Below are 55,570 nucleotides of genomic sequence, written 5' to 3'. Positions count from 1 at the left end.
CGTGGCTCGCCGTGCTGTGGAAGCGCCCCTCGCTGCGCCGCCTCGGGCTGTTCCTCACCCTCGTCATGGTGCTGCTGCTGGCGTTCGCCGAGCTGAAGCTCTATGTCGAGGTGGTGCCGTTGACCCCGGCGCTCAACTCCTACTGGTTCATCGTGCACGTGTCGACGATCAGCTTCTCGTCGGGCATCTTCCTGCTGGGCGTCGTGCCGGCGGTGGCGTTCCTCATGCGTAACGGCTACGAGCAGGGCAAGCGCAGCTTCCCGTACACCCTGGCGAAGCGGCTGCCGGCGGCGGCCGGCCTGGAGCGGCTGACCTTCTCGCTGCACGCCTTCGCGTTCCCGGTCTTCACCTTCGCGGTGATCGCCGGGGCGATCTGGGCGGAGGCCGCGTGGGGCCGGCCGTGGGGCTGGGACCCGAAGGAGACCTGGGCGTTCATCTCCTGGGTGGTCTACGCGGGCTACCTGCACGCCCGGGCCACCCCGAGCGTGCGACGCAACGTGGCGACCTGGCTCGCCATCGTCGGCTTCCTCACCGTGCTGATGAACCTGTTCGGCGTCAACTTCTTCTTCACCGGCCTGCACTCGTACGCCGGGGTGAGCTGACCCCGCCGGGCCCGACCCGCACGGGCGGGCCGGACCCGACCCGGGTCAGTGGCAGGTGCCGGTGCCCGAGTCGGTGAAGGTGCCGCCGAGCACCGGCAGGAACTGCCAGGTGTAGCTGCCCGGCGAGAGCGTCAGCTTGAGCACCCCGAACGTACGTCCGTTCCTGACCTCGCTGTTGGCGGCGGGCTCGGGGAACGAACTCTGCAGCGGGCGGCCCCCGGTGCCCACCACGAACTCCCGGATGCCCCGGGCCGGGTCGGCGACCCCGGACGGGTCCTGCGGGGCGAAGCGCTCGTACTGGTGGTTGTGCCCGTTGATGACGATCTCGGCACCCGCGTCGTAGAGCGCCTGGAACAACGGTCGGGCGTTCGACGACTCCCGGCCGCCGGAGCTGAACAGCGGGTGATGGTATTGGGCCAGGGTGCACCGGGTCGGGTGCGCGGCCAGGTCCGCGCGCAGCCACCGTTCCTGCGCCGACCCGGCCTGGCAGCCGCCCACCTGCGAGCAGTTGGTGTTCAGCACGACGACGTGCCAGCCGGCCTTGTCGAAGGAGTAGTAGCCCTTGCCGGGCGGCAGCACCGGTCCGAAGTAGTCGAAGGTGGGCTTGGCGTTGGCGGTCAGATAGTCGTGGTTGCCGAGGATCGGCTTCGTCCGGTCCTTGAACTGGCCCCACGTCGGGCCGTAGCAGTTGGCGAGCTGGTCCGCCGTACCGCTGTCGGTGAGGTCCCCGCCGGCCATGACGGTGCCGGGCTCGCGGGCGACGATCTGCGCGGTCTGTGCCGCCCCGGTGGTGCTGCACGCGGAGATGTCCCCGGCGTTGAGCAGCACGTTGTCGCCGGTGGGCGGGGTGCCGGTGCCGACGATCAGCTGCGGCGCGAAGGTGGTGGACTCCCGGCTGTCGTAGAAGGCGCCGTCCGGGTTGGTGGACGACAGGGCGAAGGCGACGAGGCCGTTGCCGGTGACGGCGTCGGTCACGTCCAGCTCGTACCAGGTGTTGCTGCGCACCGTGCCGAGCGACCCGAGCGGTCCGCCGATCGACGGCGGCCGGGTGGCGTACGCCAGCGTGCGTTCCGACCAGTCGGTGCCGACCTGCTGTGCGGTGCCGCCGGCCGGGCTGGGGGCGTTGGTGACGCTCTGGACGTGCAGCCGAAGGCGGGCGCTGGTGACCGGGTCACTCAGCCGGGTGACCGTGAACTGGAGGTAGGAGATCCGGGTCGGGGATGCGCCGACCATGAGCGAGTTGGTGCTGTTGAAGTTCGTGTTCGGGCTCGACGAGCTGACGTAGGTGTCCTGGCTGGGGAGGAACGTCACGGTCGTGGTGGCCGCCGTAGCCGGCGGCGCGCCGCCGAGCAGCCCGCCCACGAGGGCGAGGGCCGTCAGCACGCGGTGGGAAGCGCGTCTGCTCATGGGATCTCCGTCCGGGCCGGCCGACCGCCACGGCGCGCGGCGCTGCCTCCCGGCCCGCCCATACCCGGCGAGTGGACCCCGGGATCCGTCACCGTCGTGTCAACGCCCGGTCACCGCCGGGTGATCACCCCATCGACGCGGAGCGTCACCTGGTAGGCGATCTCCGGCACGTCGGCCAGCTCGATCCGGTCCGACCGCATGGCGAGCTGGGCGTGCAGCTCCCGGGCCACGGCGTCGCGGATGCGGACCAGCAGGGGCGAGAGGCCGTCCGGGTCGCCGGACACGTACGCGTCGTCCATGCCCCCATCCTGTCGCCGGGTGCTCCTTCGGAGCGAGCGCCAACCCGCTTCTGCGAGATGTCCAACTACACGAAGCAGTCCGGCATCCGCTACCCGGGCAGCCTGGCCGCCGTGATTCCACAACTGCTCCACCTGTTCCGGCTGCTGCCGGTGCGGCCCCCGGTGGTCGGTCAGGTGCCGAACCAACCCGGGACGTCGAGCCGGAAGAAGTTCGGCTGGGCGACCCGGCGCAGGTCGTCCTCCAGGGCGCTCACCCGCTGCTCGCCCAGCGTCTGCGCCCACCGGGCCCGCAGCTCGTCGAAGAGGGCCGCCGAGCGGCGCAGCCCGTCGTGCCCCCGGTCGGTCAGCCGGATGAGCTTGCGCCGTGCGTCGGCGGGGTCGTCGGCGCGTTCCAGGTAGCCGAGGGCGACCAGCCGGTCGACTGTTTTGCCGGCGGCCTGCTTGGAGACGCCGAGGCGGTGGCCCAGCTCGCTGGCGGTCGTGCCGGCCGGGCCGACGGCCTGGAGGACGAAGCCGTGCACCGGCCGCAGCTCCGCGTGCCCCTGCCGGGCCAGCTCCGCGTGCAGGTCGTCGACGAGGGTACGGAAGCCGGCCAGCAACAGCAGCGGCAGCAGGAAGCCGGGGCGCTCGGGGTCAGCCGTCGTCGCGTCCGCGGGGTCAGCCGTTGCCATGTTCGACAACCACGTTTACTATTTGGTCAACCACGTTGACTATCGTACGCGAAGAGGTTGTCCATGCCCCGATCGGCCTTCACCATCCACACCCTCGACACCGCACCCGCCGCCGCCCGGCCCGCCATGGCCGGGGTCCGCCGCAAGCTCGGGCACCTGCCCGCTGCCGTCGCACTGATGGCCGAGTCGCCGGAGCTGCTCAAGGGCTTCCTGGGCGCCGCCGCCGTCTTCGAGTCCACCGATCTCGACCCGGTCGCCCGCGAGGTGGTGGTGCTCACCGTCGCCGCCCGCAACGGGTGTCAGCTCTGCATGGCCATGCACACCGCCACCCTGGCCCGACACGACGGCACCACGGCACTGATCGAAGCGCTGCGCGCCGGGGCGGCGCTGCCCGAACCGCGACTCGAAGCGCTGCGCCGGTTCACCGTCGCCGTGCTCGATCACCGGGGCGACGTCCCCGACGAGGAGGTGGCCGCCTTCCTCTCGGCCGGCTGGCGGCCCCGGCACGCGCTGGACGTCGTGCTCGGCATCGGCGCGTACACCATCTCCACCTTCGCCAACCGCCTGCTGGACGCCCCCCTCGACCCGGCTCTGCCCGACCCGGCTCCTCTCGACCCGGCTCTTCTCGGTGATCAAGAGAAAAGTGTCACCGCATAGATCAACTCTGACGCTTCTCTCTTGATCGCCGATCCGGGGGCAGGGAGGGTGGGGGTGGGGGTCAGTCGTGTAGGAAGGGGAGCAGGAGGGCGGTCAGCTTGGCCGGGCGCTCCTCGAAGAGCCAGTGGCCGCAGTCCTCGACCACCCGGGCCTCGACCCTGCGGGCGTACCGGCGCACCTGGTCGGCCACCTGCCCGCCGAGGCTGGCTGCGGCCCCGACGGCGAGCACCGGCATCGGCAGCGGTCGCTTCCGGTACGCCGCGTTGTCCACGACGTCATGCCCGAACGCCCGGAAGTAGGCGAAGCTGGCCCGCAGGTGCGCCGGGTCGGTCAGATGCCGGGCGTACTCCTCGATGTCGTCCGCGCCGATGCTGCCCTTGAGCACCATGATCGAGTCGGTGAAGCGGTCCACCCAGAGTGACTCCCGGCCGGCGACCAGCTCCTCCGGCAGGCCGTTGGTGAGGTTGAAGAAGCCGAAGTTCCACACCGCCGGCCCGGCGGCGGTCAACGCGGGAAACGCGTAGATGCTCTCGTCGGGGATCGGCGCCTCGGTCAGCACCAACCGGGACACCTGGCCGGGGTGCGCGGCGGCGTAGGCGTACGCGACCATGGTGCCGACGTCGTGGCCGACCAGCCGGATGTCGCCGGCCAGGCCCAGGCCGGTCAGCAGCCCGTGCAGGTCGGCGGCGACGCTCTTCTTGTCGTACCCGTCGGGCGGGGCGTCGCTGTCGCCGAAGCCGCGCAGGTCGGGGGCGATCACGTGGTACGAGTCGGCCAGCTCCGGCAGCAGCCCCCGCCACATCCGCCAGCACTGCGGGTAGCCGTGCAGCAGCACCAGGGTCGGCCCCCGGCCGCCCCGGACGTAGTTGATCGCCACCGCGCCGACCTGGGCCCGCTGCTCGGTGAAACCCGCCGGCACCCGTCCGTCGCCCATCGCCGCCCCCTCTCCCACCCCCGGCGGCCCGACCACCCGGCGCACCGCCACCCGATCCAACGAGCGCCGATCGGCTGGGGAGACGCCCACCGCCCGCTGACCGGGCTTGTTAACAGGGGGCCCTTCCTCTACGGAAAGCGTTAACAAGGGGCCCTTCCTTGCACCTCAGCACGGTGCGGGAGACTGGGGGCATGGCGGTTCGTGGGTTTCCGTACACCGATCTGAAGGACTTCCTCGCGGCCCTGGAGCGGGCGGGGGAGCTGCGCCGCGTCCGCGTCCCCGTGGACCCGACGCTGGAGATCAGCGAGATCGTCACCCGGACCGTGCGCGAGGGTGGCCCCGCGCTGCTGTTCGAGCGCCCCACCCGGGGCGAGCTGCCGGTGGCGATCAACCTGTTCGGCACCGAGAAGCGGATGGCGATGGCGCTGGGCGTCGACTCGCTCGACGAGATCGGCGCGCGGATCGGCGCGCTGATCAAGCCGGAGCTGCCCGTCGGTTGGTCCGGCATCCGCGAGGGCCTCGGCAAGGTCATGCAGCTCAAGTCGGTGCCGCCGCGCAAGGTCAAGACGGCCCCCTGCCAGCAGGTGGTCTACTCCGGCGACGACGTCGACCTCGGCCGGCTGCCCGGCCTCCAGGTCTGGCCCGGCGACGGCGGGATCTTCCACAACTACGGGCTCACCCACACCAAGCACCCCGAGACCGGCAAGCGCAACCTCGGCCTCTACCGGCTCCAGCAGCACTCCCGCAACACCCTCGGCATGCACTGGCAGATCCACAAGGACTCCACCGCCCACCACGCGGTCGCCGAGCGGCTCGGCCAGCGCCTGCCCGTCGCGGTCGCGATCGGCTGCGACCCGGTCGTCTCGTACGCGGCCAGCGCGCCGCTGCCCAGCGACATCGACGAGTACCTGTTCGCCGGGTTCCTGCGCGGCGAGCGGGTCGAGATGGTCGACTGCCTCACCGTCCCGCTCCAGGTCCCCGCGCACGCCCAGATCGTGCTTGAGGGCTACCTGGAGCCCGGGGAGCGCCTGCCCGAGGGGCCGTTCGGCGACCACACCGGCTTCTACACCCCGGTCGAGCCGTTCCCCGTGCTGCACATCGAGACGATGACCATGCAGCGCGACGCCGTCTACCACTCGATCGTCACCTCGAAGCCGCCGCAGGAGGACCACGGCCTCGGCAAGGCCACCGAGCGGATCTTCCAGCCGCTGCTCAAGCTGCTGATCCCCGACATCGTCGACTACGACCTGCCGGCCGCCGGGGTCTTCCACAACTGCGCGATCGTGTCGATCCGCAAGCGCTACCCGAAGCACGCCCAGAAGGTGATGAACGCCATCTGGGGCGCGCACCTGATGTCGCTGACCAAGCTGATCGTGATCGTCGACGAGGACTGCGACGTGCACGACTACCACGAGGTCGCGTTCCGGGCGTTCGGCAACGTCGACTACGCCCGCGACCTGCTGCTCACCGAGGGGCCCGTCGACCACCTCGACCACTCCTCCTACCAGCAGTTCTGGGGCGGCAAGGTCGGCGTCGACGCCACCCGCAAGCTGCCCACCGAGGGCTACACCCGGGGCTGGCCCGAGGAGATGACCATGGCACCGGAGGTCGTCTCCCTGGTCGACAAGCGCTGGAAGGAGTACGGGATCTGATGGCCACCGCCGCCGCTGCGCCCGCGCGGCCGGGCCGCGTCAAGTCCTTCCTCAAGCTCGTCGCGATCGAGCACTCCGTCTTCGCGCTGCCGTTCGCGTACCTGTCGGCGCTGACCGCGATGCAGGTCGACGGCGGCCGGGTGCGCTGGCTCGACCTGCTGCTGATCACCGTGGCGATGGTCGGGGCGCGGACGTTCGCCATGGCCGCCAACCGCATCCTCGACCGGCGGATCGATGCGCGGAACCCGCGTACCGCCGCCCGGGAACTGGTCACCGGGGCGGTGAGCGTGCGGACGGCCTGGACCGGCGCGGGCGTCGCGCTCGTGGTGTTCCTCGCCGCCGCCGCCCTGCTCAACCCGCTCTGCCTGGCGCTCGCGCCGCTGGCCGTCGTCCCGCTGGTCGTCTACCCGTACGGCAAGCGGTTCACCAACTGGCCGCACGCGATCCTCGCGGTCGCCCAGGCGGTCGGCCCGGTCGGCGCGTGGCTCGCCGTCACCGGCACCTTCGCCGGCTCGTGGCCGGCGTTTCTGCTCGGCGCGGCCGTCGGCCTGTGGATCGGCGGCTTCGACCTGATCTACGCCTGCCAGGACGCCGAGGTGGACCGCGAGATCGGCGTGCACAGCGTGCCCGCGCGGTACGGGCTGCGGTTCGCCCTGCACGCCTCCACCGTCGCGCACGTGGTGACGTTCGCGCTGTTCGTCTGGTTCGGGGCGCTCGTCGGGTTCGGCTGGCCGTGGTGGATCGGGCTGGCCCTCACCGCCGCCGCGTTCGGCTACCAGCACCTGGTGGTCAGCCCGACCGACCTGAGCAAGGTCAACCGGGCGTTCTTCACGGCGAACGGGTTCGTCGGCATCGCGCTGTTCGTGTTCGCGCTGGTCGACCTCGTGGCCAGACTGGGCCTGCGCCCCTGAGCGAGCCCTCGCCGCCGCCCCCGGCGTTACTGCCCGCGCCGCTCCCGCCGCTGCCCAGCGTTGTTAAGAAGGGGCCCCTGCTCTACCGGAAGCGTTAAGAAGGGGCCCCTCCTTACCGCCATCGCCGCCTCCGTAGCGGGCGCTTTCCAGCGTCCAGTCGATCGTGCCCCGGACGGCGGCGGCGACCCCGTCGAGGTGGTCGGCGACCGCCTCGTCCAGCGCCGGCCCGAACGACGGCACGCCCGCGCGCAGCTCGACGAAGCGGCGCATCGCGGCCCGCCACCGCTCGGCGGCCGGGCCGAGCGCCGCCTCCACCCCGACGCCCCGCTCGGCGGCCAGCGCCAGCACCAGGTTGTGCCCGCCGGAGGTGGCCCGGTCCCGCTCCAGCGAGGCGATGTCGTTGTACCAGGAGAGCAGGTCGTTGCCGAGATCGCCGATCTCGCGCAGCCGCGGGTGGTGGTACACCGCGTCGGGCAGCGGCCGGCCCGTCACGAACTCGATCAGCGGATACGACACGTACGCCGCCGAGGTGGCCCGGCGCAGCTCGACGTACCGGGCGACGTCCGGCGGGCGGCCGGCCGCCTTCTCCACGGCCTCCAGCCACGCGCCGTGCAGGTGGTTACCGACCGCGTCCGTGAACCTCTCCCGCCAGCGCGCCGGCATCCGGCGGCGCGGTTCCCGCCACGCCCGCACCAGCAGCCGGCGCAGTGGGCCCGTGAGGCCCGGGTGCCGCCCCCGGGGCCCGTCGTGCAGCAGCCGGAGCGTCCCGTCCCGCAGGGCGAGGATCTGGTCGGGGCGCAGCCGGTCCGGTCGGTCGCAGGCGTCGTCGACCAGGAAGAACCAGGTGAACAGTGCCGCGATGGCGCGCAGGTCGGGCTCGGTGGCCTCCGGGTAGAGCCGGCCCGCGTACCGGGCGAACCGGGCGCGGGACAACCGGTCCAGGGCGGGGGAGTCCAACGGCAGGCCGACCCCGGGCAGCCGGTCGTCGAGCCAGCGTTGCACCCGGTCGGCGTACGGCGACAGCCGAGGCGGAATCGGGCAGTCGGCGCGCAGCGACCGGAGGATGTCGTCGGTCATCACCGATTCCCCCTGTGGGACGTGAATCGTTTTCGGCAGCATGGCAGGTCGACCCCGTGCGATGCCCCCCACCCTGCCCCGGGGGTGGGGGCGGTCGGTGGACCATCCCCGTGACCAGGCAGGCTGGAGGGCATGCGGGAACCATGGGTGGTGGGAGTCTCCGGCGCATCGGGCACGCCGTACGCGGCGGCGGTCGTCCGGGGGCTGCTCGACGCCGGCGAACCGGTGGACCTGGTCGTCTCCCGGGCCGCCCGGCTGACCATCCTCGACGAGACCGGGCGGGCCTTCCGCGACGGGCACTGGGCCGAGGACCTCGCCGCCTGGCTCGGCCGCGACCTGGGCGACGCCGACGTGCGGCACTGGCCCGCCGGCGATCTCGCCGCCGGCCCCAGCAGCGGCTCCTACCGGGTACGCGGAATGGCGGTGGTGCCGGCCAGCACGGCGGCCTGCGCCGGCATCGCGATCGGCCTGTCGAAGGACCTGTTGCAGCGGGCCGCCGAGGTCAACCTCAAGGAGCGCCGGCCGGTGGTGGTCGTGCCCCGGGAGACGCCGGTGACCCGCAGCCACCTGGAGCACCTGATCGCACTGCACGACGCCGGGGCGGTGGTGTTGCCGGCCAGCCCCGGCTTCTACGGTGCCGGGGCGTCCGCCTCCGCGCAGCAGCTCGTCGACTTCGTGGCCGGGAAGGTGCTCGACGCGCTGGGCGTGCCGCACACGCTGTTCCGCCGCTGGTCCGGCGAGCTGGGCGCCACCCGCTCCTGAACCACGTCCGGGGCCGGTGGTCAGCCCTGCCGCTGCGGGCTTCCGACGCCGGGACCGGTGGCGGGACGCGGGCCGGACTGGCCGGCCCGTGCCCGTCAGCGCACCTGCTCAGTACATCCCGGCATTGGCCGGGCCAGGGCCGGTCGACGCGGCGGGGCCGACGTTACGGGCCTTCCCCATCTCATCCGCCTCGTCCAGCATGCCCTCCCCCTCAAGCAGGGCCCGCACCTCGGATTCCCGAAACCGGCGATGCCCGCCTGGAGTCCGGATGCTGCCGATCCGGCCGGCCGCCGCCCAGCGCGTCACAGTTTTCGGGTCAACCCGAAACAGCGCGGCGACCTCACCCGGTGTCAGCAGGCGATCTCCAGTGTCCACAGCCCCCTCCTCGCGTCGACGAAGCCCCCGGCTGAACACACTGCCCCCGGCCGGTGCGAGCCCAGAGCCGTCATGAGGGACGTATGGCAATTACAGCACCAGCGACCTGGCCTGTCCGCCAAACGCGAAAAACGCACTGAGTGGGAAGTTAGTAAACTGGGGCGTCTCTGCTCTCCCTCGACCGAAGGTCTGCGGACACTCACCTACTGTCATGTGCAACGCATGCCGGGCGACCGGCGTTACGCCCCAACGACTAGGGTCACAGTCCGTGGACGCCATCGACCTGAGCCTCGTGGAGCTGTTGCAGGGCAACGCCCGACTCTCGTACGCCGAGCTGGCCCGCCAGGTCGGGCTCTCCGCCCCGGCCGTGCACGAGCGGGTCGGCAAGCTGGAGTCGGGCGGCGTCGTGCGGGCCTACCGGGCCGAGGTCGAGCCCGAGGCCATCGGCCTCGGCGTGACCGCGCTCATCGGCATCGTCGAGGACTCCGGCGGCGACACCGACGACGTGCTGGAGGCGTTCCGGCGGATGCCCGAGATCGAGTCCTGCTACTTCATGGCGGGAGTCGAGTCGTTCCTGCTCAAGGCCCGGGTCGGCACCATCGCCGAGCTGGAGCAGCTGATCGTGCGGCTGAACCGTACCCCCGGGGTGGCCTCCACCCGGACGGGCATCGCGCTGTCCACCAAGTGGGAGAACCGCCCGCAACCGCTCGCCCGCCCCGCGACCTGACCGGGCCGCGACCAGGGCCGATCCGCTTGCTACGTTTCCGAACATGACTCATCTCGACCGGTGCGACGAGGCCAGCCGGCGCTGGGTGACCGAGGCGATCGCCACGGTCGAGGCCGACGCCAACCGGTCCGCCGACACCCACCTGCTGCCGTTCCCGCTGCCCCGCGGGTGGGGCATCGACCTCTATCTCAAGGACGAGTCGGTGCACCCCACCGGCTCGCTCAAGCACCGGCTCGCCCGCTCCCTGTTCCTGTACGGGCTCTGCAACGGCTGGATCGGCCCCGGGACGACGATCGTCGAGGCGTCCTCCGGCTCGACGGCGGTCTCCGAGGCGTACTTCGCCCGGATGCTGGGGCTGCCGTTCATCGCGGTCATGCCGGCGTCCACCTCGCCCGAGAAGATCACCCAGATCGAGTTCCAGGGCGGGCGCTGCCATCTCGTCGACGACCCGGCCAAGGTGGTGGTCGAGGCGCGTTGGCTCGCCGAGGACTCCGGCGGGCACTTCATGGACCAGTTCACGTACGCCGAGCGGGCCACCGACTGGCGGGGCAACAACAACATCGCCGAGTCGATCTACGCCCAGCTCGCGCTGGAGCGGCACCCCGTGCCGGCCTGGATCGTCGTCGGGGCCGGCACCGGCGGCACCAGCGCCACCATCGGCCGCTACACCCGGTTCCGGCGGCTGCCCACCAAGCTCTGCGTGGTCGATCCGGAGAACTCGGCGTTCTACCCCGCCTGGCAGGCCGCCGACTGGGCGGTGTGCACCGGCCGGGGCTCGCGGATCGAGGGCATCGGCCGGCCCAGCGTGGAGGCGTCGTTCCTGCCCGCCGTGGTGGACCGGATGGTCCAGGTGCCCGACGCCGCCTCCCTGGCCGCCATGCGGGCCGGCTCGGCGCTGCTCGGCCGCCGCGTCGGCGGCTCCACCGGCACCAACCTGTGGGGCGCGTTCGGCCTGATCGCCGGGATGCTCGCGGAGGGCCGCACCGGCTCGGTGGTCACCCTGATCTGCGACCCGGGGGACCGGTACGCCGACACGTACTACGCCGACGACTGGGTGGCCGGGCAGGGCCTCGACCTCGCCCCGCACCTGGCCACCGTCGACCGCTTCCTGGCGACCGGCGCCTGGCCCGCGTAAAGCGCAAGGAAGGGCCCCCTGTTAACGCATTCTGTTGTACAGGGGACCCCTGTTAACACGGACCGCGCGGCCGTGGGCCCTCAGCGCGGGGCGATGCGTTCGGCCAGGCCCGGATAGCGCAGCACCCAGCCGCCCGGGTCGACGTCCAGCTCCGTGGTGAACGTCTCGCTGGCGAAGCGGACCCGGCCGGGCCCGAGCGCCGCGTAGACCTGCTCGGCGGGCAGCACCATCAGGCTGGGCACCTGCACCCACGCCACGGTGATCCGGTGCGCCGCCCCCGGCTCCGCCGCGCCCGGAGACGAGGTCGTGGTCGCGGCCGGGGCCAGCCCGAGCCGGCGTACCGGAAGGGTGTTGAACAGCGGCGAACCGCCCAGGTCGACGTCCACCGCGCCCGCCAGCCGGTCCGGATCGTCGAGGCCGGGCAGGCCGGCCGCCGGATGCCCGGCCGCCCGCAACGCCGCGTCCAGGTCGCCCTGCTCGGCGGCGGTCACCCGCCACCGGTCGCCTGCCGGCTCCAGGCGTACGCTCCGCTGCCAGCCCGCGCCCTCCGCCTCGACCTCCAGCCGGCTGGTCGCCCAGTCGGGCCCGACGGTCAGCCGGTACCGGCAGGTGTAGGGGATCGGGTCGACGGCGAGCACGACGCCCTGCGCGCCGAGCCCGGCGCCGTCGTCGAACACCACGTGCTCGCTGCCGGCGGTGTCCGTCCGGGCCCAGAACAGCGACTTCGGCATTGTCGGCATGAACCGGACATTACGGCACGCCGGACCGGCCGGCAGCGCAAGCGGAAACGCCGCCGCGGAGCGTGGGCTCCGCGGCGGCGTTCCGGTCGTCGTCAGAATCAGTGGGTACGCGCCGGCGGTCGCCCGCCGAAGCCGCGCCGATCGTCACGGGGCCGGTCGTCCCGTCCGCGTCCCTCGGGGCGGAAGCCGCCCCGCCGGTCGCCGGTACGCGGGTCCCCGCCCCGCTCGCCGAAGCCCCGCTCGCCGAAGCGGCGCTCGCCCGTGGGGCGGTCACCGGTGGGGCGGTCACCGGTGGGGCGGTCGCCGGTGGGCCGGTCGTCGTGGCGGCGGTCGCCGCCGGGCCGGTCGCCGTAGCGACGTTCCCCACCGGCGCGCTCGTCGAACCGACGCGGGCCGGCCGTCCGGTCGCCGAAGCGCCGCTCGCCGGTGGGCCGGTCACTGGTCGGCCGGTCGCCGTAGTGCCGCTCGCCGGTGGGCCGGTCGCCGTAGCGGCGGTCGCCACCGGAGCGGTCGTCGAACCGTCGCTCGCCGAAGCCCCGGTCGCCCCGGTCGTCGTGGCGGCGCTCGCCCGTCGGGCGGTCACCGAACCGGCGGTCCCCGCCGACGCGCTGCTCCCGATCGCCGTACCGCCGCTCGCCGGAGCCACGCTCGCTGGCGGGCCGGTCGCCGTAGCCGCGGTCGCTGGTCGGCCGGTCGCCGAAGCGGCGCTCGCCGGTGGGCCGGTCGCTGTAGCGGCGCTCGCCGAAGCTGCGTTCGCCGGTGGGCCGGTCGCCGTAGCGACGCTCGCCCCGGCCGTCCCGGTCGCCGTAGCGGCGTTCGCCCCGCTCCTCGAACCGGCGCGGACCGGCCGGACGGTCGCCGTGCCGGCGCGGGGCGGGCGGCTCGTCGCGGACCGGCACGCCGCTGGGCTCCTGGGCGCCGGTCAGCTCGGCCAAGGCCGGGTCGCCGGCCCGAACCCGGGTCTCCGCCGGCTCGACGCCGGCCTTCTGCAACATGGCGAGGGTGGTCCGGCGCTGCTTGGGCAGCACCAGCGTGGCCACCGCACCCGACTCGCCGGCCCGGGCGGTACGCCCCGCCCGGTGCAGGTAGTCCTTCGGGTCCTTCGGCGGGTCCACGTGCAGCACCAGGGAGACGCCGTCCACGTGGATGCCCCGGGCGGCGACGTCCGTGGCGACCAGCACACTCATCCGGCCCTCGCGGAACTCGGCCAGGGTCTTGGTACGCATCCGCTGCGTCTTGCCCCCGTGCAGCCCACCGGCCCGTACGCCGACGGCGGCGAGCTGCTCGACGAGCCGGTCCACCCCGAGCTGGGTGCGGGCGAAGAGCATCGTCCGGCCGGACCGGGCGGCGATGGACGCCGCCACGGCGAACTTGTCGTGCGGCGGGATCAGCAGCAGGTGGTGGTCCATCGTGGACACGGCGGCGGTAGCCGGGGCCGTCGAGTGGGTGACCGGGTCGGTCATGAACCGCTTGACCAGCGAGTCCACGTCACCGTCCAGGGTGGCGGAGAAGAGCAGCCGCTGGCTGCCGGCCGGCGTCTTGGCCAGCAGCTCGGTGACCTCCGGCAGGAAGCCCATGTCGGCCATCTGGTCGGCCTCGTCGAGCACGGTCACCTCGACGTCGTCGAGGTGGCAGACGCCCCGGTTGATCAGGTCGCCCAGCCGGCCGGGGGTGGCCACGATGATCTCCACGCCCCGCCGGAGCGCGTCGATCTGCCGGTCGTACGGCACGCCGCCGACGGCGGTCTTCAGGAAGATCCCGACCGCCTTGCCGAGTGGCACGAGCGCGTCGTTGACCTGCATGGCCAGCTCCCGGGTGGGCACCAGCACCAGGGCCCGGGGGTGCAGCGGGCGGGCCCGGTTGCGCTTGGCGAGCCGGGCGATCACCGGCAGGCCGAAAGCGAGGGTCTTGCCGGAGCCGGTCTGGCCCCGACCGAGGACGTCGCGCCCGGCGAGGGCGTCGGGCACGGTGGCCCGCTGGATCGGGAACGGCGTGGTGATGCCCAGCCGGTCGAGCGCCTGGACCAGCGACTCGGGCAGGCCGAGCGCGCCGAAGTCCACGGCGACGTCGGACTCGGCGTCGGGTTCGCCGGCGTCGGCCTCGGCCTCGGCGGGTTCGTCGGCGGCGGTTTCGAGCGCCGTGTCGTCGACGGTGGCGGTTTCGAGCGCCGTGTCGTCGACGGTGGCGGTTTCGAGCGCCGTGTCGTCGACGGCGGTGGTTTCGAGCGCCGCGTTGTCGTCGACGGTGTCGCGGGGGGCGGTCCCGGCGACGTCGGCGGAGCCGGTCTCGGCGGCGGGGGCGTCGGCCGGGTCGTTCGCCTCGGCCGTGGTGTCGAGGACGGACGGGAACGTGCTGGGGTCAGCAAACGTGGTCAAGAAATGCCTTTCGAGCGGGGCGCATCTTCGCGATGGCCTGCCGCAGCTGAACGCCGCCGGATCGCCCGCAAGATCGCCCATGGGCGCGCCTCACGCGCGCCGGGTCAAGGATCACGACAAGTGTACGGCGACAAGGCAAACCCGCCACCGTGCCACGAGACCGTAGTGGGCGGGCTCACCATCCCCGGCCGCTCAGCCGCCCTCCGGTCCGGCTCGGTGGCCTGTGCGGTCCGCTCAGGGCCGCCCACGCCCGCCGGGTCGTCTACCTGTCCGCGCGTGCCCCGCCGCCTGCTCAGCTGTTGAGGAGGCCGCCGACCAGCCCGTCCATCGCGTCGCCGGCCAGCAGCACGACGAGCACGCCGATCGCGACGAGCAGCCCGAGCGACGCCACCAGGACGATCAGCACCTTGGCGGTGCTGGATCGCGCGGCCGGGGCGTCCGTCCAGCCCTGGGCCAGGATGTGCCCGGTCAGCGAGCCGGAATTGTCCAGTTGGTTGCCGGTGGGCAGCGCGACCGTGGCGAAGCCCGGCCCGTCGGTGCCGTACGCGGTGCTGGCGAGGTCGGCCGTCCCCGGCTCCGGGCGAGGGGCGGGGCTGCCGACGGTGGCCCGGCCGCCGGGGGCCCCACCCGGGGGCGCGGTAGGCGCGTCCGGGGGCGCCACCGGCCAGGCGGTGGTCGGGGCCGCGCCGTACAGGCCGGACGCCGGCCGACCTGCGGCCGGCGGCCCCGATGCGGGAGCACCCGACGCCGGGACGCCCGATGCGGGAGCTGCCGAGGCGGGGACGCCCGAGACCGGGGCGGCCGGTGCCGGCGTCCTTGCCACGCCGCCGGCGGCGGGCGTGCCGTCGCGCTGGGTGGCCGGGTTGGTCGGCGGCGGCCAGGCCGGGAGCGCCGGGGCCGGCACGACAGGGGACTGCGCGGCGGGCGGCGACGCCGGTTCCGTCGGGAACGGCGGTGCGGCGTGGCCCGCTGGCCAGCCCGCGGGGGCCCCGGACGACGGCGGAGCTGACGACGGCGCGGAGCCGGCCGGGCCGGCCGGTGGCCAGGTCGGGGTGGCCGGCGCGGTCAGTGGTGGTGGCGGGAACGGCGGTGCCGGCATCGGGCCGGGCGGCGGCGGGGACGGCGGCACGGCCGGACCGGGCGGGGGAATCGGCGGGCCCGGCACGGGCGGCACCGGTCCGGGCGGAGGCACGGGCCCGGGCGTCGGCGGCGGCACGGCCGGGCCGGGCGGCGGGACCGGGGCGGGCGGGTACGGCCCGGGGGCCGGCGGCGTCGGCTCGGGGACCGGCGGGTTCGGCGACGGCGGCGGGGGACCCGGCACGGGCGGCGTGGGCGGGTTCGGCCCCGGAACGGGCGTGGGTGCCGGGGCGGGCTCCGGCTCCGGTGGCGAGGGCGGCCCGGCCGGCTTCGGAGGCTCGGCCGGCTCCGGGGGCCGGGCGGGCTCGGGCGGCTCGGGGCTCACCGGGGCCGACCGGTAGACCTTGGCGCTGCCGGGCTTCGCCGCGCCGGCCGCCTCCGCCCCGACGGCGCCTGCCGCCTCGTCGGCGGAGACCCGGTTCAGGCCGGGCACCGAGACGCTGGCCCGGGCGGACCCGCTGCCGCCGGCCCGCTGGCTCGGCACGCCAGCGCCGGTCCGGGCGCTGCCCGGGGCGGGTGCCACGCCGACGCCGGCGGCCGGTGTGGCACGGGCGTCCGGCGTGACGCCGCCGCCTTCGGCACCCGGTGTCGGCCCGGTGGCGGCGCCCCCGGTTGTCCCGCCGGGCGGCGTCGAAGGCCGTCCCGGGACGGAATCGAGCGCCGGGGCACCCGCGCGGTACGTGGTGCCGCTGCTGCCCGCGACCGGCAACGCGGAGCTGTCGGGCGGGACGGTCACGCCGGAGACGCTCACCCGGGCCCGCGCTGTCGCGGCGGGCACCGTCGCCCGTCCGGCCGACCCGGGCTGCGACCCGTCGGCCGGCGCGGTGCCGACCGGGGTGCGTGTGGAGCCGGCCGGGCCACCGCCCGGGGCGGGTGGGGATCCGGGGTCAAGCCGGGATCCGGGGTCGGTCGTTCCCGCCGGAACCTCTTGCTCGCCCATGGTCGTCCTCCGTGCCCACGCTCGCCTCCGGGCCCGAGGCGTCGGGCCGGAAGTGTATGGGTGTCACGGTGCCACATTCCCGCCCGGCAGCACAGCCGGAGTGGACGGATGCGCTCAGTCCGTCGTGCTCGTCGAGGGGTCCGGTGCGGCGCTGTCGCTCGGTGCCAGGCTGCTGGCCTGGGTGGTTGGCGCGGGCGACGGGGACGGGGTGTCCGACGGGCTCGGCGTCGGAGTCGGCGTCGGCGTCGGGCTCGCCGTCGTCGGCTTCGGCGACGGGGTCGTGGGCTTGGGCGACGGGGTGGTCGGCTTCGGCGTCGGAGAATTCGTCGGCTTGGGGGTGCTGGTGGGCTTCGGCGTGGTCGGAGCCGGGGTGGGGGTGGGCGTCGGGGCGGGCACCGCGCCGACCACGCGGGTCGCGGCGTAGAGCCGGGACCAACCCACCGTGCTGATCTTCACCGTCTGGCCCGTGGTGGGGGACTGCACCATCTTGCCGTTGCCGATGTACATCGCGACGTGGTGGATCGTCGTCCAGCTGCTGCCGGAGGCGAAGAACAGCAGGTCGCCGGGGAGCAGCGCGCTGCGGCTCACCGTGCGGCCCCGGGTCGCGTAGTACTGGTCGCGGGAGACCCGGGGCAGCTGGTTGTAGCCGGCCGACCGGTAGGCGGCCCACATCAGCCCGGAGCAGTCGAAGGCGTCCGGGCCCTCGGCGGCCCAGACGTACGGGTCGCCGAGCTGGGCCAGGGCGTAGCGGACGGCGGCCAGCGCGGTCGGGCTCGCGGTGAGGCCGTTGCTGCTCTGCCCGTCGACGTAGCCCGCGCCGAGCTGCTGCTCGAGGGCCTCCTGCTGGCGCTCCAGCTCGATGATCTGCGCGGCGTTGTCCTTGCGCAGCTTGAGCAGCTTCTTCTCCTGCTCGTGGAGGGACTTCTCCACGGCGGCGTACTGGTTTCGGACCGAACGCACCCGGGTGTCGGCGGCGAGCCACGCCTGGTAGGCGACCTGTTCGGCGGCGCGGGCGCGGGTCAGCTCGCCGGCTGCGGCGGTCGTCGCCCCCTCCGCCTCCTCGCCCCGGGTGATCTGCTGGAGCATGTTGAGCCCGTGGAGGTCCTCGGCGAACTCGCCGGGCGGCAGCGCGGCGGCGGCCTTGAGCGCGCCGGCCGCGGCGGCGTCGGCGCCCTCCTGGGCGCGGGCCAGGGCGTCGCGGGCCGCCTTCAGGTCCCGGTCGGCGGCGGCGAGCTGGGCCTCGGCGTCGGTGCGGGTCTGCCGCAGCCCGAGCAGTTGGTCGCCGAGGAGGCCCACCTGGGCCTCGGCGGCCGCGATGGCGGCGGCGAGCGGGCCGGTGCCGAGCGGCGTCACCGGCGCGCCGGCACCGGGGATGGCGGGGCTGTTCAGGCCGGGCACCGGGAGCCCGCCGACGGCGACGGGGCGGGAACCGGTGTCGGGCACGACGTTGGGCAGCGGCGGTTCGGCGTACGCGGGGGTGGCGAGCGCGGCCGTGGCCACGGCGCTGAGCAGGGCGGACCACAGCGCTGGCCGGAGCACCGGCGAGAACAGGGGCGCCCTCCGTCGCTGCCGTCGCTGTCGTCGCGTGCTCTGCACCATTCCGCTCCCCGTCCGGCGTGGGTGGGCGCCGCGCTCGGGTGGCGCGACGGCGGGGGCGGCCCCGAATGTGGCGCGCCCCACCCTGTCTTACCGCACCCGGGCAGTGATGTCGATGGCGTAACAGGTTACGAGCGGCTGAGAGTCCGGTGAGGTACGTCGCTGGGGTCGACCGCATCGGCGGTGGGTCGACGACCCGACGTAGGCTCGACGGGACCGCAGGTGGAAGGGACGTGGCTTTCGATGGACGCCGGACTCAAGCGCGAGCTCGAAGAGAAGGTGTACGCGGGCGAACGGTTGACCCGTGAGGACGGGATCGCCCTCTACGACAGCGACGACCTGACCTGGCTGGGCCGCCTGGCGCACCACCGGCGCACGGAGCTCAACGGCGACCGGGTGATGTTCAACGTCAACCGGCACCTCAACCTGACCAACGTGTGCAGCGCCTCCTGCGCGTACTGCTCGTTCCAGCGCAAGCCGGGCGAGAAGGACGCGTACACGATGCGCATCGACGAGGCGGTCCGCAAGGCCAAGGAGATGGAGGACGAGCAGCTCACCGAGCTGCACATCGTCAACGGCCTGCACCCGACGCTGCCCTGGCGCTACTACCCGAAGGTGCTGCGCGAGCTGAAGGCGGCGCTGCCGAAGGTCAACCTGAAGGCGTTCACCGCGACCGAGGTGCAGTGGTTCGAGAAGATCAGCGGCCTGGGCGCCGACGAGATCCTCGACGAGCTGATGGACGCCGGCCTGGAGTCGCTGACCGGCGGCGGCGCGGAGATCTTCGACTGGGAGGTCCGCCAGCACATCGTCGACCACGCCTGCCACTGGGAGGACTGGTCGCGGATCCACCGGCTGGCCCACTCGAAGGGCATGAAGACCCCGTCGACGATGCTCTACGGCCACATCGAGGAGCCCCGGCACCGGGTCGACCACGTGCTGCGGCTGCGCGAGCTGCAGGACGAGACGGGCGGCTTCCAGGTCTTCATCCCGCTGCGCTACCAGCACGACTTCGTCGACTCGGCGGACGGCAAGGTCCGCAACCGGATCCAGGCGCAGACCACGATGGCGTCGCCGGCCGAGTCGCTGAAGACGTTCGCGGTCTCCCGGCTGCTGTTCGACAACGTCCCGCACGTGAAGTGCTTCTGGGTGATGCACGGCCTGTCGGTGGCCCAGCTCTCGCTGAACTTCGGCGTGGACGACCTGGACGGCTCCGTCGTGGAATACAAGATCACCCACGACGCCGACTCGTACGGCACCCCGAACACCATGCACCGCGACGACCTGCTGCACCTGATCTGGGACGCGGGCTTCCGCCCGGTCGAGCGCAACACCCGCTACGAGATCGTCCGCGAGTACGACGGGCCCCCGTCGCTGGCGGAGCGCCGGTCCGAGCCGCAGCAGGTGTGGGCCTGAGCAGCCCGTACCCTCGTAGGTCATGAGCGAGTCGAGTCGGCAGGGTCAGGGCGGGTTCCCGCGGCGGGACGCCGACGGGCGGATCGTCGCCCTCGGTGACCTGCTGGGCATCAGCCTCGCCGGTCTGGTGATCGGCCTGCTCGCCCTGCTGCTGTTCGACTGGGGCTTCGCCACGGTGGGCGCGGGCGACTTCGGCCGGGCCAACGGCTGGCTGGCGATCATCCTGCCGGCCTGGCTCTACTGGGAGGACTTCCGGGCCTGGGAGTTCGGCGCGGCCCGCGTGGTGGCCGCGCTGGTGGCGGCCGGGCTGGCCGTGGTCGGTGGCCTGGTGGTGGCCGGGCTGGCCGACGGGCTGCCGCCGCTGCTGGGCGGCGGGCTCGGCGCGGCGGCCTTCACCGTGGTCTACGCGGTGGTCTGGTTTACCGGGGTCCACTGGCTGGCCCGCCGGACGGGCTGAACCCCGCCCGGCGGGGACAGCCGGGGCGAACCCTACGGGCCGGCCCCGCCGGCGGAGAACGGAGTGCGACGTGAGCGCGGCGGTCAAGTACACGCTGGGCCGGATCGGTCTGTTCGTGGTGGTCGTCGCGGCGCTCTGGCCGGTCGACCTGAACATCTTCCTGAAGCTCATGCTGGCGTTGGCGTTCTCCGCCGCGCTCTCGTTCTTCCTGCTGCGAAGCTGGCGGGACGAGATGGCCGGGGAGATGGCCGGGGCCGCCGAGCGCCGCCGGGCCGAGAAGGAGCGGCTGCGCTCCGCCCTGGCCGGCGACGACGAGCAGCCCGGCGACAAGAGCTGACGACCCCGCCGGTCACCAGTTGGTCGAGCCCGGGACCACCGGCCACGGCTGGTCCGCCGGCTTGATCAGGTACGCGATGCCGCCCGAGCCGCTGGCCACCTTCCCGTCGGCGCGGTAGCGCTTGGTGCGCAGCCAGATCTGCTCGAACTGCTCCCGCTGGTAGACGTTGCGTACCTCCGCGTTCGACGACGACGCCGGGTCGTTGACGATCACGTCGCCGTCGGCGGTGAAGCCGACGACCACGAAGAGGTGCCCGGAGGTGCCGTAGTTGGACCCGTCCAGCTCGGTGTCGAGGAAGGACTGCGAGGTGATCACCGGGATGCCGGCGGCGACGAAGCGTTCCACCTCGTCGAGGGAGTGCATCCGGGTCACCCGGGCGTCGATGTCGGGGAAGCTCGCGGCGTACGCGGTGTTGAACGGCCAGTTGCCCGCGCCCTCGTACTCGTAGTCCCAGGTCATCCGGGCGGCGTGGGCGACCTGCGGGTCGGTGTAGCCGGGGGTGACCCAGGCCAGGTCCTCGGCCGACGGGCCCCGGCCGTAGTACTCCAGCACCATCGTGGTCGACGTCGGGCTGCACCAGACCTGCCCGCCGCCGCCCCACTCGGGGTAGTTGCCCTTGTGGATCATCTGGGAGTGGGCGGGAACGGGCAGTTCCTTCCCCCAGGCGATCCCGCCCCGGCTCGGGGTGACGGTGAACCGGTCCGGCACGTTCGAGCTCATCGCGCCGAGCATCCGGACCCGGGGCGAGGCCGTCTGGCCGGGCTTGCGGTAGAGGCTGAGCCGCAGCTGGTACGACCGCAGCAGCACCCCGGCGTCGGCGTCGTCGATGGCGAACGTGTCCGTCCACACGCTCGACCACGGGTCGCCCTGACCGTCGAGGGTGGCCCGCTTGATGTCGGCGTCGCCGGAGGCCCACCGGCCCATGACGTACCAGGGGGTGCGGTCGCCGGTGTTGTACGTGCCCTGCAGCTCGACCTGGAGCCAGGTGCCCGCCGGGGTGTCGGCGTTCCACGAGGCGACCAGTTCGGTGGCGTCGAAGCCGATCCGGGTGGCCGGCGAGGTCCAGGTGGCGTACTCCCAGGTGCTGGTGGTGCCGGCGTGCTCGTCGGTGAACTCGGTCGTCCCGGCGGGTCGGCCGATGGTGATCCCGGCGCGGTGGCCGGGGACCGCCCGGGTGCCCCGGTGCGTGCCGGTACGCCAGTCGGGGTGGCGGGACCACTCCTGGAAGGTGATCTGCTCGTCGTGCTCGGCGGGCGGGTGGTGGCCGCCGGCGTGGGCGGGGACGGCCGTGCCGGCGAGGGCGAGGGTGGCGACGCCGGTGAGCGCGATCGCGCGTAGGGCAATGCTGGCCATGGGATCTCCGCGGGGTGAGGCGGGTCGGGGCATGCTTGCCGGTCACTATCCCGCCCGTCGGGAAGTTTCGCCAGATGTTCCCGCCAGGAAAATCCTTGCCGGCGTGAGGATGCGGTCGGGATGGATCGCGTAGCGAAAGATATTGATCTGACCATGTGACAGGTGGTGAAGTGTTGACCACGAGACGGGATCTCCCCGTACCCCCAGGAGGTTGTCCATGGCCTTCCGCACCCCGACCCGCCTGCGTCGCGCACTGGTGCTCGCCACCGCCGCCGGCCTGGGCCTCACCGTCGCCACCGGGCCGGTCTCCGCGCGCCCCGCCCCGGAGCCCGCCGCCGAGCCGGCCGCCGCCGAATACGACGTGCTCGGCGTACGCACCCTGGCCGCCCGCACCGCCATCGCCCGCACCGGCGCCGCTGTCGACGCCGCCGAGCACGGCATCCTGCACGTCACGGCGACCGACGCCGAGGCGGCGGCGATCAGGCGGCTCGGCTACCAGGTGGAGAAGCAGGCCCCCGTCCACGCAGACGGCGTCGGCACCACCGGCTTCCCGTCGGCCGACTCCAACTACCACGACTACGCCGAGCTGACCGCCGTGGTGAACAAGGTGGTCGCCGACCACCCGACCCTCGCCCGCAAGATCAGCATCGGCAAGTCGTACGAGGGCCGCGACCTGATGGCCGTCAAGATCTCCGACAACGTGGCCACCGACGAGGCCGAGCCGGAGATCCTGTTCAACTCGCAGCAGCACGCCCGCGAGCACCTGACCGTCGAGATGGCGATCTACCTGCTCAACCTGTTCACCGACAGCTACGGCAGCGACTCCCGGATCACCAACATCGTCAACACCCGGGAGATCTGGATCGTCCCCACCGTCAACCCCGACGGTAGCGAGTACGACATCGCCACCGGCTCCTACCGGTCCTGGCGCAAGAACCGCCAGCCCAACAGCGGCGCGTCGGCGGTCGGCACCGACCTGAACCGCAACTGGGGCTACAACTGGGGCTGCTGCGGCGGGTCCTCCGGGCTGCCGTCGTCGTCGACCTACCGGGGACCGTCCGCCTTCTCCGCCCCCGAGACGAAGGCGCTGCGTGACTTCGTCAACAGCCGGGTCGTCGGCGGCGTCCAGCAGATCAAGGCCAACATCGACTGGCACACGTACTCGCAGCTCGTGCTCTGGCCCTTCGGCTACACGACGGCGAACACCACCACCGGCATGACGGCGGACCAGTACAACACCTTCGCCACGCTCGGCCAGCAGATGGCGGCCACCAACGGCTACACCCCCGAGCAGTCCAGCGACCTCTACATCACCGACGGCGACAGCCTCGACTGGATGTGGGCGACGCACGGCATCTGGGCGTACACCTTCGAGATGTACCCCGGCTCGTCCGGCGCCGGCGGCGGCTTCTACCCGCCCGACGAGGTCATCCCGGCCCAGACCTCGCGCAACAAGGAGGCGGTGCTGCTGCTCTCCGAGTACGCCGACTGCCCCTACCGGGTGATCGGCAAGCAGGCCCAGTACTGCGCCTGACCCGCCCGTGGTGCGGGGCCCCGTCCGGGGCCCCGCACCCGTGTCGGTGTCGTCACGCCGGGTCATAGTCCCTAGATCAACGAGGTGTCGCCGGGGCGTGCGCTACGGTGGCACCGACCAAACCGCAGCGAAGCCGGTGCGAATCCGGCGCTGTCCCGCAACTGTGATGCCCCACCCGCGGCGTCCGGTCCTCCGGCCGCCGTCGACCCAGGCGTCGGCCGGCCGGCCGACGCCGACGTGTGTGGGGCGAGCCAGGTCGCCTGCGGCACGGTCGCGACACGCGCTCTCGAGGAAGGGCGCCTCGCGGACGGGCACCCCACCAGGCTCCTGTCGGCGAAGCACCACGCTCCTCGACCGACAGGAGGACCAGTGTTCCGACGTACCCCCCGGCTCTTCGCCGCGACCCTCGCGGTGGCCGCGCTCGCGCTCGGCGCGTGCGCCGAGAAGAGCCCCGACGAAGCCCCCACCCCCGGTGGCACCTCGGCCGCCGCCGCCTTCCCGGTCACCGTCGGCAAGCTCACGCTCGACAAGCGACCCGAGAAGATCGTCTCGCTCTCGCCGACCGCGACCGAGATGCTCTTCGCCATCGGCGCCGGCAAGCAGGTCACCGCCGTCGACGACCAGTCCAACTACCCGCCGGACGCGCCGAAGAGCGACCTGTCCGGTTTCCAGCCCAACGCCGAGGCCATCGCCGGCAAGAGCCCCGACCTGGTGGTGCTCTCCAACGACACCAACAAGATCGTCGATCAGCTCACCACGCTGAAGATCCCGGTGCTGCTCACCCCGGCGGCGACCACCCTGGAGGACACCTACCGGCAGATCATCGAGCTCGGCACGTTGACCGGCCACCCCAACGAGGCCGCCAGCGTCAACAACCGGATGAGGGACGACATCGCCAAGCTCACCAAGGACCTGCCGCAGCGGTCGGCGAAGCTGACCTACTACCACGAGCTGGGCCCGGAGCTGTACAGCGCGACCAGCAAGACCTTCATCGGCTCGATCTACGCCCTCGCCGGGCTGGAGAACATCGCCGACGCCTCCGACGCCGACGGCAAGAACGGCGGATACCCGCAGCTCTCCCAGGAGATCATCGTCAAGGCGAACCCCGACTTCGTCTTCCTGGCCGACACCAAGTGCTGCAAGCAGAGCCCGGAGACGGTCAAGGCGCGCAGCGGCTGGGCCGGCGTCACCGCCGTCAAGAACAACCAGATCGTCGCGCTCGACGACGACATCGCCTCCCGCTGGGGCCCCCGGGTCGTCGACCTGCTCCGGGCCGTCGTCGACGCCGTCGCCAAGGTGCCGGCGTGACCCTCGCCGCGGGGCGTGTTGCGCGCGGTGCGGGGCGTGTTGCGCGCGGTGCGGGGCGTGTTGCGCGCGGTGCGGGGAGTGCTGCGCGCGGTGCGGGGCGTGCTGCGCGCGGTGCGGGGCGTGCTGCGCGCGGTGCGGGGCGTTAAGAAGGGGCCCCTGCTATGCAGAAAGCGTTAACAAGGGGCCCCTCCTTCGCGCAGCGGCCGGCCGGGCTGCGGCCCGGCTGGCTCGCCGCGGGGGTCGCCGCCGTGCTCGTCGCGCTCGTCGCCGGAGTCTCCCTCGGCCCGGTCAGCCTGCCCCCCGGCAGCGTCGCCGCCGAACTGCTCAACCTCCTGCCCGGCGTACGCCTCGACAGCGGGCTGAGCGAACGCGAGATCGCCATCGTCACCGAGCTGCGGCTGCCCCGGGTCGTGCTCGGGCTGCTCGTCGGCGGCCTGCTCGCCCTGGCCGGCGGCTGCTACCAGGGCGTGTTCCGCAACCCGCTGGCCGACCCGTACCTGCTCGGGGTGGCGGCCGGGGCCGGGCTCGCCGTCACCGCCGTGATCTCCCTCGGGGCCGGGGCGGGCGGCGCGCTGACCGGGCTCCCGCTCACCATCCCCCTCGCCGCGTTCGTCGGCTCGCTCGGCGCGGTCGCCATGACGTACCTGCTCGGGGTGGCCGGCGGGCGGGGGCGCTCCACGGCCACCCTGATCCTGGCCGGGGTGGCCGTGTCCGCGTTCCTCTCCGCCGGGCAGACGTACCTGCTCCAGCGCAACTCCGACAGCATCCAGCAGGTCTACTCGTGGCTGCTCGGCCGGCTGGCCACCGCCGGCTGGCACGACGTCCGGCTCGTCCTGCCGTACTTCCTGCTCACCACCGTCGTGGTGCTGCTGCACCGGCGCGAGCTGGACGTCCTCTCCGTCGGCGACGACGAGGCCAGCAGCCTCGGCCTGCACCCGCAGCGCTCCCGCTACCTGCTGATCGCGGCCGCGTCGCTCGGCACCGCCGCCGCCGTCTCCGCGTCCGGGCTGATCGGCTTCGTCGGGATCATCGTCCCGCACACCGTGCGGCTGCTCGCCGGCTCCAGCTACCGGGTGATCCTGCCGCTGTCCCTGCTGTTCGGCGGGGCGTTCCTGGCGCTGACCGACGTGGTCGCCCGGACCGCCGCCGCCCCCGCCGAGGTGCCCATCGGCGTGGTCACCGCGCTGCTGGGCGGCCCGTTCTTCGTCCTGGTGCTGCGCACCGCCCGCCGGGTGCTCACGTGAGCGCCCCGTCGGCCGACGACCCGTCGCCGGGTGCCGCGCCCGCGGTCGAGGTGTGTGGCCTGCGGGTCAGCCTGGACGGCGCGCCGATCCTGGCCGGCGTCGACCTGACCGTCGAGCGGGGCGAGTGGGTCACCGTGATCGGCCCGAACGGCGCCGGCAAGTCGACCCTGCTGCGCGCGCTCGGCGGCCTGCTGCCCGCGCCGGGCGCGATCCGCATCTTCGGTACGCCGAGCGAGGCGCTGCGCCGCCGCGAGCGGGCCCGGGTGGTGGCCACCGTCGCGCAGTCCCCGGTCGTCCCGGCCGGCATGACCGTCTTCGACTACGTGCTCCTCGGCCGCAGCCCGTACGTCCCGCCGTTGGGCCGGGAGTCCGCCGCCGACCTGGCCGCCGTGCGGGACGTGCTGGACCGCCTCGACCTCGGCGGCTTCGGCCGCCGCGAGCTGGCCACCCTCTCCGGCGGCGAGCGGCAGCGGGTCTTCCTGGCCCGGGCGCTGGCGCAGGGGGCGACCCTGCTGCTGCTCGACGAGCCGACCAGCGCCCTCGACATCGGCCATCAGCAGGAGGTGCTCGAACTGGTCGACCAGCTCCGCCGCGAGCACGGCCTCACCGTCCTCGCCACCATGCACGACCTCTCCCTGGCCGGCGAGTACGCCGACCGGATGGTCCTGCTCGCGGCGGGCCGGGTGGCCGCCGCCGGCCCGCCGCGCGACGTGCTCACCGAGGACCTGCTGGCGACGCACTACCGCGCCTCCGTCCGCGTCCTGCCCGGCGAGCACGGCCCGCTGGTGGTCCCGGTCCGCCCCCGCTGAGTCGCAAGGAAGGGCCCCCTGTTAACGCTTTCTGTATAGGAAGGGGCCCCTGCAAACAAGCCGCTGGCCGTCAGCCGCGCGCGGGGCGGGCGATGACCGAGAACAGCGCGCCCTCGGGGTCGCGCAGCGCGGCGAGGCGGCCCTGCGGGGTGTCGTGGGGCGGCACCAGGACGGAACCGCCCAGCTCGGCGGCCCGCGCGGCGGTGGCGTCGGCGTCGGCCACGGCGAAGTACACGGTCCAGTACGCCGGCAGGTCGGCCGGGAAGTCGTCGGCCAGCGGCGGCATCATCCCGCCGACGATCCGTTCGCCGCACCGCCAGCCGGTGTAGGGGGAGTCGCCGACCTCCGGCGGGACCGGCCCCGCCGGCTGTTCCTCCGGGTGCCAGCCGAAGACCAGCTCGTAGAAGACCTTCGCGCCCTCCGGGTCGGGGGTGACCAGCTCGTTCCAGCTCATCGCCCCGGGGGTGTCGAAGAGTTCCGCCCCGGGGTGGGCCATCGGCTGCCAGACGCTGAACACCGCGCCGGCCGGGTCGGCGAAGACCGCCATCCGGCCCTGGTCGAACACGTCGAACGGGGCGACCAGCACCTGCCCGCCGGCCGCCTCGACGCGGGTCGTGACCAGGTCCGCGTGGTCGGTCGCCACGTACGTCGACCAGATCGGCACCTGGTCCGGCGCGGCGGGCGGACCGGCCCCGGCCACGGCGCGCCCGCCGAGCAGGAACGTGGTGTAGCCGGCGGCCTCCGGCTGCGGGGCGATCCGGGTGGTCCAGCCGAACAGTTCCGGGTAGAAGCGCCGGGCGTCCGCCAGGCCCGGGGTGGCCAGGTCGGCCCAGCACGGCGTGCCCGGCGGTACGCTGCTCACGCTGACCCCTCTCCACAGGTGGCGGCCCGGCGGGACGCCCTGCCCGCATCCTGGCACCGCAACCCGATGGAACGGGCTCAAACGGGACGAATAACCCCAGCCGGGCGGCGCTCGCCGGCCCCGGCCCGCGCCCCACGGCCGGCCCGAACAGCGCTCCACGGCGCGGGTCGTCAGCGGAAGCGACGGCCCTCGTCGCGCCGGTACGCCCAACCGGCGAGCGCCGCCAGCGCCACCACCCAGACGCCGAGCATCACCACCGACACCGGCGCGGGACGCCAGTCGCCGACCGCCGCCCACATCAGCTCGACCGCGCCCCGCGTCGGCAGGTACGGCGCGATCGCCCTGACGAAGGCGGGCGCGGCGTCCGGCGCGGAGAGCAGGCCGCCCCCGAACGCCAGCGGAAAGAAGACGATCTGGGCCACCACGATCGCCGCCTTGCTCGGCAGCGCGTACCCGATGGCGAGGCCCATCAGCGTGAACGGCACGGAGATCAGCCCGACCACGACGACGGCCAGGACGAACGCCCCGGGGCTGATCCGGGCGTCGGTGAACAGCGCCGCGATCACCACCACCGGGAGCAGGGAGAGGAAGGTCAGCGCCAGGCCCGCGAGCACCCGTCCGGCGAAGGCCGGCGCCGCCCCGGCCGGCAGGGTCCGGGTGTACGGGTTCCAGGGCTGGTCGCGGTCCTCGGCGACGCCCACGCCGTACTGGAAGATGTTGGCGCTCATCACCGCGAACGTGACCATCGCGGCGGTGGCGTAGGTGGCGCCCGTCGGGTCGTCCCCGGCGAACGGGACCACGAAGAAGAGCATCGCCACGGCCGGGAAGAAGGCGCTGCCGAAGACCGCCACCGGGATGCGGAGCGTCTGCAACAGCTGGTAGCGGGCGTGCACGAGGGCGAGTCTCATGGGGATCGGTCTCCTCACGCGGCGGTGGCCTGCTGGCCCGGGACAGTGACGGTGTCCTGCCCGCCCGGGGCGGTGATGGCCAGGAACGCCTCCTCCAACGAGGTGGGGCGCACCTCCAGGTCGCGGAAGGACACCCCGCTGGCCACCAGCTCCCGGACCAGCCGGTCGGCGTCGGTGGTGAGCAGGTGGGTGCGGTCGTCGACCTGCTCGACGCGGACCACGCCCGGCAGGTCCGGCAGGTCGCCCGCGACCAGGCTGACCCGGCGTACGCCGACCACCGAGCGGATCGCCGCCGTGGTGTCGTCGGCCAGCACCCGGCCCTGCCCGATCACCACCACCCGGTGCGCGAGCGCCTCCACCTCCTCCAGGTAGTGGCTGCTCAGCAGCACGGTGCCGCCGTCGGCGTGGAAGCCGCGGATCGCCTCCCACAGGGTGTGCCGGGCCTCGACGTCGAGCCCGGTGGTCGGCTCGTCGAGGAGCACCAGCCGGGGCCGGCCGACGAAGGCGAGCGCCACGGCCAGCCGCCGCCGCTGGCCGCCGGAGAGCCCGCCGGTCTGCCGGCGTGCCTGATCGGTGAGGCCGAACCGGTCGAGCAGCTCGCCCCGGGGGACCGGGTCCGGGTAGTGCGCGGCGACGAAGTCGACCACCTCGCCGACCCGCAGGGTGGCCGGCAGCCCGGTCTCCTGCGGGGTCACCCCGACCTGCAGGCGGTGGGCGGGGTCGCGCGGGTCGCCGCCGAACAGCTCGACCCGCCCGGCGGTGGGCCGGCGCAGCCCGACGAGCAGGTTGAGCAGGGTGCTCTTGCCGGCGCCGTTCGGCCCGAGCAGGCCGACCAGCTCACCCGCGCGCACGTCGAGGTCGACCCGGTCGAGAGCGAGCACGTCGCCGTACCGGCGGGTGGCCTGGTCGGCGCGGGCGAGGATCATCGGTGCTCCTTTGGTCGGGCCGGCGGACACGGTCGGCCGTCCCCTTCGGTGTACTCCCCTCGCGCCACCGGGGGCAGGGTCCATCGGCCGTATGGTGACCGCCGGAGTGACCGTGCCGGGCCGGCGCGGAGGTCAGCGGGGCAGGGGCCGGGTCAACGCCGGGCTCCCCGGCGCCGGGGTCGCCGGCAGCGGGGCCGGCAGCGGGGTCGCCGGGGTCGGCGTCCGGGTCGCGCCCGCCGACCGCGCGGTGACCGCACCGGACAGGGCGGTGACCAGGAACGCGCCGGTGGCGGCCCCGATCGGGTCGGGCTGGCCCGGCACCTGGTAATGGGTGACGTTCGTGCCGAGCGTCACCTGGCGGGAGCCGTCGGGGGCGTGCAGCGAGATCGTGGCGTGCCCGAAGACCGCCCCGTCGTGCCCCCAGAACCGGCCGCCGGGCAGCGCCAGCCACAGCAGGCCGAGGCCGTACCCGCCGGCCTCCGGCTGCGCCGGGTCCAGCGGCACGGTGGTCCGCATCCGGGCCAGCTCGGCCGGGCGCAGCAGCCGGCCCCCGAGCAGCGCGCGGAAGAACCGGTTGAGGTCGGCCGCCGTGGAGACCAGCGCGCCGGCCGTCCACGCCCACGACATGTTCGCCACGCTGAAGTCGCGGAGCTGGCCGTCGTACCAGGGCAGGTACGCCTCGCTGTGCGGCCCGGCGATCCGGGTCCGCCGCCCCGGGAAGTACGTCTGGTGCAGCCCCAGCGGCCGGATGACCCGCCGGTGCACCTCGTCGGCCGCGCCGCGGCCGGTCACCCGCTCGACGACCAGGCCGGCCAGGATGTAGTTGGTGTTCGAGTACGCGAACCCCGCCCCCGGCGCCCCGGTGCGGGGCTCGCCGAGCCCGATCCGGACGAGCTGGTCCGGGGTGAACGTGGTGAACCGGAGCCGCTCGACGTCGTATCCGCTGGTGAACAGCACGGTGTCGTAGTCGCCGATGCCGCTGGTGTGGTTGAGCAGCATCTCGACGGTGACCCCGGGCACGGCGTACTCCGGGAGGTAGCGGCCGAGCGGGGCGTCGAGCGCCACCCGGCCCTCGCCGGCCAGGCGCAGCAGCGTGGCGGCCACGAACGTCTTCGTGATGCTGCCGACCCGGTGCTGGAGGCCGGGCCGCATCGGTCGCCCGGTGTCGAGATCGGCGATGCCGCTCGCGCCGCGCCACCGGTCCCGGCCGTCGCGGGCCTCGGCGAACACCCCCACCATGCCGGCGTCGGTGATCGCGCCGATCCCGGCGTCGAGCGCGTCCGCCGGCAGTCGCCCCGCCGCTCCCGGCCCGGTGGCCGGACCCGATCCGTCGGCTGCGGCCGTCCCGCCGGGCGTGGTGGTCCCGGCGGGCGCGGCCGTCGCCGGCGCGGCGGCCAGCAGGGGCGTGGCCGCCAGCGCGGTGCCGGCCCCGGCGAGCAGGAGATCGCGGCGCGACAGGTGCATGCTGCCTCCCAAGTGGACGAGATGCACCCATCATCACCGATCGCCACAACTCCCGCCGATGGTGAACCGCCCGGTAAGAAGGGGACCCTTCTCGACCGTATGCGTTAACAGGGGGCCCTTCCTTACAGCGGGGCGGGGAGCGGGGCGGTGTGCAGCACCGTCAGGCGGGAGACCGCCCGGGTCAGCACCACGTACAGCCGGTGCAGCCCGCGCGGCTCGGCCGCCACGATCGCCGCTGGCTCCACGGTCACCACGTGGTCGTACTCCAGGCCCTTGACCAGCGTCGCCGGGACCACCGTGACCCGCGCCGGGGCCGCCACGTCGTCGGCGGTCGCGGTGTCGATCCCGGCGTCGGCCAGCGCCGCCCGCAGCCCGCCGACCGCGTCGTCGGCGGCGATCACCCCGACCGAGCCGTCGTGGGCCAGCGCCGCCCGCACCTCGTCCACCGTCGCCGCCACCAGGTCATCCACGGTACGCACGTCCAGCGCGCCGTCGCGGCGCAGCGACTCGGCCGGGGGTACGTCCACCGCGAGCGCCGGCAGCAGCCGGTTGGCGAACGCGACCACGGCGGCGGGCACCCGGAAGCCGACGCTCAGCGGCACCACCGTCGCGTCCGGCTTGCCCAGGTGGGCCAGGGACTCCCGCCAGTCGCGGGCGGCCCACGGGGCGGTGCCCTGCGCCAGGTCGCCGAGCAGCGTGATCGACCCGTGCTCGCTGCGGCGGGCGATGGCCCGGCACTGCATCGGGGAGAGGTCCTGCGCCTCGTCGACCACCACGTGCCCGAAGCCGGCGGGGCGTTCCAGCAGCCCGGCGGCCTCGTCGACGAGCACCGCGTCGGCGGCCGTCCACTTCGTCGCCTTCGGGGTGCGCGGCGGCTTCGCCCAGGTCAGCAGCGCCTGCTCGGCCTCGGTGAGGATGCCGTCGGCGGCTGCCGCGAGCGCCGCCGGGTCGGCGAGCAGCCCGTGCACCAGCCCCTCCGGGGTGAGCGCCGGCCAGGCCGCGTCCAGGAAGTCGGCGACCGGGCGGATCCTGCCCATCCGGCGCAGCCAGGCGTCGCCGGGCGACTCGGCGCGGCGGGCCTCGGCCTGGCGTTGCAGCAGGCCCACCACCCGCGCCCGCACCCGCTCCCGGCCGGTGGCGTACGGCAGCCCCTCCCGGCGGGTCTCCTCGACGACGCGGTGCAGCGGGTCGAGGCCGATCCGCCAGCGGAACGACCCGTCGGAGACCATGATCGGCTCGGTGGGGGCGGCGATCCGGGCCTCGACGGCCCGCCGCAGCACCTCGGCCATCCGCGCGTCGTGCTTGAGCGCCGCCACGGCCGGGTCCTCCACCGCCCGCACCGGCACCCGGGCGATCAGGTCCTCCACGGTCGCCTGCTCGACCTCGACCTCGCCGAGCGCCGGCAGCACCGCCGCGATGTACGACAGGAACGCCCGGTTCGGCCCCACGATCAGCACCCCGGACCGGCGCAGCCGCTCCCGGTGCAGATAGAGCAGGTACGCCGCCCGGTGCAGCCCGACGGCCGTCTTCCCGGTGCCGGGCGCGCCCTGTACGCAGATCGAGGCGGCCAGGTCGGCGCGGACCAGCTCGTCCTGCTCCGGCTGGATGGTGGCGACGATGTCGCGCATCGGGCCGACGCGGGGACGCTCGATCTCGGCGGTGAGGATGCGGCTGGCGGTGCCCAGCTCCTCGCCCCGGTCCAGGTGCTCGTCCTCGAAGCTGGTCAGCGCGCCCGCGCTGAAGCCGAACCGGCGGCGCACGGTCACGCCCTGCGGGTCGCGGGCGCTGGCCCGGTAGAACGACCGGGAGACCGGGGCCCGCCAGTCGAGCACCATGGGCTCGCCGAGATCGTCGGTGACGTGCCGGCGGCCGATGTGGTGCTCCTCGTCGCCGAACGTGAGCCGGCCGAAGAACAGCGGGGTGTCTGGCTGGTCGGCCAGCTCGGCGACGCGGCGGGACAGGGTACGCCCCAGGGTTTCCGCCGTGTACGCGTCGCCGGCGACGTTGTGGCCGGTGGCGAAGAGGGCCTCGGTGCGTTGGCGCATGCGGGTCAGCGCGGCGCGGGACGCGTCCAGGTGGGCCCGTTCGGCGGCCAGTTCGGTGTCCAGGGACATGGGGGCGTGCGGGGTCATCCGACCTACTCCTCGGCGCGGGGGACAACACTGCCGCTCGCGTTTCCGGCAACGATGGCCGGCGCGGGGACGTCCGCTGCGGTGCTGGACACCTCGGCCGTCGGCGGGGCCAAACAGTCTACTCCCCACCCACCCCACCCCCACTCCGAGCCCGGTGATCAAGAGAAAAGCGTCAGAGTCGATCTCGGCGATGACGCAAACCTCTTGATCACCGGGCTGGGCGGCGGGGGTGGGGGTGGAGGGGCCAGGGGTGGAGGGACTGCAGGGCGGCGGCCGTGCGGACGAGCAGGTGTTCGTGGCGGTGGCGGGCGACGATCTGGAGGCCGACCGGGGTGCCGTCGGGGGCGAACCCGGCCGGGACGCTTGCGGCGGGGTGCCCGCTGAGGTTGAACGCCCAGGTCAGCGCCACGCTCATCCGGTCGCCCGGCCCGGCGTGGCCGTGCGCCGGGCCGGGGGTGGTGGGGGTGAGCAGCAGGTCGGCAAGGTCGAAGAGCCGCGCCAGGCGCGCGTCGTTGCCGGCCCGCAGGTCCGCGGCGGCGGCCCGGTCGCCGGGCGCTCGCAGGGCCCGCCACGCGGGCGCGGGATCGGCGAGCGTCAGGTCGTGCGCGACCAACCGGAGGAGACCCGCGTCGGCGAGCCGGTCGGCGGCGGCGCGGGCGGGCCCCGCGACGTCGGGGTCGACCTCGGCGTGGCCGAGCGTGGCCGACCAGACCGCCCGCAGCGGCCCGCCACCCGCCGGGCCGAGATGCCCGGCGAGCCGGGTGCCGAGAAGAGCGTCGAGGTACGCGGCGGCGTCGGCGACCGTACGGGCGAGCGGTCCCGGCGCGTTGAGCCCGGCGGCGTCGATGGCGGGCAGCCGCCCGTTGGTGAGCTTGATCCCGACGACCCCGCACCAGGCGGCGGGGATGCGCACCGAACCGGCCCCGTCGTTGCCGGTGGCCAGGGGCACGAGCCCGGCGGCGACGGCGGCTGCCGACCCGGCCGACGACCCGCCGGGCGTACGGTCGGTGCGCCAGGGGTTGGCGGTGGGGCCCTGGTCGGTGTGGCCCCACGTCTGCCAGGGCGTGCCCCGGGGGACGGCGGTGGCCCCGACCGGAATGCAGCCGGCGGCGACGAGCCGGCGGGTCTGGAGCGAGTCGACGCCCTCGGTGGCCTTGATGCCCAGCGGCACGCCGGCCAGCGGCAGCGGTCCGGCGGCGAGGGTGCGTTCCAGTTCGCGGGCGGCGTGCCGGGCCTGCTCCGGCCAGGTTTCGCGGAAGGCCCGCAGCGTGGCGTCGGCGGTGCCGATGCGGGCCAGGGTCGCCTCGACGACGTCGACGGGGCGGAGCCGGCCGGCGTTGACCAGCTCGGCGATCTCGACGGCGCTCCGGGGCGCGGCCGGATCGTCGGAGGCGACCGGGTCGCCTGGTGCGGTGGCTTCGTCGGGAGTTGCGGTGTCCATCGTGGGGGCCTCGCTCGGCACCGGGTCGGCGGTCGCGCTCTGCGCCGCCGTCGAGGTGCCGCCGCCGAGCGTAGCGGCGGGGTCGATGGCAGGCGCGGGTGGCGGGCGGGATCATGGGGGCATGAGCGAGGCACCGCCCGAGCGGCAGCGGGTGACGATCAGCGATCCGCAGGTGATGCGGGCCCTGGCCCACCCGGCGCGGCTCGCGATCATGGAACATCTCGCCTCGATCGAGTCCGGGGCCACCGCCACCGAGTGCGCGGAGATCGCCGGCCTGTCGCCGAGCGCGACCAGTTACCACCTGCGCGCGCTGGCGAAGTTCGGGCTGGTCGAGCAGGCCCCGAGCCGGGGGGACGCCCGGGAGCGGGTGTGGCGGGCGTTCAGTCCGTCGTACAACGTGGAGGCGGGGCAGACGGCCGGTTCCGAGGCGCGGGCGGCCGAGCTGGCTCTCGTGGAGGCGCACCTCGCCCGGGACGCGCAGCGTACCCGGGACTGGTTCCGCCGGGGGCCCGAGGAACCGCCGGAGTGGTACCGGGCCGGGTGGTTCAGCGACAGCGTGCTGCTGCTCACCGCCGAGGAGCTGCTGGCGCTCAACGAGGCGGTCCAGGACCTGATGGCGCCCTATCGGCGTCGGGTGCGGACCGATCCGCCGGACGGGGCGCGTCCCGTGGCCGTCCAGTACCGGTCGGTGCCCGTGGACTGAACCGGTGGCGACGGGGGATTGCCCGGCCGAGGTATGAAGGATTACTTTCGAAGTATGTCCTTCACACCTGGTCGGTCGCGTTGGCCCGACGTCTGGCTCGCCACCGCCGCCCGGGGCATCTCCAGCTGCGGTGACTTCCTGGCCGCGAGCACCCTCACCCTCGCCCTCCAGTCCGCCGGGGCCGGCGGCCCGGCCGTGGTGGGGCTGCTGATCGCCGCCAGCCTGCCGCTCGTCGCGCTCGCCCCGCTGACCGGCCGGCTCGCCGACCGGGTGGACTCCCGCACCCTGCTCGTCGCGGCCGGCATCGTGCAGGCGGCGATCTGCCTCGCCCTCGCGTACGCCGGACACCCGGCCCTGGCGATCGGCCTGGTGGCGCTGCTGGCCGCCGGGCTCGCGGTCACCCAGCCGGTGCTCGCCGCCCTCGTCCCGGCGATGGTCACGCCCGGAGACCTGCCCCGGGCCAGCGCGCTCAACCAGACGGCCGGCACCCTCGGCGCGCTGGCCGGCCCGGCGCTGGCCGGGCTGCTGGTGGGGCAGTTCGGCACCCGCGTGCCGCTGCTGTTGGACGCCGCCAGCTACCTCGCCCTGGTGGCCGCCGGCCTGCTGATCCGCACCCGCCGGGGCGGCGCCCGCCCGACCGCCAGACCCCGCCCGGCCGCCGACGCCCACTCGACGCCGACTCCCGACGGCCCGGCCCGGGCTTGGCGGCTGCGCCCGGACCGGCTGCTGTTCGCGATGGTGGCCTCGCTCGCCGGGGTGGTCGGCGCGGTCGGGGCGATCAACGTGATCGAGGTGTTCTTCATCCGCGAGACGCTGGGCAGTTCCACCACCGTCTACGGGCTGGTCACCGGGGCCTGGCCGCTGGGCATCGTGGCCGGGGCGTGGGCGCTCGCCCCGCTGACCCGCCGGCTCACCGACGACGATCGGCTGCTCGGCGTGGGGCTGCTCCTGCTCGGCGGGTGCTGCCTCGCGGTCCTGGTCTCCGCCGCCGTGCCGTCCGCCTGGTTGCTGGTGCCGATCTGGCTGCTCGGCGGCGTGCTCAACGGCGGCAACAACGTCGTCTGCAACGTGCTGCTCGCCCGCCGGGTGCCCGAGGCGGCGCGGGGCCGCGCGTACGCCGTCTTCGGCGCGGCCGTGCAGGGCGCGGGCATGGTCGGTCTCGCGGCCGGCGGCCTGCTGCTCGACCTGGCCCACCCCCGGCCGCTGGTGGCGGCGTGCGGCACGGTGGGGCTGCTCGCGGTGGCCGCGTTCGCCGTCCCCGTCGTCCGGGCGGCCCGCGCCGAACGGTCCGCGAACGGACCGGGGCAGCGGCGCGGGGCGGCCCGCGCGGCGGGGTCTACGCCGTGAGCAACTGCCGGATCCGCGCGTACTCGGCGGCCATCTCCGGCTCGGCCAGGAAGTCGTCGAGCGCGGCCGAGACCCGGTAGTCGACCTCCTCCAGGGAGCGGATGGCGAGCTCGTACAGCTCGCCGCGCCGGTGCTCCTCCAGGTAGGTGGTCCAGTGTTCGAGCGCGGTGAGGACGATCAGCAGGCCGGGGTCCATGTCGCCGTCGGCGAGGGTGCCCTCGTCGATGCGGTCCAGCAGGGCCCGCAGTTCGCTCGCATCGGCCGTGGCGACGGTCTCCAGAGCGGTGGCCAGCGCCGCCTGGGCGTCCTCGTCGAGGTCGTCCTCGTCGGCCTCGTCCACCAGGTCGGCGGTGGTCAGGCGGGTGATGGTCGCCAATCCGAAGGCGTGCAGGTCGTCCTCGCCAGCGGCGTCGATCAGTTGCTGGATGGCCGTCTCGACCTCTTGGTATCGCACCGCCTCAGGGTAGTGGCCGGCGGTGGGGCACCCACGACCGGCTTGCTTGTGCTGCTCATCGGGGTCGGCACACGAAGCGGGCCACCCGGAGACCCGGATGGCCCGCTCGCCGTGCCGATGTCAGAGGTTCAGGCTCCAACTGTTGAGGTAACCGGTGTCGAGGCTCGCCGCGTCCTGGACCCGCAGCCGCCAGCTCCCGTTCGCCACCTCCGAGGAGAGGTTCACGGTGTACGTCTGGTCGATGTTGTCGGTGCTGCCACCGGAGCGGCTCTGCAGCGTGTACACGCTGCCGTCCGGCGCGACGAGGCTGACCACGAGGTCACCGATGTAGGTGTGCACGATGTGCACCTCGACCTTGCTCGTGGTCGACGGGGTCGCCGCGCAGCCGCTGATCACGATGGTGCTCTCCACCGTCGAGTTGTCGGCGATCGCGACGTCGGTGCCGTTGCTGCCGGAGCAGCCCGGCAGCCCGTTCACCGTCAGGCTCAGCGTGGTCGTCCGGGCCACCGAGGGGGAGGTGCCCACCAGCGTGATCGCCACCGTGCCGCTGCCGGCGGTGGCGGCGGCGCTGACCGTGACCGTGGTCGACCCGCCGGCGGTGACCGACGACGGCGCGAACGACACGCTCACCCCGGCCGGCAGCGGGCCGGTCGAGAAGGTGACCTCCTCGGCGGTCCCCCGGATGACCGTGGTGCCGACCGTGGCGGTGCCCGAGGTGCCCGGGTCCAGGGTCAGCGCCGCCGGGGTGGCCGAGACGGTGAAGTCGTTGGCCGCGCACGACTCGGTGCCGGTGACGTTCACCGACGTCCAGGCCGCCATCACCGCCTTGTACTCGGTGCTGCAGAGGCCGTACAGGTCGGTGGCGGCCGACAGGGTGTGCAGCCGCGCGGTGTTGGTCGGCTGCGCGGTGTTCACGTAGCGGGTGTTCGACACGAAGTACGCGTCGAGCGCCCGGAACCAGATCTTCTCCGCCTTCTCCCGGCCGATCCCGGTCACCGGCGCGGCCGACCCGCACAGCGGCGAGGTGCCGTACGGGGTCGCCCCGGAGCCCTCGGCCAGGTTGAAGAAGAAGTGGTTGGCCACGCCCGAGGAGTAGTGCACGTCGAGGCCGTTGGTGCCGGTCGACCAGCAGCCGTGCGACTTGCCGTCCAGCGTCGGGTCGTACATGTAGCGCAGCGGGGTGCCGTTGCCGTTGATGTTGATCTTCTCGCCGACCTGGTAGTCGCCGGGGTCGACCGGGGTGTTGGCGTAGAACTCCACCATGTTGCCGAAGATGTCGCTGGTGGCCTCGTTCAGGCCGCCGGACTCACCGGAGTAGGTCAGGCCACCGGGGACCACGTTCTCGGTGACGCCGTGGGACATCTCGTGGCCGGCGACGTCGAGGGCGACCAGCGGCCGGGCGTTGCCCGCGCCGTCGCCGTAGGTCATCTGCGCGCCGTCCCAGAAGGCGTTGACGTACGCGTTGCCGTAGTGCACCCGGCTCGGCACGCCGGTGCCGTTGCCGAAGATGCCGTTGCGGCCGTGCACCTCGGTGAAGTAGTCGAAGGTCGTGGCCGCGCCGAAGTGCGCGTCGACCGCGGCGGACTGCCGGTTCGAGGCCGCGCCGGTGCCCCACACGTTGTCGGCGTCGGTGAAGGTCGTGCAGGTCGAGGTGCCGTTGTTCATGTCGCAGGTGCGCCCGTTGCCCCGGGTCGGGTCGATCATGTTGTACGTCGAGCCGGACAGGGTGGTGTCGATCGGGACCGGGCCGGCGTAGATGCTGTTGCCGGTGCCGACGACGGACTCGACCTCGTCGAAGGAGCCGATCCGGGCGCCGGTCAGCGCGTCGCTGATCACGTGCAGCTTCGAGGGGGTCTGCCCGTCCGGGGCCCAGCCGGTCACCACCGTCTCCCAGGCGAGCCGTCCGGTCCCGCTGCTCGCGTCGACGAACAGCTCCGCCGCGCCGGTGCCGGTGACCCGGCCGGAGAACTCGGCGATCGCCGCCCTGCGGGCCTTCGCGGCGCTGACCTTCGGGGCGGTGGCGAGGCTCAGCGGGGCGGCCAGGCCGACCGAACTGCCCGCGTAGTCGCCGTCGGCCTCGGTGCGGATGACGACGTCCCCGCCGTAGACGCGGAGCCCGTCGTACGTGCGGGTGTAGCGGACCGTGCCCCGGCCCTCGGCGTCCCGCTTGCTGCTGTGCACCGCGTAGCGGTCCTTCGCCGAGGACCTGACGGCCCGGGAGTGCTCCTTCAGGGCGGTGTCGGCGGCGGCGACCAGCGCCGGCCCCGGGGTGGATGGCGGGGCGGCGGACGCGCTCGTGGTGGTGACCACGAGACCGCTGCCGACCAGCATGGTGACGCCGGCCAGCGCTAGGGCTGATCTCAACATGACCTCCCCAATACGAGATGCACTCGCATCTATCGATAGCGAGATCATCGTCCGCTGCGGGGATCCTGGGAAGACGAGCGTCGATGGATAAACATACCTACTTGTCCATCCTGGCGATGCTATTACCGGCGAGGCGCGCGAGGATGTTCCGTCCCTGTTACGAAAGGAACCCATTGACAACAATCGCCTCAATAGATGGCAACCTTCGATGGCTGTCCGATCCCTAGCGTGGTGGGCACGTCGAACCCGACGTACCACGAAGGCCCTCCGCCCCACACATCCCGTTGGCGCGGGAGGCCGCCGGTCGACGCCGTCGACCGGCCCAGGAAGGAGCAGCCCAGTGAGGCTCACCCCGTACGTCACCCGCCGTTGGATCGGCACCCTCGGCACCGCCGCCCTCGCCGGCGCGCTGCTGGCCACCGCCGGGGTCGACCCGGCAGCGGCGACCCCGGCCACCGGCACCGTCCTCGGTGCCGACCGGCCCACCGCCGTCGACGGCAGCTACCTCGTGGTGCTGAAGGAGGGCCAGCGGCCCGACCGGGCCCGCGCCGAGGCCATCACCTCGCGCTACGGCAACGGCCGGGTCGACCGGGTCTACGGCCGGACCGTCAACGGCTGGTCGGCCCACCTCACCGAGCGGGCGGCCCGCCGGCTGGCCGCCGATCCCGCCGTCGCCTACGTGGAGCAGGACCAGCGGGTGCGGGCCCTCGCCACCCAGACGAACCCGCCCTCGTGGGGGCTCGACCGCATCGACCAGCGCAACCTGCCGCTCAACCGGTCCTTCACCTACGGGCCGAGCAACGGGGTGCGCGTCTACGTCGTCGACACCGGCGTCCGGGTGACCCACCAGGACTTCGGCGGCCGGGCGGTGAGCGGGTACGACGCGGTGGACAACGACAACAACGCCGACGACGGCAACGGACACGGCACCTTCGTCGCCTCGGTCGCCGCCGGTACCGCGTACGGCGTGGCCAAGAACGCCACCGTCGTGGGCGTCCGGGTGCTCGACAACAGCGGCTCGGGCACCACTGCCGGCGTCATCGCCGGCATCGACTGGGTCACCGCGAACGCGACCCGTCCCGCCGTGGCCAACCTGAGCCTCGGTGGCGGTGCCAGCACCACTCTCGACGCGGCGGTCCGCCGGTCGATCGCCGCTGGTGTCACCTACAGCATCGCGGCCGGCAACTCCGGCGTACCGGCCACCGGCACCTCGCCGGCCCGGGTCACCGAGGCGCTGACCGTCGGCGCGACCGACCAGACCGACACCCGGGCGAGCTGGTCCAACTACGGCACCGCGCTCGACCTCTTCGCGCCCGGTGTCTCCATCACCGCCGCCTGGCGGACCAGCGACACCGCCACCTACACCGGCAGCGGCACCTCGTTCGCCGCACCGCACGTCGCCGGCGCCGCCGCGATCTACCTGCGGAACAACCCCACGGCCAGCCCCGCCACGGTCAACGCGGCGATCGTCGCCGCCGCGACGCCCAACGTGGTCGTCAACCCCGGCGCCGGCTCCCCGAACCGGCTGCTCTACGTCGGAAGCTGACCCGCCCGCACCACCCGCCCGCACCACCCGCCCGCACCACCCGCCCGCACCACCCGCCCGCACCACCCGTCCGCGCCGGGCCACCCCCGGCGCGGACGGCGGCCGGTGGCCCGCCGCCCCGCACGACTCGCCGGTGCGGTCACCCGGCTCGACCGCCGCCCCACCCGGGCGGCGGTCGAGCCGTTCGGGCCGCCCGGACCCGGCACACGGCCCCGGGTGCGGGATTGGCCACTCCGGGGCCCGCCCGTTGAGACCGTGTCCCGCGGCGGGGATACGGTCGCAGCATGGCTGACCGCATCGCCCGTCCCCGGGTCGGACACATCCAGTTCCTGAACTGCCTGCCGATCTACTGGGGCCTGATGCGTTCCGGCGCGCTGATCGACGTCGACCTGCACAAGGACTCGCCGGACCGGCTGAGCGCCGCCCTGGTCGCCGGTGACCTGGACATCGGGCCGATCTCGCACGTCGAATACCTGCGCCACGCCGACGAGCTGCTGCTCCTGCCCGACCTGGCGGTCGGCAGCGACGGCCCGGTGCTCTCGGTCAACATGGTGTCCACGAAGCCCCTCGCCGAGCTGGGCGGCGGCCGGGTGGCCCTCGGTTCGACGTCGCGCACCGGCGTGCTGCTCGCCCGGCTGCTGCTCGGCGAGCGGTACGGCGTCCACCCCGACTACTTCCGCTGCCCGCCCGACCTGACGCAGATGCTGCTGGAGGCGGACGCCGGGGTGCTGATCGGCGACGTGGCGCTACGGGCGCTGTACGAGGCCCCGCAGCGGGGGCTGGAGGTCACCGACCTCGGGCAGGCCTGGCGCGACTGGACCGGGCTGCCGATGGTCTTCGCCGTCTGGGCGGTGCGCCGGGACTTCGCCGCCGACCACCCCGGCCTGGTCAAGGAGGTGCACGAGGCGTTCCTGCGCTCCCGCGACCTGTGCCTGGCCGAGCTGGACCAGGTCGCCGAGGCCGCCGCCCGGTGGGAGTCGTTCGACGCCGCGACCCTGGCCACGTACTTCCGGGCGCTGGACTTCTCGCTCGGCGAGCGGCAGGTGGCCGGGCTGCGCGAGTTCGCCCGGCGGGCCGCCGAGATCGGCGAGGCCCCGCCGCTGCCGGCGGACGGCCCCCGGTTCTTCGCCGGCTGAGGCCGACCACCAGACGTACGCCGTGACCGCCGCCGCCCGACGGCGGTCACGGGCACCCGTCAGGTGCCGGAGCGCAGCACCGCCTCGGTGATCTTCTGGCAGTTCTTCATGCCGTACTCGTAGCCCATGTTGATCGGGTAGCGGACCATCACGCCCATCGTCCAGTTGTCGCCGATGGCGAGGCAGTTGATGTGCATCTCCTGCTCGCGGGTCCGGTCGATCCAGCCGTTCTTGATGGCGATCTTCTTCTGCTCGGCCGCCGGGAACGCCTTGCGGATGCCGAAGTCACCGGAGCCGCGCACCAGCCGCATCTCGTTGATCAGCCACTTGGTCCACTCCGGCCCGGCCGCCCGGCCGTCCTTGATACACGCGCCGAGGCGCGCCGTGTCCCGGGGCGAGAGGTTCGTCCGGCTCCAGCCGCCGTCGGCGGCGGGGCTGCTGTCGGTGGTCTTGCAGATGGAGATCATCCGCTTGATCGACGCGGACCGGCCCACGGTGTTGTAGAACTGCTCGGCGCGGGTGTTGTCGCTGTCGCGGATGATCCGGGTGGCGTCGGCGAGCTTGGCGTCGCTGGGCTTCTGCCCCTGCTCGTCGGTGCGCCGCAGGTAGTCGGCGACGATCCAGGACTTGATCAGCGACGCGGTGGTGCTGGTCTCGTCCATGTTCTTCGAGCCGATGATCTTGCCGGTGCGGGTGTCCAGGACGCTCCAGGCGTACCAGCCCTCGATGTCGAGGTCGATCTGCTTGTCCGCGAACGGCAGCGGCTCCAGCGTCGGGGAGGGGCTGGGCGAGGCGGTGGGACGCGACTTGCGGTCCGAGGCCGCTCCGGCGGCGCGGTCGACGGGCGCGGATGCGTCGCCCCACTGGGCGGCGGCGGTCGACGCCATCGGCGAGCCGGGGAGCAGCCGCAGCGACACCAGCACCAGCCCGATCAGGACGGCCGCGATCGCGATCAGCCGCAGCGGCGACGCCTCGCCCCGCCCGGCACCTCCACCGCCGGCCCGGCGGCGGCTGCCCGCCATCAGAGCTTGCCGATCGGCTGCTGCGGCACCTTCAGGGCGGCGCCGGGCTGCGGGGTGACCAGCTGGGTGGCGACGCTGGCGCAGACCTTCGCGCCGTACGACAGCCCCTTCTTCTGCGGGTAGCGCAACATGACGGCGAGGCTCCACTTCTCGGTGACCGCAAGACAGTTCACGTGCCAGTTGCCGTCGTAGTTCAACGGCGTCCAGCCGTTCTTGATGCTGACCGGCCCCTGGGCCTTGATCTCGGCGGGCAGGCCGTCGACGATGCCCCACTTGCCGCCGCCGGACGTGGTGCGCTGCTCCTTGACGCTGCCGCGCACCTTGCTCATCTCGTCCAGCACCCACGTGGTCCACTTCGGCCCGGCCGCCTTGCCGCTGGCGATGCAGTCGCCGAGCCGGACGGCGTCGCGGGGGGACATCCGGGTGAAGCTCCAGTAGCCCACGTAGCCCGCGACGTTGCCGCGCTTGGTGTCGGTGAGGCCGCAGATGTCGACGGCCCGCTTGAGCACCGGGTTCAGCTGGCCGTTCGGATACACCCTGTACGAGCCGCCCGCCGCACCCCACACCGCGTCCGCGGCGCCGTCGTTGCTGTCCCGGATGGCCAGGCTCGCCATCTGCTTCATCCTGGGCGAGGGTTCCTTGTCGCCGAGCTGCCGCAGGTAGTCGGCGACGATCCAGGCCTTGATCATCGACTCGGTCGAGCTGGTCGACGCCAGGTTCTTCGAGCCGGAGATGCTGCCGCTCTCGCGGTCCAGCAGGGCCCAGGAGAAGAACTCGCCGGAGAAGTTCACCGAGACGGGGGCGGCGGCGAGCGTCGGCGGCGGCGGGGCGGTCGGCTCGGGGGCCGCCACGATCTGCATGCCGCTCCCGCCGGATCCGCCGTCGTCGTCGCCGGAGAGCTTGGCGTACGCGGCGGGCACCAGCATGGCGCTGCCGAGGAGGATCGCCGCGACGGCGAACACCATGGCCACGCGAGGTCGCATGAGTGGATGAGCTCCAGATGTCAGGGGCCGGGGGACCGACTGCTTTCCGAACTGGTTCGTCCTGATCGCTGGGGGCCGGGGGAAGTGGCCCGCGTCATACGCCCGGCGGTCGTCCGCAGCCGGTCGGTGTGACCGGGAAAGTCTACGTCCGGATGGCCGACACGCCAGGAACCGACGCCTGTCAAGTCGCTATGAAGGCGGGATTGTGGCCTGTTATGCCAGCCTTGGGGGGATTCATCTCCGCTTAGTGAGCCATGTCATACCTGCACCCTGGCCTGCGGCAATACGAAAAGGGGTCGACTCGTGACGGAAGGTGCTTTCGGAAACCTGTGACACCCTCTGGTGTGGGCTGGCGCGAGCTGTAACACTTGTCGGCATGTATGGCAACGACTTCTCCGCCCCGGAGGACGCGCCCGGCGGTGGCCTGCTCGGCGAGGTGGCGGCGGCGGAGGCGGCGCTGCGCGAGGCGGCGACCCGGCAGCGCGGCGGCGGCCCCGGCCCGGACGCCGACCTAGAGGCATACTTCGCCGACGTCATCGACGCCGACCAGAAGATCGAGCCCCGCGACTGGATGCCCGAGGCGTACCGGAAGACGCTGATCCGGCAGATCGCCCAGCACGCGCACTCCGAGATCATCGGAATGCAGCCGGAGGGCAACTGGATCAGCCGCGCCCCCTCGCTCAAGCGCAAGGCCATCCTGCTGGCCAAGGTCCAGGACGAGGCCGGACACGGCCTCTACCTGTACGCCGCCGCCGAGACCCTCGGCGTCAGCCGGGACGAGCTGGTGCAGCTCCTGCTCGACGGGCGGCAGAAATACAGCTCGATCTTCAACTACCCGACCCTGAGCTGGGCCGACGTGGGGGTGATCGGCTGGCTGGTCGACGGCGCGGCGATCGTCAACCAGGTGCCGCTGTGCCGCTGCTCGTACGGCCCGTACGCGCGGGCCATGATCCGGGTCTGCAAGGAGGAGTCGTTCCACCAGCGCCAGGGCTACGAGATCCTGCACACCCTGGCCCACGGCACCCCGGAGCAGAAGGCCATGGCCCAGGACGCGGTGGACCGCTGGTGGTACCCGTCGCTGGCCATGTTCGGCCCGCCCGACGGCGACTCCACCCACTCCGCCCGCTCGATGGCCTGGAAGATCAAGCGGTTCTCCAACGACGAGCTGCGCCAGCGCTTCGTCGACATGTGCGTGCAGCAGGCGGAGATCCTCGGCCTCACCCTGCCCGACCCCGACCTGCGCTGGAACGAGCAGCGCCAGGCGTACGACTTCACCGAGCCGGACTACGCCGAGCTGATGCGGGTGATCTCCGGCGAGGGCCCGTGCAACCGGCAGCGGATGGAGCACCGCCGCCGCGCCCACGCCGAGGGCGCGTGGGTCCGCGAGGCCGCCGCCACGTACGCCGCGAAGCGGTCGACTGCGCGAGAGGCGGTTGCGGCATGAGCGGCATCGACAGCACGTCCCCCCTGTGGGAGGTCTTCGTGCGGGCCCGGCGCGGGCTGGCGCACACCCACGTCGGCAGCCTGCACGCCCCCGACGCCGAGTTGGCCCTGCGCAACGCCCGGGATCTCTACACCCGCCGCCAGGAGGGCGTGTCGATCTGGGTGGTGCCGGCCGCCGCGATCACCGCGTCCAGCCCCGACGAGAAGGACGCCTTCTTCGACCCGGCGGCCGACAAGGTCTACCGCCACCCCACCTTCTACGACGTGCCGGACGGGGTGGCCCACCTGTGAGCAGCCCCTTCGACTTCGCCCTCGCCCTCGGCGACGACGCGCTGGTCGCCGCGCAGCGCCTCGGCGAGTGGACCAGCCGCGCCCCGGAGATGGAGGAGGACGTCGCGCTGGCCAACATCGCCCTCGACCAGCTCGGCGCGGCCCGGCTCCTGCTCACCTACGCGGGCGAGCTGGAGGGCGCCGGCCGCGACGAGGACGCGCTGGCGTACCTGCGCGACGACCGGGAGTTCCGCAACTGCCTGCTGGTCGAGCTGCCCAACGGCGACTTCGCGGTGACCATGGCGAAGCTGCTGTTCCTGTCGGCCTACCAGCTTCCGCTCTACTCCGCGCTGGCCGGGTGCGCCGACGAGCGGCTCGCCGCGATCGGGGCGAAGGCGCGCAAGGAGTCCGCGTACCACCGGGACCACGCCGCGCTGTGGGTGCGCCGGCTCGGCGACGGCACCGCCGAGTCGCACCGCCGCATGCAGGCCGCCGTCGACCAGGTCTGGCCGTACGCGCACGAGCTGTTCGCGCCGTGGCCGGGCGCGCCGGTCGACCCGGCCGGCCTGCGCGGCGACTTCGACGCGTACGTCGGGCCGGTGCTGGCCGAGGCGACCCTGACCCGGCCGGCGGACGGCTGGACCCCGGCCGGCGGGCGGGACGGCGTGCACACCGAGCACCTGTCGTACCTGCTGGCGGAGATGCAGGTGCTGCACCGCGCCCACCCGGGGGCGACGTGGTAGACCCGAGGGACGCCGTGGCGGCGGTGGTGGACCCGGAGATCCGGGTGATCACCATCGACGAGCTGGGCATCCTGCGGGCGGTCGACCGGGACCCGGCCACCGGCCGGGTCACCGTGACCATCACCCCCACCTACACGGGCTGCCCGGCGATGGACGTGATCCGGGCCGACATCCGGCGGGCGCTGGCCGCCGCCGGGCACCCCGACGCCGACGTCCGCACGGTCTACAGCCCGGCGTGGAGCACCGACTGGATCTCCGCCGCCGGCCGGGCCAAGCTGGCCGCCGCCGGCATCGCCCCGCCGCCGGCCACCCGGGACGCCGGCACCGCCCCGGCGACCCGGGCCGGCACGGTCGTGCCGCTGACCCTCGCCGTCCGCTGCCCGCTCTGCGGGTCGGCGGAGACCGAGCAGGTCAGCCGGTTCGGCTCCACCGCGTGCAAGGCCCTGTGGCGCTGCCGCGCCTGCCGTGAACCCTTCGACCACCTGAAGGCGCTGTGACTGTCACGATCACCCGCCCGGTCCGCCGCCGGCCGGCCTTCCACCCGCTGCCCGTCGCCGCCGTCGACCGGCTCACCGCCGACGCCGTGGCGATCACCTTCGCCGTGCCGGAGGAGCTGCGGGCGCTTTTCGCGTTCTCCGCCGGCCAGCACCTCACCGTGCGCCTGCCCGCCGGCACCGGCCCTGCGGATGCCGACGTGCGGCGGTCGTACTCGATCTGCTCGACGCCCGACGACCTGGCCCGGCACGGCCGGCTGCGGATCGGGGTGCGGGAGATCCCCGGCGGCGCGTTCTCGGCCTACGCCTGCTCGGTGCTGCGGCACGGCGACACCGTCGAGGTGCTGCCCCCGCTCGGGCATTTCACCACGGCGTTCGACCCGGGCCGGGCCCGCCGCTACGGCGCGGTCGCCGCCGGCTCCGGCATCACCCCGGTGCTCGCGCTGGTCGCCACCGCCCTGGCCGTCGAGCCGGCCAGCACCTTCACCCTGGTGTACGGCAACCGCACGGCGAACTCGGTGATGTTCGCCGAGGAGTTGGCCGACCTGAAGGACCGCTACCCGACGCGGCTGCACCTGGTGCACGTGCTGTCCCGGGAGCCGGGCGAGTCGCCGCTGCTGTCGGGGCGGATCGACGCCGACCGGCTGGGCCGCCTGCTGGGCACGATCGTGCCGGGCGACGCGATCGAGGAGTGGTTCCTCTGCGGCCCGTACGGCATGGTGGTCGACGCGAAGGCGGTGCTCGCCGCGCGGGGCCTGCCGGAGTCGGCGGTGCACGCGGAGCTGTTCCACGTCGCCGACACGCCCGCCCCGGCGCAGCGCCGCCCCGCCGGGCCGACCGGGGACGCCGAGGTGACGATCGTGCTGGACGGCCGGGCGTCGACCTTCCCGATGGGCCGCGAGGAGCGGGTCCTCGACGCGGCGCTGCGGGTGCGCGGCGAGCTGCCGTACGCGTGCAAGGGCGGGGTCTGCTCGACCTGCCGGGCGAAGGTGGTCTCCGGCGCGGTGACGATGGCCCGCAACTACGCCCTGGAGCCGGACGAGGTCGCCGCCGGATACGTGCTGACCTGCCAGTCCACCCCCACCACCGACACCCTCACGGTCGACTACGACGCGTAGCCGGCGCGGCGGGGCCGCTGGCGGCTTCGTGGAGTGACCGCCGTGCTGGTATGACAGGCGGCGTGGACAAGCAGCGGGCCATCGTGGTCGGTAACAGTGACGGCATCGGGTTGGCGGTCACCCGCCGCCTGTTGGACGACGGCTGGACGGTGGCGGGCCTGTCGCGCAGCAGCAGCCCGTTGACGTCCAGCGGCTACGAGCACCACCGCGCCGACGTCACCGACGCCGGCTACCGCGAGGTGCTCGCCGGGGCGCTGGACACCCTCGGCGGCGTCGAGGTCTGCATCTACGCCGCCGGCATCGGTGACTTCTTCGACGTGGCGGACCTGGCCGCGCAGACCAGGGCGTTGGAGGTCAACCTCGTCGGCGCCGCGCGCACCATGGAGGTGGTGGTGCCGTCCATGGTGCGCGCCCGGGCGGGGCACGTGGTCGGCCTGTCGAGTCTCGCCGACGTGGCCCCCTCGGCCGAGGCGCCCGGCTACGCCGCGGGCAAGGCCGGGATGTCGTCGTACCTGCTGGGGCTGGGCGGGGCCCTGCGGGCACACGGGGTGCGGGTCAGCGTCGTCCGGTTCGGCTTCGTGGACACCAAGATGGCCAAGGCGCGGGTCAAGCCGATGATGCTCTCGGTGGACCAGGCTGCCGACGTGGTGCTGGACACCCTGCGTACCCGCGCGACGGTCGTCTCACGGCCGCGACGGATGGCGGCGCTGGCGCGTACCGCCGGGGTGCTGCTGAACGTGCGGGCGCGACGGTGAGGTCGGCCGCGCCGGCGACTTGCCGGGTTTTGTTACGGTCGCGGCAGCAGCGCCGGTCGGACTGGGAGCGATGATGGAGAAGAGGCACGTCGGCACGTTGGTCGTCGTACTGGCCGTCGTGGCGGTCGTCGGCGCGGTCGGCGGCACCTACCTGGCTACCCGGGGCGACGGTGCGACGGCGGACCGCACCGTGGACGCCGGCAGCACCGTGGACGCGGGCGGGGACGCGGGCCGGCAGACGGGCGGCCCCGAGGCCACCGGGGGAGCCGACCGGGCCGACCAGCCGGCGCGTCCGTCGTCGGGTGCCCCCACGGGTTCGTCCGATTCCTCTTCCTCCGGCTCCTCAGGTGGGGGGTCGCGGACGTACCGGCTCGACCGGACCTTCTACGACCAGGCGTCGATGACGGTCACCCTGGTCAGCGCCGAGGTCACCGGGAGCAAGCTGCGGCTGAACGTTCGCTACCGCAACGGCTCGGCGACCCCCTGGGCGCTGGAGTGCTCGCCCGTCGCCGAGGACCGCGAGCTGGTGCTGCTCACCCTCGCCGACGGCAGGACCGTGCGCCCGGAGAGCACCTACTGCTCCACCCGGCCCGGCGAGTCGATCGAACTCGCGCCCGGCCGCGAGCTGGCCAGCTGGGCCGTGTTCCCGGTGGCGCCGCAGGCCGGATCGTCGCTCGACCTGTCCTGGTACGACTTCCCCGCCACCGACCTCACCCTCCGCTGACTCGCCCTGTTGCGAGCCCCTCCAGACCTTGGACAGTTGCTGCCCGGAGCTGACAGGGAGTGTCCAACGTCTGGACGGCGCGGCCGGACCGGGGTGAATCTTGGAAGATTCCGGCCCCTGGAGGGGCCTCATTCTTCCAAGATCTCCTCTTTACGAGGGGTGCGACGCGGGCTTCAGCCCTTGCGTACGTGTGCCGTCCAGTAGGTGAGGTCCGAGTGGTGCTCCGTGAGGACGACCGGCTCGCCGCAGGCCTCCCCGATCATCTTGGCCGCGTCGTCCAGGTGCGCCGGCTGGTGATCCCAGTCGTCGTCGCAGAACAGGTGCAGGCCGACCTCGCCCCGGTCGTCGCCGAGCGCCTCGGCCGCAACGGGCGGCACCAGCACCACCGTGTAGCGGGCGGCCTCCCGCTCCGCCTCGGTGGGCGGCTCCGGCTCGTCCCGCCGCCGTCGGCGGAAGCGTTCGATCACCGACGGGATGGGGCCGGGCGAGTCCGCCGGATCGTACGGCCGCAGCCAGGTGGGCTGAATGGTCCGCATCGCAACTCCTCCACTCACGGCGACAGCCATTAGCAACGTTGCTTCTCATAGTTGCTTTCAGGGCATCCAGAGTCAATACTCAACGCCACGAAGCGTGTCGTCAGGGTGACGATCGGCGGTGTGGTGGAGGAGGCGGCATGGCCAAGGCGAATCTGCCGACCGTCGTCGGGCGGGGGCTCGGCGGCGAGCTGCGCGAACTGCGGAGGGCGCGCAAGTTGCCGCTGCGGCAGGTGGCGACCCGGCTGGACTGGCAACCGTCCAAGCTGTCCCGGATGGAGACCGGCATCCAGGGCATCCAGGCCGCCGACGTCGCGTCGCTGCTGGTGATCTACGGCATCACCGGGGATGAGCGCAAGCGGCTGCTCGCGATGGCCGAGCGGTCGGCCGAGACCGGCTGGTGGGAGGCGATCGGCGGGCTGTCCGACGAGTCGCGCACGCTGATCCGGCTGGAGGCCGAGGCGACGGGCATCGTGAACTGGGAGCCGCTGCTGGTGCCGGGGCTGTTGCAGACCCCGGACTACGCCCAGGCGGTGATGGTCGGCTGCGGGGTGCCGCCCGACGATGCGCAGGGTCGGGTGGCGGCCCGGCTGGGCCGGCAGGCGATCCTGAGCCGTTCCAACCCGCCCGCGCTCCACGCGCTGCTCGACGAGGCGGTGCTGAGCCGGGCACTCGGCGGCCCCCGGGTGATGGCCCGGCAGCTCCGGCACCTGGTCGAGGCGGCCGAGCGGCCGACCGTCACGCTGCGGGTGGTGCCGCTGGCGGTCGGCGCGCACACCGGCCTGGACGGCTCGTTCGCGCTCTTCGACTTCCCGCGCAACCGGTCGGTGGTCTATCTCGACCACAAGCTGACCGGGTTGTTCCTGGAGGAGGCCGCGCAGGTGGCGCACTTCCGGCGGGAGGCGGATAGGCTGGCCGAGGCGGCGTTGAGCCCCGTCGATTCGGTGGCGCTCGTCGCGCGGTATGCGGCGGAGCACGAGCGAGAGTGAGCCGAGGATGACCACCCCTGAGCTGTCCGGCGCGACCTGGCGCAAGTCGACCCGCAGCGGCTCCAACGCCAACTGCGTGGAGGTGGCGGAGACGGTGCGGGCGGTGGGCGTACGCGACTCGAAGGACCCGGCCGGGCCGGTGCTGGCCTTCGACCGGCGGGCCTGGGCCGCCTTCGTCGCCGGCCTGCCGGGCCGGGCCTGACCGTCCGACGGCGCGGGTGACGGCCCCGGCCGCCGCCCCGCTCGCGGAACCCCCTGGACCTTGGGCAGTTCCCGTCCGGAGCTGACGGGATCTGTCCAGGATTGGCGTGGATCTCCGGCAGTGTCCGGGTGCGGGACGCGTCACGGCGCTGCGCACCCCTGCGGGCCTGGACGGCTGCCCGGCGTACGCTCGGAGGCGTGACGGTGAGCCGGGAGATCGACGACATCCTGCAACGCGGCGCGGACGGCGGGCGGATCACGCCCGAGGAGGCCCTGCTGCTCTACACCGAGGCGCCCTTCCACGCCCTCGGCGAGGCGGCCGACGCGGTGCGCCGGCGGCGCTACCCCGACAACATCGTCACCTACCTGATCGACCGCAACATCAACTACACGAACGTCTGCGTGACGGCGTGCAAGTTCTGCGCCTTCTACCGTGCGCCCAAGCACAAGGAGGGGTGGACCCACCCGACCGAGGAGATCCTGCGCCGCTGCGGCGAGGCGGTCGAGCTGGGCGCGACCCAGGTCATGCTCCAGGGCGGCCACCACCCCGACTACGGCGTGGAGTACTACGAGGAGCTGTTCTCCTCGGTCAAGCAGGCGTACCCGCAGCTCGCGATCCACTCCATCGGGCCGAGCGAGATCCTGCACATGGCCAAGGTGTCCGGCGTGAGCCTCGACGAGGCGATCGCGCGGATCAAGGCGGCCGGGCTCGACTCGATCGCCGGGGCCGGCGCGGAGATGCTGCCGGACCGGCCGCGCAGGGCGATCGCCCCGCTCAAGGAGTCCGGCGCGCGCTGGCTGGAGGTCATGGAGCTGGCCCACCGGCAGGGCCTGGAGTCGACCGCCACGATGATGATGGGCACCGGCGAGACGGCCGCCGAGCGGATCGAGCACCTGCGGATGATCCGCGACGTGCAGGACCGCACCAAGGGCTTCCGGGCGTTCATCCCGTGGACGTACCAGCCGGAGAACAACCACCTCAAGGGCCGCACCCAGGCGACGACGCTGGAATACCTGCGCCTGGTCGCGGTGTCCCGGCTCTTCTTCGAGACCGTGCCGCACCTGCAGGCGTCCTGGCTGACGACCGGCAAGGACGTCGGCCAGCTCGCCCTGCACATGGGCGTGGACGACCTCGGCTCGATCATGCTGGAGGAGAACGTGATCTCCTCGGCGGGCGCGCGGCACCGGTCCAACCTGCACGAGCTGATCGGCATGATCCGCTCGGCGGACCGCATCCCCGCCCAGCGGGACACCCTCTACCGCCGGCTCGCGGTGCACCACACCCCGGCCGACGACCCGACCGACGACCGGGTGGTCTCGCACTTCTCCTCGATCGCGCTGCCGGGCGGCGGGGTCGGCAGGGCCCTGCCGCTGGTCGACGCCCGCTGACGGGCGCTCCCGGGGGCGGCCCACCCCGACACGGGGACGGCGGAAAAGGTACGTCGACCGCTAACGTGCGGTCGGCGTACCTTTCGCTCTTTCCACGGGGGAAACTCATGACCTTGCGTTACCGACCGCCGGCGCGGCTCGGCGTCGCCGCCCTGCTCGTGTCCGGCGCGCTCGCCGCCCTCGGCACCCCGGCCCGCGCCGAGGGCCCGGGCACGGACCTCTCGCTCGACGTCGCGGGCACCCGGGTCGCCGCCGGCGTCGAGGGCAAGACCGCCTACATCAAGGTCAGCAACAGGGGTACGAACCCGGCCGCCAACGTCACCGTGAAGGTGGACGTCTCCGACCTCGACCCGCTCGACGCCGAGGCGATCCCGAACGGTGAGGCGTGCGAGGAGATCGGCGAGGACCTCTGGTATTGCGCGCTGCTGGGCGACGACCTGCCGGCCCCCGGCCGGACCGTCGAGGTGCCCCTGCTGGTGTTCAAGAACAACGGCGGCGGCCCCCGATCGGCTCCGGTCACCTTCACCCTCGCCTCGCCGGACGACACCACCCCGGAGAACAACACCAGGACCGTGCAGGTCGAGTTCACCGAGGAGAGCGGCGTCGACCTGGGCGTCCGCGTCCCGGACGTGACCCGGCACATCCGGCCCGACGAGTACGACCCCGACACCGAGGGCTTCCCCGCCCTGCAAGCGGGCCAGACCACGGTGCTCGTCGGCGAGGTCGTCAACCAGGGCGACCTCGCCACGGACGGGCTCCGGCTCACCCTGCTCCTGCCCGAGGGGGTCACCTTCGCGGCCAGGTTCACCGACTGCGCGCACTCCGCCGGCAACCGGAAGGCGACCTGCGAGATCGAGGACCTGCGGCTCGCCGACGGCGGCGACGCCCTGAGCTTCGTGGTGCCGATCACGGTCGACGCCGGCGTGCGGGGGCCGGTCGCCCTCAAGCCCGGCACGGTGACGGCGGAGGCCCTGGGCCAGCTCACGCCGCAGCAGCAGCGCTCGCGCAGGGCGGCGACGCCGGCCCTGCCGTCCGGCCTGAGTCTGGTGCCGGCGCGCGAGGTCGACAGCAGTGACAACAGCGACGACTTCGCCGTGCTCGTCATCGCCCGCAGCGACGGCGGGGGTGGTGGCGACGGCGGCCTGCCGGTGACCGGCCCGCAGGCCGGTCTGATCGGCGGGGTGGGCGCGGCGGTGCTGGCCGTCGGAGGTGCGCTGCTCGTGCTGGCCCGTCGCCGCCGGTTGGTCCTGGTGGCCCCGACGGACGAACAGCGCAACGCCTGAGGACCTGCCGATCGGACCTCACACCGGGTCACCACCCCGGACCGCAGCGTGGTCGGCCGAAAGTCCCGTGACCGGTCGTCGGGAGGGCATTAGTGGTCGCCGTTCGGGGGACGCGCCGGGTTGCGGGCCCGCCCCACAAGCGGCCAATCCCGACAATCCCTGAAGGTGACCGAACGTATGGCCCGGGCATCGTCGGCGCGGGGGGTGGCGGCACCGCCCAGGGGCCGATAACGTGCGGCGCGCACCCTCCGACGCAGGTCGGAGCGGGTCGGCCGGGGTGGAACGGCCGGCGGGCCACATCCTCCATCGGCCCATGAGGGCCGTTCATATAACGCACCGCGGTGAGGGCGGGATGGGCGACCATCCCGCCCTCACTGTCGGTACGGGTCGTGGTCGAAGCGATGAACATCGCGCGCTGCGGCTGGCGCGAACGATCTACCTCGGATAACGTCCGCTCGATTCCGCAACCTCCCTCTTCCTGTCTCGGGGGATCAATGACCTCGTTCCACCGCTCGGCGCTGGCCCGCGTCGGTGCCGCGGCGCTGCTGGCCGCCGGTGGCCTCGCCACCGCCGCCGCCCCGGCGCAGGCGGCCGACCAGGCCGACCTGGCGCTCGTCCCGCTCAGCCAGAACCTGGCCCGGGGCGTGCAGGCAGCCAAGGCCAAGCCGTTCAAGTTCACCGTCGACAACACCCGCAGCTCGGCCGTGGCCCGCGACGTCCGGGTCACCGTGGAGACGAAGGGGCTGACCCAGCGGGTCGGCTTCGTCGTCCCGCAGGGCTGCGACGTCGCCGGCACCGCGTTCACCTGCCTGCTCGGCGACCTGGCCGGCGGCACCACGGAGGACTTCGGCATCCCGCTGTTCAGCGCGGGCCTCCGGGGCAAGGGCGGCGCGCTGAAGGTGACGGTCACCTCGGCGACCGCCGACCCGAACACCGACGACAACACCGAGACCGTCGACATCACCGTGACCCGCCCCGGCTACGACCTCACCTCCTGGGTGCAGGACGGGTACGCCAACGTCGTGGTCGACGGCGCGCAGAACAGCGAGCCGGACCTCAAGCCGATCCCGCGCGGCGGCACGGCCCCGCTGGACTGGGCGGTCTACAACGACGGCAGCCGCAGGGCGACGGGCATCTTCTACATGCTCACCCTGCCGGCGAAGGTCAGCTTCGCGAAGCTGCCCGAGAACTGCGTCGAGCAGGAGATCGGCGGGCTGGCCCAGGCGCTCTGCGAGGACTCCGGCGCGGTGGTGAAGCCGGGCCAGTACTACACCGACGACGTGCAGGTGAAGGTCGCCGACGACGCGGCCGAGCCGGTCCTGCGCCCCGGCGAGCTGTTCGCGTACGGGCTGGACGGGGCGGAGGGCGAGCCCGAGGAGGAGCCGCAGGTCGCCTCCTCGGCGCAGCGTCGCGCCTTCGCCGAGACGGACGAGGTCGACAACCAGGCCGTGTTCGACGTGTTCGTGGACCTGTCGGCCCAGCCCAGCCCCACCCCCACCCCGAGCGGTGAGCCGAGCGCCACGCCGACCGCGTCGCCCTCCGGGCAGCCGAGCGTCACCCCCTCGCCGACCACCGGCGGTGGCGGCGGCGGGCTGCCGGTGACCGGCGTGCAGGCCGGCCTGATCGGTGGCGTCGGCGCGGCCGTGCTGCTGGCCGGCGGCGTGCTGCTGGTGCTGGCCCGCCGTCGCCGGGTGGTGCTGGTCACGCCGGGCGACGAGAAGTCGACCGACTGACCCGGAGCACGACAGCCGGTCAGCGGCGATGCACGACGGTACGGGCGGGGTGGGCGACCACCCCGCCCGTACCGCGTCCGGGCGGCGGCTGGCAGAGTGGAGGGGTGAGCCGTACCCCGCAGGGCCAGCGCGCCAGCCTGGACAAGCAGCCG

The 55,570-nt window shown here is 73.6% G+C and carries 53 protein-coding genes and 1 pseudogene (2 of these 54 running past the window's edge); 32 read left to right on the top strand and 22 right to left on the bottom strand.

Going from position 1 to position 55,570, the window contains the following annotated elements; genetic code table 11:
- A protein-coding gene (ccsB, locus tag ACVMYR_RS02665; protein WP_077935615.1) for a c-type cytochrome biogenesis protein CcsB crosses the window boundary here: on the top strand, positions 1-602 show its 3' portion. Its footprint begins 388 nt before the window's first position; only the last 602 of its 990 coding nucleotides appear in the window; its start codon lies off the left edge, out of view; it ends in the stop codon at positions 600-602.
- Between the two features lie 45 nt (positions 603-647).
- Here ccsB and ACVMYR_RS02660 read toward each other — a convergent pair whose 3' ends face one another.
- The 3 genes from ACVMYR_RS02660 to ACVMYR_RS02650 form a co-directional block, all read right to left on the bottom strand.
- The gene (locus ACVMYR_RS02660; RefSeq protein ID WP_198956414.1) at positions 648-2,009 is read right to left on the bottom strand and encodes a CBM96 family carbohydrate-binding protein; all 1,362 of its coding nucleotides are present in this window, start codon (positions 2,007-2,009) and stop codon (positions 648-650) included.
- Positions 2,010-2,119: 110 nt separating this feature from the next.
- Complete coding sequence (locus ACVMYR_RS02655; RefSeq protein ID WP_043961338.1) at positions 2,120-2,308, bottom strand: hypothetical protein; 189 nt, start codon at positions 2,306-2,308, stop codon at positions 2,120-2,122.
- A gap of 170 nt (positions 2,309-2,478) precedes the next feature.
- Entirely contained in the window at positions 2,479-2,979 is a 501-nt protein-coding gene (locus ACVMYR_RS02650; protein WP_077935616.1) for a MarR family winged helix-turn-helix transcriptional regulator, read from the bottom strand.
- Between the two features lie 63 nt (positions 2,980-3,042).
- On the opposite strand from ACVMYR_RS02650, the gene ACVMYR_RS02645 reads away from it, so the two are divergent.
- Positions 3,043-3,636 (top strand): carboxymuconolactone decarboxylase family protein, encoded by a 594-nt coding sequence (locus ACVMYR_RS02645; protein WP_457121029.1) that lies wholly within the window; start codon positions 3,043-3,045, stop codon positions 3,634-3,636.
- A gap of 61 nt (positions 3,637-3,697) precedes the next feature.
- On the opposite strand, the gene ACVMYR_RS02640 is transcribed toward ACVMYR_RS02645, so the two are convergent.
- Entirely contained in the window at positions 3,698-4,570 is an 873-nt protein-coding gene (locus ACVMYR_RS02640) for an alpha/beta fold hydrolase (protein WP_077935623.1), read from the bottom strand.
- Positions 4,571-4,761: 191 nt separating this feature from the next.
- Here ACVMYR_RS02640 and ACVMYR_RS02635 point away from each other — a divergent pair, with 191 nt between their 5' ends.
- Together ACVMYR_RS02635 and mqnP are read left to right on the top strand one after the other, a co-directional pair.
- Positions 4,762-6,222 carry a menaquinone biosynthesis decarboxylase gene (locus ACVMYR_RS02635; protein ID WP_043961344.1) on the top strand — a complete coding sequence of 487 codons (1,461 nt, stop codon included), beginning with the start codon at positions 4,762-4,764 and terminating at the stop codon, positions 6,220-6,222.
- Complete coding sequence (mqnP, locus tag ACVMYR_RS02630) at positions 6,222-7,133, top strand: menaquinone biosynthesis prenyltransferase MqnP (protein ID WP_077935625.1); 912 nt, start codon at positions 6,222-6,224, stop codon at positions 7,131-7,133. The genes ACVMYR_RS02635 and mqnP overlap by 1 nt, the downstream gene beginning before the upstream one ends.
- 63 nt (positions 7,134-7,196) lie before the next feature.
- On the opposite strand, the gene ACVMYR_RS02625 is transcribed toward mqnP, so the two are convergent.
- Positions 7,197-8,210, bottom strand: a complete 1,014-nt coding sequence (locus tag ACVMYR_RS02625; protein WP_457121028.1) for a terpene synthase family protein — start codon at positions 8,208-8,210, stop codon at positions 7,197-7,199.
- A gap of 132 nt (positions 8,211-8,342) precedes the next feature.
- Here ACVMYR_RS02625 and ACVMYR_RS02620 point away from each other — a divergent pair, with 132 nt between their 5' ends.
- A complete protein-coding gene (locus ACVMYR_RS02620) occupies positions 8,343-8,972 on the top strand; it encodes a UbiX family flavin prenyltransferase (RefSeq protein ID WP_043961350.1) in 630 nt (209 codons plus the stop codon).
- A 108-nt stretch (positions 8,973-9,080) separates the two neighbouring features.
- Here ACVMYR_RS02620 and ACVMYR_RS02615 read toward each other — a convergent pair whose 3' ends face one another.
- The gene (locus ACVMYR_RS02615) at positions 9,081-9,347 is read right to left on the bottom strand and encodes a BldC family transcriptional regulator (protein ID WP_043961351.1); all 267 of its coding nucleotides are present in this window, start codon (positions 9,345-9,347) and stop codon (positions 9,081-9,083) included.
- A 268-nt stretch (positions 9,348-9,615) separates the two neighbouring features.
- Between ACVMYR_RS02615 and ACVMYR_RS02610 the strand changes: the two genes are divergently transcribed.
- Positions 9,616-10,074, top strand: a complete 459-nt coding sequence (locus tag ACVMYR_RS02610; protein WP_091279612.1) for an Lrp/AsnC family transcriptional regulator — start codon at positions 9,616-9,618, stop codon at positions 10,072-10,074.
- Positions 10,075-10,117: 43 nt separating this feature from the next.
- Positions 10,118-11,209 (top strand): L-cysteine desulfhydrase Cds1, encoded by a 1,092-nt coding sequence (gene cds1 / locus ACVMYR_RS02605; protein ID WP_457121027.1) that lies wholly within the window; start codon positions 10,118-10,120, stop codon positions 11,207-11,209.
- 80 nt (positions 11,210-11,289) lie between these two features.
- On the opposite strand, the gene ACVMYR_RS02600 is transcribed toward cds1, so the two are convergent.
- The 3 genes from ACVMYR_RS02600 to ACVMYR_RS02590 form a co-directional block, all read right to left on the bottom strand.
- Entirely contained in the window at positions 11,290-11,949 is a 660-nt protein-coding gene (locus ACVMYR_RS02600; RefSeq protein ID WP_228986476.1) for a putative glycolipid-binding domain-containing protein, read from the bottom strand.
- Between the two features lie 98 nt (positions 11,950-12,047).
- Positions 12,048-14,324, bottom strand: a complete 2,277-nt coding sequence (locus ACVMYR_RS02595; protein ID WP_457121026.1) for a DEAD/DEAH box helicase — start codon at positions 14,322-14,324, stop codon at positions 12,048-12,050.
- Positions 14,325-14,616: 292 nt separating this feature from the next.
- A complete protein-coding gene (locus ACVMYR_RS02590) occupies positions 14,617-14,985 on the bottom strand; it encodes a hypothetical protein (RefSeq protein ID WP_233166684.1) in 369 nt (122 codons plus the stop codon).
- A gap of 193 nt (positions 14,986-15,178) precedes the next feature.
- Between ACVMYR_RS02590 and ACVMYR_RS02585 the strand changes: the two genes are divergently transcribed.
- Positions 15,179-15,802 (top strand): hypothetical protein, encoded by a 624-nt coding sequence (locus ACVMYR_RS02585; RefSeq protein ID WP_457121025.1) that lies wholly within the window; start codon positions 15,179-15,181, stop codon positions 15,800-15,802.
- A gap of 713 nt (positions 15,803-16,515) precedes the next feature.
- Here the strand turns inward: ACVMYR_RS02585 and ACVMYR_RS02580 are convergent.
- The gene (locus tag ACVMYR_RS02580) at positions 16,516-18,000 is read right to left on the bottom strand and encodes a C40 family peptidase (RefSeq protein WP_228986479.1); all 1,485 of its coding nucleotides are present in this window, start codon (positions 17,998-18,000) and stop codon (positions 16,516-16,518) included.
- A gap of 240 nt (positions 18,001-18,240) precedes the next feature.
- Between ACVMYR_RS02580 and mqnE the strand changes: the two genes are divergently transcribed.
- The 3 genes from mqnE to ACVMYR_RS02565 all read left to right on the top strand — a co-directional run bounded on the left by mqnE (position 18,241) and on the right by ACVMYR_RS02565 (position 20,204).
- On the top strand, positions 18,241-19,410 hold the full coding sequence (mqnE, locus tag ACVMYR_RS02575; RefSeq protein ID WP_077935631.1) for an aminofutalosine synthase MqnE: 1,170 nt from the start codon (positions 18,241-18,243) through the stop codon (positions 19,408-19,410).
- A 22-nt stretch (positions 19,411-19,432) separates the two neighbouring features.
- On the top strand, positions 19,433-19,867 hold the full coding sequence (locus tag ACVMYR_RS02570; protein WP_077935632.1) for a hypothetical protein: 435 nt from the start codon (positions 19,433-19,435) through the stop codon (positions 19,865-19,867).
- 70 nt (positions 19,868-19,937) lie between these two features.
- Positions 19,938-20,204, top strand: coding sequence for a DUF4229 domain-containing protein (locus ACVMYR_RS02565; RefSeq protein WP_091279593.1), 267 nt, complete (start codon positions 19,938-19,940; stop codon positions 20,202-20,204).
- Positions 20,205-20,216: 12 nt separating this feature from the next.
- Here the strand turns inward: ACVMYR_RS02565 and ACVMYR_RS02560 are convergent, their stop codons facing one another.
- Complete coding sequence (locus tag ACVMYR_RS02560) at positions 20,217-21,557, bottom strand: peptidase C39 family protein (RefSeq protein WP_457121024.1); 1,341 nt, start codon at positions 21,555-21,557, stop codon at positions 20,217-20,219.
- Positions 21,558-21,774: 217 nt separating this feature from the next.
- On the opposite strand from ACVMYR_RS02560, the pseudogene ACVMYR_RS02555 reads away from it, so the two are divergent.
- The 4 genes and pseudogenes from ACVMYR_RS02555 to ACVMYR_RS02540 form a co-directional block, all read left to right on the top strand.
- Positions 21,775-23,085: pseudogene (locus tag ACVMYR_RS02555) on the top strand (M14 family metallopeptidase); the annotation flags it as partial.
- Between the two features lie 375 nt (positions 23,086-23,460).
- The gene (locus ACVMYR_RS02550; RefSeq protein ID WP_396788694.1) at positions 23,461-24,399 is read left to right on the top strand and encodes an ABC transporter substrate-binding protein; all 939 of its coding nucleotides are present in this window, start codon (positions 23,461-23,463) and stop codon (positions 24,397-24,399) included.
- Positions 24,400-24,560: 161 nt separating this feature from the next.
- Complete coding sequence (locus ACVMYR_RS02545; RefSeq protein WP_091279579.1) at positions 24,561-25,643, top strand: FecCD family ABC transporter permease; 1,083 nt, start codon at positions 24,561-24,563, stop codon at positions 25,641-25,643.
- Positions 25,640-26,452, top strand: a complete 813-nt coding sequence (locus tag ACVMYR_RS02540) for an ABC transporter ATP-binding protein (protein ID WP_091279576.1) — start codon at positions 25,640-25,642, stop codon at positions 26,450-26,452. Before ACVMYR_RS02545 ends, ACVMYR_RS02540 begins: the two co-directional genes overlap by 4 nt.
- A gap of 70 nt (positions 26,453-26,522) precedes the next feature.
- Here ACVMYR_RS02540 and ACVMYR_RS02535 read toward each other — a convergent pair whose 3' ends face one another.
- The 6 genes from ACVMYR_RS02535 to ACVMYR_RS02510 form a co-directional block, all read right to left on the bottom strand.
- The gene (locus tag ACVMYR_RS02535; protein ID WP_457121023.1) at positions 26,523-27,314 is read right to left on the bottom strand and encodes a VOC family protein; all 792 of its coding nucleotides are present in this window, start codon (positions 27,312-27,314) and stop codon (positions 26,523-26,525) included.
- A 170-nt stretch (positions 27,315-27,484) separates the two neighbouring features.
- On the bottom strand, positions 27,485-28,222 hold the full coding sequence (locus ACVMYR_RS02530) for an ABC transporter permease (RefSeq protein WP_077935640.1): 738 nt from the start codon (positions 28,220-28,222) through the stop codon (positions 27,485-27,487).
- A gap of 14 nt (positions 28,223-28,236) precedes the next feature.
- Complete coding sequence (locus ACVMYR_RS02525; protein ID WP_396788696.1) at positions 28,237-29,148, bottom strand: ABC transporter ATP-binding protein; 912 nt, start codon at positions 29,146-29,148, stop codon at positions 28,237-28,239.
- Between the two features lie 132 nt (positions 29,149-29,280).
- Positions 29,281-30,387: a serine hydrolase domain-containing protein gene (locus tag ACVMYR_RS02520; protein ID WP_096761555.1), complete on the bottom strand. Its 1,107-nt coding sequence runs from the start codon at positions 30,385-30,387 to the stop codon at positions 29,281-29,283.
- A 347-nt stretch (positions 30,388-30,734) separates the two neighbouring features.
- Complete coding sequence (locus ACVMYR_RS02515; RefSeq protein ID WP_457121022.1) at positions 30,735-32,744, bottom strand: HelD family protein; 2,010 nt, start codon at positions 32,742-32,744, stop codon at positions 30,735-30,737.
- 208 nt (positions 32,745-32,952) lie between these two features.
- Complete coding sequence (locus ACVMYR_RS02510; RefSeq protein ID WP_457121021.1) at positions 32,953-34,185, bottom strand: amidase; 1,233 nt, start codon at positions 34,183-34,185, stop codon at positions 32,953-32,955.
- 121 nt (positions 34,186-34,306) lie between these two features.
- Here ACVMYR_RS02510 and ACVMYR_RS02505 point away from each other — a divergent pair, with 121 nt between their 5' ends.
- A complete protein-coding gene (locus tag ACVMYR_RS02505; protein WP_077935644.1) occupies positions 34,307-34,888 on the top strand; it encodes an ArsR/SmtB family transcription factor in 582 nt (193 codons plus the stop codon).
- A gap of 54 nt (positions 34,889-34,942) precedes the next feature.
- Positions 34,943-36,235 carry an MFS transporter gene (locus tag ACVMYR_RS02500; protein WP_457121020.1) on the top strand — a complete coding sequence of 431 codons (1,293 nt, stop codon included), beginning with the start codon at positions 34,943-34,945 and terminating at the stop codon, positions 36,233-36,235.
- Here the strand turns inward: ACVMYR_RS02500 and ACVMYR_RS02495 are convergent.
- Together ACVMYR_RS02495 and ACVMYR_RS02490 are read right to left on the bottom strand one after the other, a co-directional pair.
- A complete protein-coding gene (locus tag ACVMYR_RS02495; protein WP_077935646.1) occupies positions 36,225-36,689 on the bottom strand; it encodes a hypothetical protein in 465 nt (154 codons plus the stop codon). The two genes, ACVMYR_RS02500 and ACVMYR_RS02495, sit on opposite strands and share 11 nt — an antisense overlap.
- 120 nt (positions 36,690-36,809) lie before the next feature.
- Entirely contained in the window at positions 36,810-39,053 is a 2,244-nt protein-coding gene (locus ACVMYR_RS02490; RefSeq protein ID WP_457121019.1) for a M4 family metallopeptidase, read from the bottom strand.
- 343 nt (positions 39,054-39,396) lie between these two features.
- On the opposite strand from ACVMYR_RS02490, the gene ACVMYR_RS02485 reads away from it, so the two are divergent.
- Positions 39,397-40,602 (top strand): S8 family peptidase, encoded by a 1,206-nt coding sequence (locus ACVMYR_RS02485; RefSeq protein WP_228986482.1) that lies wholly within the window; start codon positions 39,397-39,399, stop codon positions 40,600-40,602.
- Between the two features lie 284 nt (positions 40,603-40,886).
- Entirely contained in the window at positions 40,887-41,738 is an 852-nt protein-coding gene (locus ACVMYR_RS02480) for a menaquinone biosynthetic enzyme MqnA/MqnD family protein (protein ID WP_457121018.1), read from the top strand.
- Positions 41,739-41,797: 59 nt separating this feature from the next.
- Here the strand turns inward: ACVMYR_RS02480 and ACVMYR_RS02475 are convergent, their stop codons facing one another.
- Positions 41,798-42,760, bottom strand: a complete 963-nt coding sequence (locus tag ACVMYR_RS02475; RefSeq protein WP_396727510.1) for a hypothetical protein — start codon at positions 42,758-42,760, stop codon at positions 41,798-41,800.
- Entirely contained in the window at positions 42,760-43,743 is a 984-nt protein-coding gene (locus ACVMYR_RS02470; protein ID WP_077935650.1) for a hypothetical protein, read from the bottom strand. Before ACVMYR_RS02470 ends, ACVMYR_RS02475 begins: the two co-directional genes overlap by 1 nt.
- A gap of 376 nt (positions 43,744-44,119) precedes the next feature.
- Here ACVMYR_RS02470 and paaA point away from each other — a divergent pair, with 376 nt between their 5' ends.
- From paaA to ACVMYR_RS02435, 7 genes are all read left to right on the top strand, one after another.
- On the top strand, positions 44,120-45,187 hold the full coding sequence (gene paaA, locus ACVMYR_RS02465; RefSeq protein WP_457121017.1) for a 1,2-phenylacetyl-CoA epoxidase subunit PaaA: 1,068 nt from the start codon (positions 44,120-44,122) through the stop codon (positions 45,185-45,187).
- The gene (gene paaB / locus ACVMYR_RS02460; protein ID WP_396788702.1) at positions 45,184-45,477 is read left to right on the top strand and encodes a 1,2-phenylacetyl-CoA epoxidase subunit PaaB; all 294 of its coding nucleotides are present in this window, start codon (positions 45,184-45,186) and stop codon (positions 45,475-45,477) included. Before paaA ends, paaB begins: the two co-directional genes overlap by 4 nt.
- Positions 45,474-46,199 carry a 1,2-phenylacetyl-CoA epoxidase subunit PaaC gene (gene paaC, locus ACVMYR_RS02455; RefSeq protein ID WP_457121016.1) on the top strand — a complete coding sequence of 242 codons (726 nt, stop codon included), beginning with the start codon at positions 45,474-45,476 and terminating at the stop codon, positions 46,197-46,199. Before paaB ends, paaC begins: the two co-directional genes overlap by 4 nt.
- Positions 46,193-46,696: a 1,2-phenylacetyl-CoA epoxidase subunit PaaD gene (gene paaD / locus ACVMYR_RS02450; RefSeq protein WP_229406434.1), complete on the top strand. Its 504-nt coding sequence runs from the start codon at positions 46,193-46,195 to the stop codon at positions 46,694-46,696. The genes paaC and paaD overlap by 7 nt, the downstream gene beginning before the upstream one ends.
- Positions 46,693-47,811: a 1,2-phenylacetyl-CoA epoxidase subunit PaaE gene (gene paaE / locus ACVMYR_RS02445; RefSeq protein ID WP_457121015.1), complete on the top strand. Its 1,119-nt coding sequence runs from the start codon at positions 46,693-46,695 to the stop codon at positions 47,809-47,811. The genes paaD and paaE overlap by 4 nt, the downstream gene beginning before the upstream one ends.
- Positions 47,812-47,873: 62 nt before the next feature.
- Positions 47,874-48,566, top strand: coding sequence for an SDR family NAD(P)-dependent oxidoreductase (locus ACVMYR_RS02440; protein WP_457121014.1), 693 nt, complete (start codon positions 47,874-47,876; stop codon positions 48,564-48,566).
- 73 nt (positions 48,567-48,639) lie between these two features.
- On the top strand, positions 48,640-49,290 hold the full coding sequence (locus ACVMYR_RS02435) for a hypothetical protein (RefSeq protein WP_457121013.1): 651 nt from the start codon (positions 48,640-48,642) through the stop codon (positions 49,288-49,290).
- Positions 49,291-49,463: 173 nt separating this feature from the next.
- Here the strand turns inward: ACVMYR_RS02435 and ACVMYR_RS02430 are convergent, their stop codons facing one another.
- Entirely contained in the window at positions 49,464-49,826 is a 363-nt protein-coding gene (locus tag ACVMYR_RS02430) for a hypothetical protein (RefSeq protein ID WP_457121012.1), read from the bottom strand.
- A 137-nt stretch (positions 49,827-49,963) separates the two neighbouring features.
- On the opposite strand from ACVMYR_RS02430, the gene ACVMYR_RS02425 reads away from it, so the two are divergent.
- From ACVMYR_RS02425 to ACVMYR_RS02400, 6 genes are all read left to right on the top strand, one after another.
- The gene (locus ACVMYR_RS02425; protein WP_457121011.1) at positions 49,964-50,812 is read left to right on the top strand and encodes a helix-turn-helix domain-containing protein; all 849 of its coding nucleotides are present in this window, start codon (positions 49,964-49,966) and stop codon (positions 50,810-50,812) included.
- A gap of 7 nt (positions 50,813-50,819) precedes the next feature.
- Positions 50,820-51,014, top strand: a complete 195-nt coding sequence (locus ACVMYR_RS02420; RefSeq protein ID WP_457121010.1) for a DUF397 domain-containing protein — start codon at positions 50,820-50,822, stop codon at positions 51,012-51,014.
- A 197-nt stretch (positions 51,015-51,211) separates the two neighbouring features.
- Positions 51,212-52,402: a cyclic dehypoxanthinyl futalosine synthase gene (gene mqnC / locus ACVMYR_RS02415; RefSeq protein ID WP_457121009.1), complete on the top strand. Its 1,191-nt coding sequence runs from the start codon at positions 51,212-51,214 to the stop codon at positions 52,400-52,402.
- Positions 52,403-52,509: 107 nt separating this feature from the next.
- A complete protein-coding gene (locus ACVMYR_RS02410; protein WP_457121008.1) occupies positions 52,510-53,685 on the top strand; it encodes a hypothetical protein in 1,176 nt (391 codons plus the stop codon).
- 494 nt (positions 53,686-54,179) lie between these two features.
- A complete protein-coding gene (locus tag ACVMYR_RS02405) occupies positions 54,180-55,418 on the top strand; it encodes a cell wall anchor protein (protein ID WP_457121007.1) in 1,239 nt (412 codons plus the stop codon).
- Between the two features lie 104 nt (positions 55,419-55,522).
- Positions 55,523-55,570, top strand: the 5' end (the start) of a protein-coding gene (locus ACVMYR_RS02400; RefSeq protein WP_396727478.1) for a demethylmenaquinone methyltransferase. Its footprint extends 666 nt past the window's final position; 48 of the gene's 714 nt are visible here — the first part of the coding sequence; it begins with the start codon at positions 55,523-55,525; the stop codon falls past the right edge of the window.

The organism is Micromonospora sp. PTRAS2 (assembly GCF_054052245.1).
The sequence above is the reverse complement of the archived record's forward strand: the minus strand, read 5'-3'. Positions and strand labels throughout refer to the sequence as shown.

Excerpts from the sequence above, each read along its gene's own strand:
- ACVMYR_RS02660 (WP_198956414.1), bottom strand. The coding sequence starts at position 2,009 with ATGAGCAGACGCGCTTCCCACCGCGTGCTGACGGCCCTCGCCCTCGTG.
- ACVMYR_RS02655 (WP_043961338.1), bottom strand. The coding sequence starts at position 2,308 with ATGGACGACGCGTACGTGTCCGGCGACCCGGACGGCCTCTCGCCCCTG.
- ACVMYR_RS02650 (WP_077935616.1), bottom strand. The coding sequence starts at position 2,979 with ATGGCAACGGCTGACCCCGCGGACGCGACGACGGCTGACCCCGAGCGC.
- ACVMYR_RS02645 (WP_457121029.1), top strand. The coding sequence starts at position 3,043 with ATGCCCCGATCGGCCTTCACCATCCACACCCTCGACACCGCACCCGCC.
- ACVMYR_RS02640 (WP_077935623.1), bottom strand. The coding sequence starts at position 4,570 with ATGGGCGACGGACGGGTGCCGGCGGGTTTCACCGAGCAGCGGGCCCAG.
- ACVMYR_RS02635 (WP_043961344.1), top strand. The coding sequence starts at position 4,762 with ATGGCGGTTCGTGGGTTTCCGTACACCGATCTGAAGGACTTCCTCGCG.
- mqnP (WP_077935625.1), top strand. The coding sequence starts at position 6,222 with ATGGCCACCGCCGCCGCTGCGCCCGCGCGGCCGGGCCGCGTCAAGTCC.
- ACVMYR_RS02625 (WP_457121028.1), bottom strand. The coding sequence starts at position 8,210 with ATGACCGACGACATCCTCCGGTCGCTGCGCGCCGACTGCCCGATTCCG.
- ACVMYR_RS02620 (WP_043961350.1), top strand. The coding sequence starts at position 8,343 with ATGCGGGAACCATGGGTGGTGGGAGTCTCCGGCGCATCGGGCACGCCG.
- cds1 (WP_457121027.1), top strand. The coding sequence starts at position 10,118 with ATGACTCATCTCGACCGGTGCGACGAGGCCAGCCGGCGCTGGGTGACC.
- ACVMYR_RS02600 (WP_228986476.1), bottom strand. The coding sequence starts at position 11,949 with ATGCCGACAATGCCGAAGTCGCTGTTCTGGGCCCGGACGGACACCGCC.
- ACVMYR_RS02580 (WP_228986479.1), bottom strand. The coding sequence starts at position 18,000 with ATGGTGCAGAGCACGCGACGACAGCGACGGCAGCGACGGAGGGCGCCC.
- mqnE (WP_077935631.1), top strand. The coding sequence starts at position 18,241 with ATGGACGCCGGACTCAAGCGCGAGCTCGAAGAGAAGGTGTACGCGGGC.
- ACVMYR_RS02570 (WP_077935632.1), top strand. The coding sequence starts at position 19,433 with ATGAGCGAGTCGAGTCGGCAGGGTCAGGGCGGGTTCCCGCGGCGGGAC.
- ACVMYR_RS02560 (WP_457121024.1), bottom strand. The coding sequence starts at position 21,557 with ATGGCCAGCATTGCCCTACGCGCGATCGCGCTCACCGGCGTCGCCACC.
- ACVMYR_RS02545 (WP_091279579.1), top strand. The coding sequence starts at position 24,561 with ATGCAGAAAGCGTTAACAAGGGGCCCCTCCTTCGCGCAGCGGCCGGCC.
- ACVMYR_RS02530 (WP_077935640.1), bottom strand. The coding sequence starts at position 28,222 with ATGAGACTCGCCCTCGTGCACGCCCGCTACCAGCTGTTGCAGACGCTC.
- ACVMYR_RS02525 (WP_396788696.1), bottom strand. The coding sequence starts at position 29,148 with ATGATCCTCGCCCGCGCCGACCAGGCCACCCGCCGGTACGGCGACGTG.
- ACVMYR_RS02520 (WP_096761555.1), bottom strand. The coding sequence starts at position 30,387 with ATGGTGGGGGTGTTCGCCGAGGCCCGCGACGGCCGGGACCGGTGGCGC.
- ACVMYR_RS02515 (WP_457121022.1), bottom strand. The coding sequence starts at position 32,744 with ATGACCCCGCACGCCCCCATGTCCCTGGACACCGAACTGGCCGCCGAA.
- ACVMYR_RS02510 (WP_457121021.1), bottom strand. The coding sequence starts at position 34,185 with ATGGACACCGCAACTCCCGACGAAGCCACCGCACCAGGCGACCCGGTC.
- ACVMYR_RS02505 (WP_077935644.1), top strand. The coding sequence starts at position 34,307 with ATGAGCGAGGCACCGCCCGAGCGGCAGCGGGTGACGATCAGCGATCCG.
- ACVMYR_RS02500 (WP_457121020.1), top strand. The coding sequence starts at position 34,943 with ATGTCCTTCACACCTGGTCGGTCGCGTTGGCCCGACGTCTGGCTCGCC.
- ACVMYR_RS02480 (WP_457121018.1), top strand. The coding sequence starts at position 40,887 with ATGGCTGACCGCATCGCCCGTCCCCGGGTCGGACACATCCAGTTCCTG.
- ACVMYR_RS02475 (WP_396727510.1), bottom strand. The coding sequence starts at position 42,760 with ATGGCGGGCAGCCGCCGCCGGGCCGGCGGTGGAGGTGCCGGGCGGGGC.
- ACVMYR_RS02470 (WP_077935650.1), bottom strand. The coding sequence starts at position 43,743 with ATGCGACCTCGCGTGGCCATGGTGTTCGCCGTCGCGGCGATCCTCCTC.
- paaA (WP_457121017.1), top strand. The coding sequence starts at position 44,120 with ATGTATGGCAACGACTTCTCCGCCCCGGAGGACGCGCCCGGCGGTGGC.
- paaB (WP_396788702.1), top strand. The coding sequence starts at position 45,184 with ATGAGCGGCATCGACAGCACGTCCCCCCTGTGGGAGGTCTTCGTGCGG.
- ACVMYR_RS02435 (WP_457121013.1), top strand. The coding sequence starts at position 48,640 with ATGGAGAAGAGGCACGTCGGCACGTTGGTCGTCGTACTGGCCGTCGTG.
- ACVMYR_RS02430 (WP_457121012.1), bottom strand. The coding sequence starts at position 49,826 with ATGCGGACCATTCAGCCCACCTGGCTGCGGCCGTACGATCCGGCGGAC.
- ACVMYR_RS02425 (WP_457121011.1), top strand. The coding sequence starts at position 49,964 with ATGGCCAAGGCGAATCTGCCGACCGTCGTCGGGCGGGGGCTCGGCGGC.
- ACVMYR_RS02420 (WP_457121010.1), top strand. The coding sequence starts at position 50,820 with ATGACCACCCCTGAGCTGTCCGGCGCGACCTGGCGCAAGTCGACCCGC.
- ACVMYR_RS02410 (WP_457121008.1), top strand. The coding sequence starts at position 52,510 with ATGACCTTGCGTTACCGACCGCCGGCGCGGCTCGGCGTCGCCGCCCTG.
- ACVMYR_RS02405 (WP_457121007.1), top strand. The coding sequence starts at position 54,180 with ATGACCTCGTTCCACCGCTCGGCGCTGGCCCGCGTCGGTGCCGCGGCG.